General features: G+C 40.0%; 38 protein-coding genes (2 of these 38 cut by a window edge). 18 read left to right on the plus strand and 20 right to left on the minus strand.

What is annotated here, in order from left to right:
* From SOM16_RS15525 to SOM16_RS15565, 9 genes are all read right to left on the minus strand, one after another.
* A protein-coding gene (locus SOM16_RS15525) for a six-hairpin glycosidase (RefSeq protein ID WP_320464912.1) crosses the window boundary here: on the minus strand, positions 1–47 show its 5' portion. It extends 1783 nt beyond the left edge of the window; only the first 47 of its 1830 coding nucleotides appear in the window; the start codon lies at positions 45–47; its stop codon lies beyond the left edge, outside the window.
* Between the two features lie 99 nt (positions 48–146).
* The gene (locus SOM16_RS15530; RefSeq protein WP_320464913.1) at positions 147–1079 is read right to left on the minus strand and encodes a glycoside hydrolase family 43 protein; all 933 of its coding nucleotides are present in this window, start codon (positions 1077–1079) and stop codon (positions 147–149) included.
* 74 nt (positions 1080–1153) lie between these two features.
* Positions 1154–2554: a glycoside hydrolase family 140 protein gene (locus SOM16_RS15535; protein ID WP_320464914.1), complete on the minus strand. Its 1401-nt coding sequence runs from the start codon at positions 2552–2554 to the stop codon at positions 1154–1156.
* Positions 2555–2557: 3 nt separating this feature from the next.
* Positions 2558–5719 (minus strand): DUF6298 domain-containing protein, encoded by a 3162-nt coding sequence (locus tag SOM16_RS15540; RefSeq protein ID WP_320464915.1) that lies wholly within the window; start codon positions 5717–5719, stop codon positions 2558–2560.
* 249 nt (positions 5720–5968) lie between these two features.
* Positions 5969–7600 carry a polysaccharide lyase gene (locus SOM16_RS15545; protein WP_320464916.1) on the minus strand — a complete coding sequence of 544 codons (1632 nt, stop codon included), beginning with the start codon at positions 7598–7600 and terminating at the stop codon, positions 5969–5971.
* 1 nt (position 7601) lies between these two features.
* The gene (locus SOM16_RS15550) at positions 7602–9257 is read right to left on the minus strand and encodes a polysaccharide lyase (RefSeq protein WP_320464917.1); all 1656 of its coding nucleotides are present in this window, start codon (positions 9255–9257) and stop codon (positions 7602–7604) included.
* A 382-nt stretch (positions 9258–9639) separates the two neighbouring features.
* Entirely contained in the window at positions 9640–11652 is a 2013-nt protein-coding gene (locus SOM16_RS15555; protein WP_320464918.1) for a RagB/SusD family nutrient uptake outer membrane protein, read from the minus strand.
* Between the two features lie 41 nt (positions 11653–11693).
* Positions 11694–14891, minus strand: coding sequence for a SusC/RagA family TonB-linked outer membrane protein (locus tag SOM16_RS15560; RefSeq protein WP_320464919.1), 3198 nt, complete (start codon positions 14889–14891; stop codon positions 11694–11696).
* 428 nt (positions 14892–15319) lie between these two features.
* Positions 15320–15988, minus strand: a complete 669-nt coding sequence (locus tag SOM16_RS15565) for a DUF3826 domain-containing protein (protein WP_320464920.1) — start codon at positions 15986–15988, stop codon at positions 15320–15322.
* Between the two features lie 385 nt (positions 15989–16373).
* On the opposite strand from SOM16_RS15565, the gene SOM16_RS15570 reads away from it, so the two are divergent.
* The 13 genes from SOM16_RS15570 to SOM16_RS15630 all read left to right on the plus strand — a co-directional run bounded on the left by SOM16_RS15570 (position 16374) and on the right by SOM16_RS15630 (position 36667).
* Positions 16374–17243 carry an AraC family transcriptional regulator gene (locus tag SOM16_RS15570; RefSeq protein WP_320464921.1) on the plus strand — a complete coding sequence of 290 codons (870 nt, stop codon included), beginning with the start codon at positions 16374–16376 and terminating at the stop codon, positions 17241–17243.
* Between the two features lie 2784 nt (positions 17244–20027).
* Positions 20028–21161 (plus strand): Gfo/Idh/MocA family oxidoreductase, encoded by a 1134-nt coding sequence (locus SOM16_RS15575; RefSeq protein ID WP_320464922.1) that lies wholly within the window; start codon positions 20028–20030, stop codon positions 21159–21161.
* A 252-nt stretch (positions 21162–21413) separates the two neighbouring features.
* On the plus strand, positions 21414–22499 hold the full coding sequence (locus tag SOM16_RS15580; protein WP_320464923.1) for a DUF6588 family protein: 1086 nt from the start codon (positions 21414–21416) through the stop codon (positions 22497–22499).
* A gap of 958 nt (positions 22500–23457) precedes the next feature.
* Positions 23458–24585, plus strand: a complete 1128-nt coding sequence (locus SOM16_RS15585) for an alpha-xenorhabdolysin family binary toxin subunit A (RefSeq protein WP_320464924.1) — start codon at positions 23458–23460, stop codon at positions 24583–24585.
* Between the two features lie 3 nt (positions 24586–24588).
* Entirely contained in the window at positions 24589–27063 is a 2475-nt protein-coding gene (locus tag SOM16_RS15590) for a hypothetical protein (RefSeq protein WP_320464925.1), read from the plus strand.
* A complete protein-coding gene (locus tag SOM16_RS15595; RefSeq protein WP_320464926.1) occupies positions 27047–27754 on the plus strand; it encodes a hypothetical protein in 708 nt (235 codons plus the stop codon). Before SOM16_RS15590 ends, SOM16_RS15595 begins: the two co-directional genes overlap by 17 nt.
* Positions 27755–27770: 16 nt before the next feature.
* On the plus strand, positions 27771–28406 hold the full coding sequence (locus tag SOM16_RS15600) for a hypothetical protein (RefSeq protein WP_320464927.1): 636 nt from the start codon (positions 27771–27773) through the stop codon (positions 28404–28406).
* A gap of 458 nt (positions 28407–28864) precedes the next feature.
* The gene (locus SOM16_RS15605; RefSeq protein ID WP_320464928.1) at positions 28865–29539 is read left to right on the plus strand and encodes a TolC family protein; all 675 of its coding nucleotides are present in this window, start codon (positions 28865–28867) and stop codon (positions 29537–29539) included.
* A 6-nt stretch (positions 29540–29545) separates the two neighbouring features.
* The gene (locus SOM16_RS15610; protein WP_320464929.1) at positions 29546–31699 is read left to right on the plus strand and encodes a lipopolysaccharide biosynthesis protein; all 2154 of its coding nucleotides are present in this window, start codon (positions 29546–29548) and stop codon (positions 31697–31699) included.
* A gap of 11 nt (positions 31700–31710) precedes the next feature.
* Entirely contained in the window at positions 31711–33171 is a 1461-nt protein-coding gene (locus tag SOM16_RS15615) for an O-antigen ligase family protein (protein ID WP_320464930.1), read from the plus strand.
* Positions 33152–34351, plus strand: a complete 1200-nt coding sequence (locus SOM16_RS15620) for a glycosyltransferase (RefSeq protein WP_320464931.1) — start codon at positions 33152–33154, stop codon at positions 34349–34351. The genes SOM16_RS15615 and SOM16_RS15620 overlap by 20 nt, the downstream gene beginning before the upstream one ends.
* Positions 34352–34451: 100 nt before the next feature.
* The gene (locus SOM16_RS15625; protein WP_320464932.1) at positions 34452–35684 is read left to right on the plus strand and encodes a glycosyltransferase; all 1233 of its coding nucleotides are present in this window, start codon (positions 34452–34454) and stop codon (positions 35682–35684) included.
* A 65-nt stretch (positions 35685–35749) separates the two neighbouring features.
* Positions 35750–36667: a glycosyltransferase family 2 protein gene (locus SOM16_RS15630; protein WP_320464933.1), complete on the plus strand. Its 918-nt coding sequence runs from the start codon at positions 35750–35752 to the stop codon at positions 36665–36667.
* A 6-nt stretch (positions 36668–36673) separates the two neighbouring features.
* On the opposite strand, the gene SOM16_RS15635 is transcribed toward SOM16_RS15630, so the two are convergent.
* The gene (locus SOM16_RS15635) at positions 36674–37423 is read right to left on the minus strand and encodes a glycosyltransferase family 2 protein (RefSeq protein WP_320464934.1); all 750 of its coding nucleotides are present in this window, start codon (positions 37421–37423) and stop codon (positions 36674–36676) included.
* A 112-nt stretch (positions 37424–37535) separates the two neighbouring features.
* On the opposite strand from SOM16_RS15635, the gene SOM16_RS15640 reads away from it, so the two are divergent.
* Both SOM16_RS15640 and SOM16_RS15645 read left to right on the plus strand, forming a co-directional pair.
* A complete protein-coding gene (locus SOM16_RS15640; RefSeq protein ID WP_320464935.1) occupies positions 37536–39062 on the plus strand; it encodes a hypothetical protein in 1527 nt (508 codons plus the stop codon).
* A complete protein-coding gene (locus SOM16_RS15645; protein ID WP_320464936.1) occupies positions 39059–39790 on the plus strand; it encodes a glycosyltransferase family 32 protein in 732 nt (243 codons plus the stop codon). Before SOM16_RS15640 ends, SOM16_RS15645 begins: the two co-directional genes overlap by 4 nt.
* Before the next feature lie 841 nt (positions 39791–40631).
* Here SOM16_RS15645 and SOM16_RS15650 read toward each other — a convergent pair.
* From SOM16_RS15650 to SOM16_RS15660, 3 genes are all read right to left on the minus strand, one after another.
* A complete protein-coding gene (locus SOM16_RS15650; RefSeq protein ID WP_320464937.1) occupies positions 40632–40925 on the minus strand; it encodes a hypothetical protein in 294 nt (97 codons plus the stop codon).
* Between the two features lie 74 nt (positions 40926–40999).
* The gene (katE, locus tag SOM16_RS15655; RefSeq protein WP_320464938.1) at positions 41000–43189 is read right to left on the minus strand and encodes a catalase HPII; all 2190 of its coding nucleotides are present in this window, start codon (positions 43187–43189) and stop codon (positions 41000–41002) included.
* 12 nt (positions 43190–43201) lie between these two features.
* Positions 43202–43756 carry a ferritin-like domain-containing protein gene (locus SOM16_RS15660; protein WP_320464939.1) on the minus strand — a complete coding sequence of 185 codons (555 nt, stop codon included), beginning with the start codon at positions 43754–43756 and terminating at the stop codon, positions 43202–43204.
* A 267-nt stretch (positions 43757–44023) separates the two neighbouring features.
* Here SOM16_RS15660 and SOM16_RS15665 point away from each other — a divergent pair, with 267 nt between their 5' ends.
* Together SOM16_RS15665 and SOM16_RS15670 are read left to right on the plus strand one after the other, a co-directional pair.
* Positions 44024–44575 carry an ankyrin repeat domain-containing protein gene (locus tag SOM16_RS15665; protein WP_320464940.1) on the plus strand — a complete coding sequence of 184 codons (552 nt, stop codon included), beginning with the start codon at positions 44024–44026 and terminating at the stop codon, positions 44573–44575.
* Positions 44576–44697: 122 nt separating this feature from the next.
* Complete coding sequence (locus tag SOM16_RS15670; protein WP_320464941.1) at positions 44698–44934, plus strand: hypothetical protein; 237 nt, start codon at positions 44698–44700, stop codon at positions 44932–44934.
* Between the two features lie 12 nt (positions 44935–44946).
* Here the strand turns inward: SOM16_RS15670 and glgX are convergent, their stop codons facing one another.
* The 6 genes from glgX to SOM16_RS15700 all read right to left on the minus strand — a co-directional run bounded on the left by glgX (position 44947) and on the right by SOM16_RS15700 (position 55693).
* A complete protein-coding gene (gene glgX / locus SOM16_RS15675; protein WP_320464942.1) occupies positions 44947–47055 on the minus strand; it encodes a glycogen debranching protein GlgX in 2109 nt (702 codons plus the stop codon).
* 256 nt (positions 47056–47311) lie between these two features.
* Positions 47312–49165, minus strand: a complete 1854-nt coding sequence (locus tag SOM16_RS15680) for an alkaline phosphatase (RefSeq protein ID WP_320464943.1) — start codon at positions 49163–49165, stop codon at positions 47312–47314.
* A complete protein-coding gene (locus SOM16_RS15685; RefSeq protein WP_320464944.1) occupies positions 49159–50679 on the minus strand; it encodes a RagB/SusD family nutrient uptake outer membrane protein in 1521 nt (506 codons plus the stop codon). Before SOM16_RS15685 ends, SOM16_RS15680 begins: the two co-directional genes overlap by 7 nt.
* An 11-nt stretch (positions 50680–50690) precedes the next feature.
* Positions 50691–53924: a TonB-dependent receptor gene (locus tag SOM16_RS15690; RefSeq protein WP_320464945.1), complete on the minus strand. Its 3234-nt coding sequence runs from the start codon at positions 53922–53924 to the stop codon at positions 50691–50693.
* 198 nt (positions 53925–54122) lie between these two features.
* Entirely contained in the window at positions 54123–55067 is a 945-nt protein-coding gene (locus SOM16_RS15695; RefSeq protein WP_320464946.1) for a FecR family protein, read from the minus strand.
* A 68-nt stretch (positions 55068–55135) separates the two neighbouring features.
* Positions 55136–55693, minus strand: coding sequence for an RNA polymerase sigma-70 factor (locus SOM16_RS15700; RefSeq protein WP_320464947.1), 558 nt, complete (start codon positions 55691–55693; stop codon positions 55136–55138).
* A 370-nt stretch (positions 55694–56063) separates the two neighbouring features.
* Between SOM16_RS15700 and SOM16_RS15705 the strand changes: the two genes are divergently transcribed.
* Entirely contained in the window at positions 56064–56648 is a 585-nt protein-coding gene (locus tag SOM16_RS15705; protein ID WP_320464948.1) for a hypothetical protein, read from the plus strand.
* Between the two features lie 258 nt (positions 56649–56906).
* Here the strand turns inward: SOM16_RS15705 and SOM16_RS15710 are convergent, their stop codons facing one another.
* Positions 56907–57671, minus strand: partial view of a RagB/SusD family nutrient uptake outer membrane protein gene (locus SOM16_RS15710; protein ID WP_320464949.1) — the 3' portion only. It continues 669 nt past the right edge of the window; only the last 765 of its 1434 coding nucleotides appear in the window; its start codon lies beyond the right edge, outside the window; it ends in the stop codon at positions 56907–56909.

Consider the following 57671-nt stretch of genomic DNA (forward strand, 5'->3'; position numbering starts at 1 on the left):
GCAAACGCAAATATTAGTGTTAAACAAAGTATTTTAAATATTTTCATATATATTTTACATTTCGTTAGTGCGAGGCACGAAGCAATCTTAAAGCTATGGGTTTATTTATTCCCCATTGGGATTGCTTCATACGAGCAACAAACGACTTATTTATATTTCTTCAACCCCTCAATTACTTTTCGCCTCACTTTAATAATCGTTCCATGTTTATGGCCTTCGGGAATTGAAACCTGAGCAGTTACATCTTTAAAACTTTTAAAATCTGATGTTTTGTAAGCTGAATAAATCTTTTGTCCGTAAGCATCAAAGTAAATCAGCCAATCGTTTTTAACTTTAATTACTGTTGGGCCTTCCGTGAGCTTCGGACTAAAAGTCTCCGAAACATTTTCATAGGGACCTAAGGCATCTTTTGCAAAAGCCACTTTCAAATTTCTATTCGGGCGGGTGTTATCCTTCAAAACCAATACAAAATCTTTTGCTGCCCGTTTCACAATTACGGCATCAATTACACTAAAACCGGGATCTAAAAATAACTTCGGTTCAGAAAATTTGATAAAGTCTTTAGTCGTAATCGCATACATTCTATGGTTATTATCTTCATCTTCTATTCCTTTAGTAAAACGAAATGGAATCGTTGATGCCCAAATAATTACATATTCTTTTTTCTCGCTGTCGTAAAAAATTTCAGGTGCCCAAACATTTACTGTTTTCGGTTCGCTTTCCATTACCGGAAGAAATTTTTGTTCGCTCCAGTTCAATAAATCTTTAGAGCTGGCGTAACCAAAACCTTTATCACCTTTCCAGCTGCAAGTCCAAACCAAATGGAAAGTGCCATCCGGTCCCTGAGCAATCGATGGATCGCGCATGACCTTCTGCGTTCCAATTGCTGGCTTTAAAAACGTCTTTTTAAGATCAGTCCAGTGGTAGGCATCGTAGCTATACAAAAGTCTCAATCCTGCTGTTGCCGGTTCATGGAAAGAAGTGAATATATAAGCATTTTTGGAGCAAGCGCTTAATCCGCAAAAAGCAAATCCAATAATGGCGAGCTGAATTGATGATAGGAACTTTGCTTTAAACATTTCTTTTTTTTTATTAATTTATTCTTTCCAATAGGTTGTTTATTCTTGCTTTGCGGCTATAGTGACTAATCAAACTATTCCTTATCTAACAGCAAGACCCAGTCGTTTCCATATTTTGGTTCTCCCGGCGGATTAAATGCTTTAATTCCTTTGTTTTCAAATGTTCCAATAGGGGTCGTTTTTCCTGTTCGCGGATCGAACCACGATGCCTTCACTTCATCTCCATCTGTTTTTCCCAACTGAACGCTGAAATTACGCCCGGTGTAAGTGTAAAGCATTGCAAACTCTTCCCCTCTTGTGCCAATTACCCGTTCATACTTCTCTCCATTTTTGCCAGCAATCAATGTTTGATCAGGCACGCGGTCGAAATAGGAACAAGACAACATCAAATCTTTAAGGTGCTTCATTTGCGTTGCACCTTCGGCATTGATGGCCGTTGTCCATGGCACTTTCGGGCCATAAGCTGCCCTCTTATCGGTAAGCTTGTACATTTGCATTACCTCGTTATTGCCATAAGTATAACCGAACGCACCTGCAAAAACAGACCAATAGCCATATCTTCTTACATCGGCGGCTGTCCATCGAGGCGCCAGGGTATCGTGCAAACCTTGTGGAATCCCTTCATAAGATGGTTCGCCATCTATTGTTGGCTTGATTGGTTTAAGTTTATAATCCGTTTCTATGTATTTCCAGTTGTCTTCGCCGTAATGCAACTTTTCTTTTGCTGAGGTATCCTGATCATAGCTGCGGTGGCCGGATTGGATCATATCAAAATCGTTCCATTTTTCATTGTGAAACCAGGTAGAGGAACCCGTTCTGCCACGTGGATGGAAGGTAATTAAGTGGTTGGGATCATTAGCGCGTAAAGTCTGACCAATTGCATTCCACACTTCTAAACCATCACTACCTTTAATATCACCACCATTTAACCAAATGATGTTGCTCCGGTTGCGGTATCTTTTAGCCAGAAATTCGGCATAAATTTTCGCCTGTGGCACACTTACTTTTTTCTCTTTCACATTGGTTCCCCAAACCGGAACCAAGGCCATGTATATTCCTTTTTTCTCCGCTAAATCGATGATGTAGTCTACATGATCCCAAAAATCATATGATTTACTGTCTCTAAAATTATTCCCTTCGGTGATGGCAGGCTTTGAAACATCCTTATTGATGATAGACGAATCGCCATAAACATTTACAGAGGGCACCTCATGCAAAACCATCACCTGGATTACATTGAAGCCTTTCTGTTTTCTGTCTTCCAGGTAAGTTTCTGCTTCCTCGCGGTTTAGCTTTCCAAATAGCAACCAGCCTGTGTCTCCTAACCAGAAAAATGGTTCTCCATTTCCCGTCGTTAAATAGCGTCCATTTTCTGAAATGAGTAAACTTTTATCGCCAAAATGTGGCTTTTCTTTACAGCCAAAGGCGAGTAAGCAAGCCACCGAAAGGAAAAATAGTTTAGTTTTAATTGTCATATCTTAAATTTTGTTGATGAGAATTACCTCGTCACCATTTCCAACTTTATCAATTTTTGAGCGGGTATTTCCGTTAATCTTCTCTTGCTTTAACACCTTGCCATCCTTCGGATCTATTACTTTTACGCTGAATTTTCCGCTGAACTTTGTTAAATCGACAGCACTTGCTGCTGAAGATGCGTTGTATAAAACATAAGCTTTACCAGGATTTTCCAAACCGTATTGCTTTTCATTTTTTCCTGCCGGAAGGAAAGTGCTCATGTAAGGGATATCCTTTAGAGCGTCGGGATCTATGTTTTTAACATTAGATAGGGAACCACCTCCCATTAAGATTGCCCATCCGAAACTATCAAAATTGTCTCCTGAATACATCACTGCCTTTTTTGGAAACTTGTTTTTATATTCGGCAACGGCGTGGTAAACTTCCTCAAAAGAAGTTTTCTTTGGTTTAAGCAACCGCGCATGTTGACGAGGGGCCAGGTTTTGTCCACCTTGTGGTGCATAGGCCGTACCATCTGCCTGGTAATGCCAATACCGGATATCAATTACATCCACCACAGCTTCGAGATTAGGATCTGCCAGTATAGCATCCTGAACATCTTTGGTTACACTCAAACCAACCATCGAATGTTTACCTGTTTCTTGTTCCCATTCTTTGATCGTGGTGAGCCAAAATTTCACAAAATGCAACGGACCAGTAAATTCTGCGCCAATTAACTGGATCACACCAGAATTTCCATCAAAATTTTCCAGGCATTTACGGATATATGCCTTATGAATTGCTTTGCGGTTTTCATTGCTGATATCGTAAAACTGTTCTGCCATAAAGATTCTTTTGTCACCGGCATAAGGCACAGGTTCAGGGAACCCCGTATGGTTAATGTTGTTAGCCGTACGCCATGGGAAATCAGCATAATGCGCACCAGCTTCTATAATATTATGTTGAAAATAATTTTCGTGAATGAGCACTAAACCTTTCTGATCGGCGAGATTGGCAAACGCTTTTAGCCTGTCCCAATACCAAAGATTGTATTTGGTAAGGTCATATTTACTTAGGCCATCCCAGGCTTTATCTTGTCCGCTTCTGGCGAACGGCAACTCATAAAATGGCGCCCAAACTTCTCCGTCCATGCGGCGGATCCGTTCGTGGTCATCTCTTCTTCTATCATACCACAAGCCGTAATTATGATCGAGAATCTTTACGGCACCATTTTTCATCGAATCGGTAATGGCATCTAAATCATCCGTTAAACCATTTCCGGCACGTCCGGGTACAAACCTGGTGATGTGGAACTCTGTGTTTTTCAAACCATGCGGCCTTGCACTCCCGTTCCACCATGGCACATCTTGCCGGTTGCCTAAAACGACTTCGGTTCCACGCACCAACCAGCCATTATTGATCGCCATTGCATCGGCCATTGCTGGCTGGGAATTTTTTTCTGATCCAATCTTTTCAATATTTTTCGCCTGACTGCTTTCTAAAGAAATCCGGGTCCGTTCAGGTGCTGCATCAATATAGGCTGATAAAGTTAAGGCCGGTTGAGCAGCAAGTTTAGTTAGTTTTTGAGCCACATCTACAGGCGGACTACTCGAAGCCTCTGTTTCTACCTGGAGGAGGAAAGTGCGCTGATCTATTTCATTACCTACACGATCTTTAAGTTGCGCATAATACAGGCTTCGGGGCTGAATCTGCTCATTAGACATATCCCAATATCCGTTCCCAGAAAATTGTGCCCAGGTTCCAAAGGCCCAGTTTTGTGCAGTTGGTGGCTGATAATTATCTACCCGGGCTGCGCTACATTGCCAGAAAACACTGTTCGCCGCACTCCATCCGGCACCTTGCCCATCCTGACCACGATTAAGATAACTTAAGGCTTGTCCATCAATGTTTACGATATCAAATAACACACCCGATGCCCAGCTATCAATTGTACCACTGAAACTGAAAGGCAGGTAAGACTGGCATTGTACAAATGCATTTGGCCCCGGGGCACAAAAGCCAACAGCGAAATCGTGGTAACCATATTCTGAATATAGCCTCTGGAATAGCGTTTGTTGCCCCATGGTTAAAAAAGTATAGCGACGTTCGCCACCAATTTCTGAGATTGGTGCAAGCGACTTGCAGTCTTCTACGGTAATTTTTTTAGCGCTTTCGAGCACATTCACTGCAGTACCTGCAAAATGCTCAAAGACAACCTGACGAACCCATGCATTTTCTACGTTCTCGAGTGAGATCGCCGTCCAACGGTGATATTCATCTTTAACATTTTCTTTATGATAATCTGATTCGAGTTTTAAGTTTTCTACCCCAGCGTTTGAGATCCGCCCGTTCCATTTGTACTTGGTTACGGTTGCACCTCCAAATTTAGCATCCAAAGCAGTGGTTAAGGGGGCATCCAGGGTAATCGTTGAACCATTTATTGCAGTAATTTTCCGGTCGAAGTGAAGATCTCTTGTACCCGGTTTCCAGCCTAATGCACTTTCGCCGCCACCAAATTCTACAGTTTTAAGGGTTTCTATCCATTCTTTAGTAGACGGACGGTGAATAAACACATTGTCGCCTACTTTAAAGCCTGATACATTTGCCAGGGTAATTTTTTGTGCATTTACCGGAACATAGTTATCGGTGATGGCAACAGGTGCCTCTTCTACTTTATCTTTTTTACCTAAAATTCTGATTACGCCAATCCGGTCTAAACCTTTAGCGAAGATTTTCGTTCCGCGATCGTCCATTCCGCTACCACGAATGACAACACCAGAAGCCGTGATTTTTAATACTCCGCCGACCTCATGAGTACCCTGCGCTAACAATACTGCGCCACGCAATCCATCTTTTCCGATGGGTAATTTGGCTACATAATCGATCGCTGATTGAATGCGTAACGTGGCATCCCCTTCTTTTACAGGAACTACCACCCTTACCACTGCTGATGGAATTGACTTCTCACCGGCCATATAACCTGCATATGAAAAATCCGGAATCCGGTTTCCTTCTGCATCAGGTGTGTAGGCCAGTTTACCATCGTTGCCTTTAAAAATAGGCTTTGGTGGCGCTACAGGTTTTGTTTTTTGTGCAAAAGAGAAACCTGCAAAACAGCATACACAAATCAAGGTTGATAGCAATGTATATGGAAATATTTTAAATATGTGGTTCGCTTTTGACATTAGTTTATAATCGTTTTTCGTTTAGGATCTGAAACCTTGCTCTTTGTTCCTTAATCCTTATTCTTTGTTCCTTAATCCTTGTTCTTTACTCCTTATTCGTTGTTCTTTTCTCCTTAATCCTTATTCTTTGATCCTCAATCCTTGCTCTTTGTTCTTTAATCCTTATTCTTTGCTCCTTATTCCTTGCTCTTTGTTCCTTATTCCTTGCTCTTTGTTCCTTATTCCTTGCTCCTCCATCCCTGCGCGCTGCTACGGCTTTACCTTACGCACATCCACCAAACTATTCAAATAAACTTCAATATTTGAGTAGCCTGATTTAGTAATTTTCATGGCATCAGTTTTATCATTCGGGTTTAATCCGTTTTTAGTTTCATAAGCATCGGGCATACCGTCGTTATCGCTATCAAGATAAGGTTTACCTTTGTATTCCGGGTAACCACCAACTTGTGCGATATCAGAAATAATTCCTTGTTTATAAGAATCTGCTGGCAACCTACGCTTTACATAACTTTGTTTTGCGGGCAATTTTCCATCGGCAATTACTTCAATCTTTCCTGTAGCTACCTGCTTTACCATCCGCGTATCAACTGCATCCCGAACGGGTAAACTTGCGCCAGCATTTGCAAGCACATAATCGTATGCTTCCCTGGTATCGATAATGGAGATTTTGGCCATCGGCAAAGGCTTGGTTGCCCGAATGGAATCCAACAGTTTTTGCATATCGCGTTTGCTTTCTGGCTGAACGCCACCATCCCAATTATTTTTAGTTACCTTTTCGTTTCCTTCTACAATATTTCCGGTTACGTAGGCCTTCCCAAATTCGTTTACAAACCGCTTATCTCTTCCAGATTCTGGTTTCAAAATTCGGTACGCAATAGGTTGACCAACAGGCGTAATGGGTCCTGGCTTATAATAATTATTTACAAAACTATAGAATGAAGCATTATCACCACCATCTGCACTGCGGTTCCACCAGTTGAATACCACGTTGTTGGCGAAACCAAAATCGCCATACATGCCCACTGAAGGATTTCTGGCAATGTTGGAGGCCCAAAGATTTCTCATGAAAGTGGAATTCAGTCCGCCTATGGTGCTTCCGAAAGCATGGTTATAAGTGTCTAAAGCTTCAGAAAAAATCGAATTCTGAATCGTGACATTTACTGTTGGCAATTTCTCTGGCTTTGAACCATCTTTTTTATCGTATACATGGCGATAGATAGACATGTTTTCATCCAGGCCCCAGCTTGCAGAAACGTGATCAATCATGATATTTCCAACCGGGTTACCTCCAATCGCATCATCTCTGCGGGTTACATCAGTAGCGCCACGACGGAAACGCATATAGCGAATGACCACATCATGCGTATTGATCCAAACTGATTCGCCAGCAATACAAACCCCATCTCCTGGCGCACTCTGACCTGCAATAGTAATGTAAGGTGCGCGAATGATCAGCGGTGTTTTTAATTTTATAATCCCGGCAACATTAAAAACAATAATTCGGGCGCCACCCTGCTCGCAGGCTTCACGTAAAGTTCCTTGTCCCGAATCTTCCAGGCTGGTTACCACATAAACCTTCCCCCCGCGACCGCCAAATGAATAGGCACCACCACCTTCCGCACCCGGGAAGGCCACCAATTTCGATTGTGGCAAGTCGCCTGGTTTTGCTGCCCATGGAATATAAGGCTTGCCCTGTTTTGCCTCGGCATCTACAACGGGCTTCACCTTTAAAAACTGCAATTCAGATTTCTCTTCAATACTTTTAAGCAGTGAATCTGCTTTTTTTTCCATGGCCTCCGGAATGACCGGATATTGGGCTGATGCAAAATTTGATACAGCGCTTAAGGCGAGGATGCTAAAAATTGAATTCCAGCTGCGCATTTTAATTCGGTTTTACTGTTGAAACTGGCACTACACTATTTAAATAAACTTCGATATTTGAATATCCGCTTTTCGAAATTTTCGCTGCATCTGAAGCATCTTTAGGATTTAGTCCATTCTTAACTTCGTAAGCATCCGGCATTCCATCATCATCCGAATCTTTGTAGGGCGTACCCTTGTATTCCGGATATCCACCTACCTGACTTACATCAGTGATGATACCTTGTTTATAAGAATCTTTTGGTAAACGGCGGTGTTCGAAATCTTTTTCCGGCAATTTTACGCCTTCGATAAAGTCTATTTTACCAGTTTTCACTTGTTTAATTACACGGGTATCAACAGGATCCCGCTTCGGTAAATTTGCCCCAACGTTGGTTAGCACATATTCTTTTGCTGCTAAAGTAGGAAGAATGGTGATTTTTGGCATTGGAAAAGGTTTCTTCACGCGCATCGCAGCAAAATACGGAGATGCCTGTTCGAAGGTCATCAACTCCCCTTTTTTATTTTCCAGCTGTACACCGCCATCCCAGTTATTTTTAGTTACTTTTTCATTTCCTTCGATGATATTTCCTTCCACATAAGCCCGTCCGAAAACAACATATGGCAATTTACTGCGGCCAGATTCCGGTTTTAAAATTCTATAGCTAATCGGCTCCTTTAAATTCGTTACCGGACCAGGTTTGTAATAGTTATTTACAATATTAAATAAGGCCGTATAATCTCCACCATCCGTTGAACGGTTATTCCAGTTGAAAACTACGTTGTTTGCAAAGTTGAAAATACCATTCCAGCCGATAGATGGATTTCTAGCGCCATTATCTGCCCAAAGATTACGCATAAACGTACAGTTTTCCCCACCTAGTGTACTACCGAATGCATGGTTCCAGGTATCTAATGCTTCAGAGAAAATAGAATTTTGAATGGTGATGTTTACCGTTGCCAGTTTATCTTCGATTTTACCTGTACTATCATTATACATGTGGCGGTACATTGACATGTTTTCATCCAATCCCCAGCTGGCAGAAACGTGATCGATCATGATATTTCCTACCGGATTACCACCAATGGCATCATCACGACGGCCAACGAAAGTTTCCCCTCTTCTGAAACGCATGAAACGAACAATCACATCATGCGTGTTTAACCAAACTGATTCACCAGCTACACAAACGCCATCACCTGGCGCTGTTTGCCCTTCGATGGTAATATAAGGTGCACGAATAATTAAAGGTGTCTTGATTCTGATGATTCCGGAAACATTGAAGACGACAATTCTCGCACCGCCTTGCTCACAAGCCTCCCGAAGCGAACCAGGGCCGCTATCATTCAGATTTTTAACCACAATTACCCTTCCCCCTCTACCGCCGAAACTATAGGCACCACCACCTTCAGCACCTGGAAAAGCCAGCAATTCTGACTGTGGCAAATCTGTAGGACGGGCGGCCCATGGAATATAAGGTTTTCCCTCTTTTTCTTCCTTCAGGATAATGGGCTTGGCTTTTTCCCAGGCAATATCAGACTGACGATAAGCTTCCTTCATCATAGAATCTGATTCCTTTTTTACGTTTTCCGGAATTTTTGGATATTGGGCAAAGGCTGAACCGGCTGAGAGCATTAATGCTGCTGAAAACAGCAGATTTAAAAAGTTCTTTTTCATTTGTGTTTTGCGCGTTGGAGAAAGAAAAGATTGAGGTTGATAAATTCTTCCGGGTTTATTAATTAGTCGAATCTACCGTTTTGGCTCATTTCTTTGATCAATCCTGGTTATAAGTTTTTGGTTAGAAATACATTATTTTTGAGATGCTAATCTAATTTTCAGCTATTGATTATCCAATTTAAAAAGTTGAATAATGCTATTTCCAGGCATTTTAAATAATATTTTATGCCTTCGTAGCTGAGTTACAAGATAGAGATAATATTCATATATAAATGTAACATTCTTGAATAAAAAAAAGAGGATTGCACTCGCTGCGCTCCTCTTCCAAACCAAATATATAAATCGAGATTGCGCTAACTTATCTCAATGCATTAAATCAACTTTATTTTAGCGGGTCGAATGTGCCCATTCCTTTCAAGCTATTCCACCCGGTTGTTTGTTCTAAATATGGCGATGAACTCAAAATATTTTCGTTTAAGCCAAAGAAATAATATTCAGGATACCATTTAAATTTCCAGTCGGCTGGGTTCGTTCTGTCTAAATCATCCTTCTCGGTAATCACAAAAACGTTATCGTACAGATAATCTAAATAAGCGTTATAGTTTGCACTACCATTTGCGGTTGGATAAGTGGCCGGATCACGATCAGCAATTGGTGCATTTCCGGTAGCAGGTTTAATTAACGGATCTGTGGTGCCTACATATTTTGCACCTGCCACAGATTTTACCGTAATAAAATAACCCGTTCTTCTCGTACCATTTAATGGTTTGATGCCTAAGCGAGCAGCTGTTGGTGAATTTTCTTCAAACAACATCCACCGCCTCAAATCAAAAAACCGCTTGCCTTCATAAGCAAATTCGATATTTCTTTCTTTTAAAACCGCAGAAAACAATTGATCTCTGCTGGTTGCTCCTGCCAATCCATAAGCACCATCCAGGTTTTCTACACCTGCCCGTTCTCTGATCGACTTAACCAATTCAAAACCTTCGCCGAGTTTATTTGCACCTATGGCAGATTCAGCAAGATTTAACACCACTTCAGCGAAACGCATTTCCATAAAGTCTGTTCCGCTTTGCTGAAAGTTACCCAGCGAGTTAGAAGCACCCGGATCTGTTGCTTTGCTGATGTACACTGCACTGGCGTTTGCGCCTTTTGTTTCCGTTGTTAAACTTGGAATTGCTTCCGTAGCATTTCTATACCATTTATAAGTCCATTGTTTAAAAGTGGTATTCCCGGCGTAAGGCCATATTGCACCATTGTAAACAAACGTTTTGTAGAAACGGGGATCCCTGTTTTTATAGAATTTCTTTGCATCGTAAGGATAGGTAGTAGATGCACCTGGCATTTTACCATCTCTCATCGGGAAGGCATCTACAATTTGTTTTGTTGGAGAAAGAGATCCGGCTCCGTTAAGGTCTTTCGATCTTGCAGCCTGCTCCCATCCATTATTTTTAGTTGTATTTCCACCAATGGCCAGGTTATTAAAACCATATACAATTACCGCTTCCGGATTGTTTACCTCAGAGAACCACATGTTGCCCCAAGCTACGCCATTTGCAGTACCGCCCGTTTTAAATAAACCACCTCCGTTTGCTTCTAATAAAGTTTTAGCGGCTAAATTGGCCTGATAGGCAGCTTCCCAACGGGTAATATCATCAGTACGGTTAAACAACGGACTCGCCCAGGTTAACAATACTCTACCCTTCATTGCTGCACACGCACCACTGGTAATCCGTCCCCAATCAGAATTGCCCCATTTACCTGGTAACAACGACTGCGCCATATCTAAATCTGCAATAATTTGTTTAATACATTCAGAACTGGAGCTTCTTGGAATTTGCAAAGAGGTTCCATCTTCGGAGATGGGATCTTGTGGCGTTAATGCCAGCGGCACACCACCATATAAACGTACCAAATCAAAATACTGCCATGCTCTCCAAAAGTACATCTGCCCTTTTAAGCGCTTTCTAACATCTTCCGGCAGGCCATATTTATCAATTTCAGTAATGAAAATATTAATCTGTTTTAAACGTGTATAGGGATTATTTACCACACTTGTGGTCAGTCTAGCGCCAAAATAACTCAAGGCATGGGTATTGGTATAACTAATGGTTGCCCAGATTTTATTAAAATCTGTTTCGCCGGCAAACTCGTCTGTTGTTCTTGCAAACGTATCGTTATTCGTAGCTAAATTCCAGGATAGCGACTGTGCATTGTTAGCTGGCAAAAACAAACCGTAAACGTAATCTACGTAACCCTGGGCCAAGGCTGCATCTTTAAAAACTTCTTCATTATATCCAGCCAGATCTCTCTTTTCTTCAAGAAAAGAATCTTTACAACCAGAGGCAAGTACAACCACAATTGCGATTAAACTTAATATCTTATTTCTTTTCATCTCTATTATTAGATTATTGAATTACCATTTTTTTTATCCGGTTATAACGTAAGGTTAAGGCCGAAAGAAAGTGTTCTTAAATTTGGATAAGCATCCCATGCACCATCAGGACCTTTATAAGTATATGGGTTATAAAGGTTAACCGGATTTAAGGCGGAAACGAATACCCTTGCATTGTTAATTTTCAATTTTTCTACAATTGTTCTTGGTACGGTGTAGTTTACATTGAAACTTGGTATGCGAATTCTGAAAGCATTTACCTTATAAAAATTAGAAGTAGGTGTTAAGCTGATATCTGCAAAATTCGGATTCGGCATGGTTCCATTCGGATTAATTACCGGATCATAAATATTTCCCCAGATGTTGGGTAAGCTGGTAAAGTTCCTGGCGATAGAAACGTTCAAAGCTTTTCGCTCATCTATTTCTGCCCATCCACCAAATGAACCTGCAATTACTGCATCTACACTGAAACCTTTATAACCTGCTTTCAAGGTAATTCCGAATCCATAGTGATTGGTTGCCTTTCTGGCCAACTGAACCTGGTCATTCTCATCAATAATACCATCTGGTGCACCAAATGTTCCGTCAGACTGCAACTGGCCTCTCACATCTCTGTAATAAAGCGTTCCAGGTCTTAACTGCGCTACTGGTGTACCGAATACCTGCGTAATTTTATATTGATTAATATAGTTAGTAACCTCATCCTGCGTTTTGAACATTCCAAGATAATCATATCCCCATTTACCGTTATCTGATGATGCGTTTGGCTTAGCCAACCATGGTTTTAAGTTGTCGTTTGCATTAAAATTGCTCACTTTCACTTTATCATCACTCCAGCCAAAACGGGCACTTACGCCATAATTAAATTCAGAGCCAATTTTATCATCCCATGAAATACCAAGCTCGTAACCAAAGAAATCTGCTGATCCGAAATTAACCGAAGCTACTGTACCACCGATAGTTACCGGAAGACTCGCAGTTGGTTCGATCAAAATGTTTCTGGCCATATTATAATAACCCTCAACATTTACGCTTAAGCGATTTTTAAGGAACTTTGCGTCAATACCAACGTTATTTTTGTATTCCGTACTCCAGGTTGCATCTCTGTTAGGTGCTGCTTCCATCTTGAAACCAGTTGTAGAACCTGTATTGCCACCAAATACGGCACCTTTTCCATCCTGGAAGGTATAGCGCTGACGCCATAACCAGGGTTTGGTTTGATCATTACCCAAAACACCAAAGGCATATCTCAATTTCAGGTAATTAATTGCAGGCACTTTGAAAAAGCTTTCTTCTGAAAGCACCCACCCTACAGACCCTGAATAGAATTTACCCCAGTAATTTTCAGGTGCAAATTTCGTGGATGCATCAGTTCTGAATAAAAACTCTGCCAGGTATTTGTTGGCGTAAGCATAGTTTGCCCTACCGACATAAGATAATGTTCCGGCTTCGTTCGCTGTTGTTGAGCCATCAATTGCACCCGTTGCAGAGTTGAACTGGCCATTAGTTGCGGCTATCGGACCCGCTTTAAAAACCACTTGCTGACTGTTTTCTGATTCAGATTTTTCTACCGTAAACAAACCACTTACTGAGTGCTTGCCAAATTCCCTTGCATAGTTTAATACAAAGTTTGTTTGTTCACTTTTTTGATTGGTATTGGAATAATATAAACGATCTCCGTTAGTTACCCTTAACGGACTCAAAACCGTAGCGCCTTCGTAAATATGTTTATTCTCGCCTAATCTGTTAAATTCATAAAGCGTATAAAAAGTACCAATCTGGTCGCCCACGGAGTTACCGGTATTTCTGGCGTAAGCCATTCTTGCTTTTAATCCTTTTACAAATGGCAACTCATATTCTGCATAACCGTTTATGGTGAACAGATTTGATTTTGTTGTCGCCAAGTTATTTAAGCGATTTATTTCCTCGAAATGATACCTGGATAAATCATTGGTTGTTCCGGGTAACTTAACCGGTAAACCATTAATATAATCTGGCACATACCTTGGCGCAAGCAAAAGATTTTTGTAATCATCTTCCGTTCCCTCGCCCGCTACCTTATTAAAGGTTTTTACCAGATCTCCGTTATTGCCAGAAACCTGAAGACCAACTTTAAAATTGGTAGTTACCGTAACATCGGTACCGGCCCTGAAATTCCATCTATCGTAATTTAATGTTGCTAAGTTTCCGGTTTGTTTATTATAGGATGCATTGGCGAAATATGTTGCACGATCTGCACCACCACTAATACTTAAAGTATGGCGCACATCATATGCCGACTTCCAGGCTTCTTCCAGCCGATCATAATCGATCCCTTTGAAATGCTCCAATTCATCTGGTGTGAAAAAGTTATCCACTCCCGGCTGTCTGTTTCCGCCATTCGGACCATTCATAATGTTCATGTATTGTCCAAATTCATAAGCACTCATCATTTTTGTACGATAAGCCTCATCATTTACCGCATAAGATCCGCTATAGCTTATTCTTGGTTTACCAGTTTTACCGCGTTTAGTGGTGACCAAAACTACTCCATTGCCACCGCGTGTACCATAAATAGCTGCCGAAGCATCTTTCAGGAACGACATGCTTTCAATCTCCGACGCATCGAGGTTTCCAAAATTGGTCGCATCTGGCTTACCCTGTCCATCAATCTGGATTACCCCATCTATTACGTACAACGGATCAGTGCTACCACCATCTTTAGAGAAAATATTATTGGGATTTCTGATGGTAATTTTAGCTGGAACACCCGGACGGGCGATACCGCCACTCACACCAACACCAAGCAAACGACCGCTTAATGCAGCAGCAACGTTTGTACCTGGCAAATCTTCAATTTCTGAAGCTTTAATATCCACAACTGCTCCGGTTAAAGAAGTTCTTTTCTGGGTTCCGTAACCTACCACCACTACATCTTCCAGGTTTTTATTATCTGATGTTAACCTCACATTTACAGCCGTTTGTGTACCTACCGTAATTTGTTGCCTGGCGTAGCCGATGTAAGAAAACACCAAGACATCAGTATTGCTTTTTACCTGGATGGTGTAAATACCATCGGCATTGGTGCTTACATTACTGGGCATACCTTTAATGCTCACATTTACTCCCGGAATTCCCTGCCCATCTGACTGATCGACAACCTTCCCGGTCACCTTTCTTTCCTGAGCAAACAGAATTGTACTTGCTACGATCATCAGTAGTAAGGACAAAGAAATTTTGCGTAAAAATTTTAAGTTCATTTTTATATTTTGGTTAGTTGGTTATTCAATATTAGTCAGCTTGGCTAAACTCACAATTCAGAACTGGTTTATTTCTGTCGGTAAATTAATGGCTACTCAGTATGAAATTGCTTTTTAATTTCTTAGAAAAAATGATGTTTATATATCCGATCAATAAATCTTTATATAACATGGGATCAATGGCTCATCTTAATTCTTTGCTTACATTTTTTCTGGTTAGAAACTTAATTTTAAAAAGCAGTCTCAAGCTACAAATTCAATCAGGCGATCACGTACATAATCAAACCTTTAAAATATCAGCATAAAGAAAACTATTGTTTTAAAACTAAGATCCAAGGTAAGAATAAAATTCATATATAAATGTAACATTCTTAAATAAAAAAGTGTAAAAAAATTGGGAGATGATTTTTCACCTCCCAAACGAATGTTTAATTCGCCTCTGCCTTAGCTTTACGCCTTTTCTCCCACTCAATACCTTCCTTTTTTAAATCATAGCCGGCAGCAGAGAGGTAATTATTAATTCTACCTTTATACTTCCCAAACCAGGCATGCTTTTTATCTGAAGATTCTGCATCTATGGCATGTTCCCTCGCCTCTGTTAACCAAGCCAGGATTTGTTTTTTCTGATCTTCTGTTAAGGTTAAAATTTCTTCCTGATAAGCTTTATAGGTAATTGGCAATACATTATAAGTCATACCGTTTTTTACTAAATCTATCTGCTCATTAGTCAGTTGAGCTGAAAGCCTGGCTATATATTTTTTATGAAGCTTACTTAACGCAGTTTCGGCATTGCGGTTTTCTTTTGCTAAAGCCGAGTCGCGCTCCACTTTATTTTCTTTTTGCACTTCTTTTATCTGTTTCACTTTCAAATCTCTCGCCGAATGGATGTTGTTCAGATCACTATATTGATTTTTGATGATATCCCTAACCTTATCAGATTTCCGCTGATCAGCAATACCTAAACCAACTACTATTTTGTCTGCTCTTTCAGTAATTGTTTTTTCATACTTTAATTTCTCTTCGGCAGTTATTTGCTGGGCAAAAGTTGCAGTTACAGTGGTAAGGGTAAGCAACAATGTTAAGATTGATAATTTCATATTTGGTTAAATAATTTATTAAAAGTAAGCTATATAAAGTAATCGTCAGTGTCAGATCAAATCAATCAAATTAGATTTCAAATTTAGAAATCTGACTTCTAAGACAGACAATTTACTCGACTAATTTTTCAGAAAAAACAGGATTTATTTTTGCACTCATAATTTATTAATGAACAAATAATTTATATAAAAATAATTTGTAAGTTTTATATTTGGTTAATCTCCCGAGGGGCTTATACAAAACTGAACAATCAAAAATACTATTTTATGATGCTTTTTATCCAATTATTGTAGGATATTGGCATAACAATTTAATTTAACACCTATTATTTACAAGATTTACATACGATAGGTGAAATAATGCTAACCAAATTTCTATTCCGATATGAAACCACATTTTCATAAAGTTCCGATAACCCTGCAAAGTTCATTTAGCATCAGGCATGATGTCAAACCAGATTTTGGCAACATCTGGCATTATCATCCCGAACTGGAATTGCATTATGTAATTAAGGGAAATGGTGTACGTTTTATTGGTGATAACATCAGTAATTTCGAACCCGATGAAATGGTACTTTTAGGCGAAAACCTGCCTCATACCTGGCGATGCAAAGATGAATATTTTCAAAATAATCCAGAGCTGAATACCGAAGCGATGGTGATGCATTTTTTACCCGACTGCCTGGGTAAACATTTAATGAATTTACCCGAAGCCTACCTCCTTCCGAAGTTATTGGAGAAGGCCAAAGTCGGAATGAAAATTCATGGGAAAGCAAAGGAAAAACTCGTATTATTAATGCGTGCTGCCATAGATGCCACGAACCTGGACCGCATTATCATCCTGCTCTCCATCTTAAAAACACTGGCAGAAACTGATGAGTACCAAACGATAGTGACCAGTAAGAACACCTTTTATCAATCTAATGAATCGGAAACACTTCGAATTAATAAGATCTGTAATTATACTTTAAGTAATTATAAAAATGATATTACCCTGGATGAGGTGGCCTCCTTAAGTAACCTGAGCGTCACCTCATTTTGCCGGTATTTTAAGTTGATGACGAAAAAAACATTTTATGATTTCCTGATTGAAATCAGGGTAAGTCATGCGTGTCGGTTTCTGATTGAGAACAAACTCCCCACAGAAGTAATATGCTTTGATTGTGGCTTTAACAACGTTTCTAATTTTTACCGGCACTTTAAAAAGGTTACCGGCATGACACCGCTTGATTATAAGCGGAAGTATTTAAGCTAGACACAAAACACTTATTTTACAGAGATTTATAATACATACACGGCAATGAGGTTGCCATGGCTAATGAAGAATTGGTTGTGCAATGACGGCCGCTTTTGTCTGGTGTATTAGTGTAGCGTATTAATTCCCTTCCCTGAACGTCCTTGCGAGAACATTCCCCGATCCTTCATCGGTAATGTTCGTGGGCAATCTCCTATTTGATACAGGATTAGCAACAAGGAGGTTGCCACAGCCAATGAAGAATTGAGTGTGCAGTGACGACCGCTTTTGTATGGAGTGTTAATATAGCCTATTAATTTCCTCTCTGAACGTCCTTGCGAGAACATTCTCCGATCCTTTATTAGTGATGTTCGTGGTGTGATCTACTGTTTTGCTATAGCATAAGCAGCAATGAGGTTGCCACGAAACGGAGAAAAACCGTTTCTCGCAATGACGGCCGTTTTTGTATGGCGCGCTAACATAGCGTATTAATGTAGCGTTTTAGTATAGCGTATTAATCTCCTCCATGAATTGTCCTTGCGAGAACATTCTCCGATCCTTCATCGGTAATGTTTATGGCAATCTCCTGTTTGATAAGGCATTGTCAGCAATGAGGTTGCCACAGCCAATGAAGAATTGGCTTCGCAATTACGGCCGTTTTTGTATGGCGTGTTAATATAACGTATTAGTGTAGCGTATTAATTTTCTCCCTGAACGTCCTTGCGAGAGCATTCTCCGATCCTTCATCGGTAATGTTCGTGGCAATCTCCTCCTTGCTGCACCATCGGCCATAAGGAGGTTGCCACAGCCTATGAAGGATTGGCTTCGCAATTATGTCCGTTTTTGTATGGCGTGTTAATATAGCGTATTAGTGTAGCGTATTAATTTCCTCCCTCAACGTCCTTGCGAGAACATTCTCCGATCCTTCATCGGTAATGTTCGTGGCAATCTGCTATTTGCTATAGCATTAGCAGCAATGAGATTGCCACAGCCAATGAAAAATTGGCTTCGCAATGACGGCAGTTTTTGTATGGCATGTTTGTATAGCTTGTTAATATAGCGTGTTAGTATAGCGTATTAATTTCCTCTATGAACGTCCTTGCGAGAACATTCTCCGATCCTTCATCGGTAATGTTCGTGGCAATCTGCTCCTTGCTAAACCATAAGCCGCCATGAGTTTGCCACAGCCAATGAAAAATTGGCTTCGCAATGACAGCCGTTTTTGTATGGCGTGTTACTATGGCGCATTAGTATAGCGTATTAATTTCCTCCCTGAACATCCTTGCGAGAACATTCTCCGATCCTTCATCGGTAATGTTCGTGGCAATCTGCTCCTTGCTACACCATCGGCCATAAGGAGGTTGCCACAGCCAATAAAGAATTGGCTTCGCATTGACGACCGTTTTTGTATGGCGTGTTAATATAGTGTATTAGTGTAGCGTATTAATTTCCTCTCTCAACTTCCTTGCGAGAACATTCTCCGATCCTTCATCTGTAATGTTCGTGGCAATCTCCTATTTGCTACACCATCAGCCGCAAGGAGGTTGCCACAGGCAATGAAAAATTGGCTTCGCAATGACGGCAGTTTTTGTATGGCGTGTTAACATAGCGTATTAGTGTAGCGTTTTAGTATAGCGTATTAATCTCCTCCATGAATTGTCCTTGCGAGAACATTCTCCTATCCTTTATTGGTAATGCTGGTGGTGTGATCTACTGTTTACTACAACATAAGCAGCAATGAGGTTGCCACGAAACGGAGAAAAACCGTTTCTCGCAATGACGGCCGTTTTTGTATGGCGTGTTAGTGTAGCTGTTAATATAGCGTGTTAGTATAGCGTATTAATTTCCTCCATGAACGTCTTTGCGCGAACATTCTCCGATCCTTCATCGGTAATGTTCGTGGTAATCTCCTATTTGCTACACCATCAGCCGCAAGGAGGTTGCCACAGCCAATGAAGAATTGGCTTCGCAGTGACGACCGTTTTTGTATGGACTGTTAATATAGCGTATTAGTGTAGCGTATTAATTTCCTCTATGAAAGTCCTTGCGAGAACATTTTTCAATCCTTCAGTTGTGATGTTCGTGGCAATCTCCTATTTGATACAGCACTAGCAACAATTAGGTTGCCAAAGCCAATGAAGAACAAGCTTTTGCAATGACGGCCGTTTTTGTATGGCGTGTTAGTGTAGCTTGTTAATATAGCGTGTTAGTATAGCGTATTAATTTCCTCTATGAACGTCCTTGCGAGAACATTCTCCCATCCTTCATCGGTATTGTTCGTGGCAATCTCCTGTTTGATATAGCATTAGCCACAATGAGGTTGCCACAGCCAACGAAGGATTGGCTTCGCAATGACGGACGTTTTTGTATGGTGTGTTAATATAACGTGTTAGTGTAGCGTATCAATTTCCTCTATGAACGTCCTTGCGAGAACATTCTCCGATCCTTCATCGGTAATGTTCGTGGCAATCTCCTGTTTGCTACACCATCAGCCGCAATGAGGTTGCCACAGCCAATGAAGAATTGCCTTCGCAATTAAGGCCGTTTTTGTATGGCGTGTTAATATAGTGTATTAGTATGACGTATTAATTTCCTCCATGATCGTACTTGCGAGAACATGCTTCGATCTCTACAAAGCAGCGCCCTCCATTTTTTTGCTTGGTTAAACACTGCCATGCCTATAATGATACTGATTAAAAACCCCTAACTTGTTGCCATAATGCTTTTACGCGAAAACCATCCCGCTATAGGGCTGTTATATTCCTGACGAAAAATAAAAATAACCAACACCATACCTTAATAAACATGAAAAAATATAAAGTAGGAATTATAGGCTACGGAGGATTTGGAAAATTCCTGCATCATTGGTTTGCACAATTGGAGCATGTAGATGTGGCTGCTGTTTCTGATTCCGGTAATCATTTCAAGGGTGATGAGCACTGTAAATCCTATCGGGACTGGAAAGAACTACTTAAAAATCCGGAAATAGAAATCGTATGTATTGTTACGCCTCCAGGCCTACATGCCGACATGGCATGCGCGGCAATGAAAGCGGGCAAGCATGTATTGCTTGAAAAACCAGTATCAATTACCGAAGAAAGTGCCCAACAAATTTTAGATGTGCAACAGGAAACAGGTATGATTATCACTGTTGATCACATGATTCGCTATAATCCCATCATTCAGAATTTAATGGAATTAGGCAATAGTGGCGCATTGGGAAAGCTCAGACATGCTGTAGTGAATAATTATGCTCAGGATGCTTCCTTGCCCCCAAATCATTGGTTCTGGGATGAGGAAATGTCTGGAGGTATTTTTATAGAACACGGCGTCCATTTTTTTGATATTGTTAATGCCCTGGGCAAACAGCAATACAGCGAGGTATATGGCTGTTCCCACCATCGGAATGAGTCTCAACGCGACCGGGTGGCGGCCATGGTTTTATATGATGAAGGTTTAATTGCCAGTTATTACCATGCGTTTTCAGGTCCGGGTTTGTTTGAGCAAACCACAATAAATTTAGCTTATGATTTGGGCAGAGTCATAATCGAAGGTTGGATGCCAATGAAGGGAACGATAAAGGCACTGGTAAATCAGCAAACCAAAGCGCAGTTAAACAGCATTCCAGGCTGGGAAGTTATTAATACGGAAAAACTCAATGATTCTAACGATGTCTCCCGTCCGGAAGGCTGGGGAGATGCTGATTCCTCAAATGTAGATGACACGGTAATATATTGCGGAGGGATTGGCTATCAGGCTGATGAATTAGTTTCTGGCAGTTTTGAAATTCATCAAACCAAAGGTGAGGTATACGGTAAATGCGTGCAATCAATACTATCTGACATGATTAAAAAAATAGAAAACAGAGACCATGAATTACAGATAACTATCGAAGATGCAATGAAAGCATTAAAGATTGCAATCCTGGCTTCAAAATAGGTTACAAGGATTTAAATTTAAGTTATGAAGACAATATGATCCAACTTATTTATCTAAAAATAGGTTGGATCTATATTAAAAATACGCTTTTATTACCAATAAACGTCCCTTATAAAATCATTATACCCACTATGTAATAACAGTCTAAAAATTTATACTTGCCAGTTAGTGAAGTTTATCTATCTATAATTTATAAAGGAAACATCAAACTTTTTTAACTTATTAGAGTTTGAGTTTTAATATTTATAGCACATGCCGCCCCTTAAATTCAAGATAACTGTTATCACCATTTTTTCTTTTCTGCTTCTGCAAGCATCACAAATTGTACATGCACAATTAAATTTTGAAAATCTAATCAAGTCTGGCCCGGCTGATGCAGAGAAACTGGTAGAAGCATATGCTAACCCGCTTCTTTATGGGTTTGGCTTAGGTATGAATAGTGGGTGGACCAATACCGCTCAGGCACTGAAACCATTTCATTTTGATATTCGGATTATTGGTACAGGATCAGTGGTACCTACCTCGAAACAAACTTTCAATGTATCAGGCATAGGTCTTTCTCCTGACCTTCGCCCTTCAGATCCTTCCCTGGTATTATCTCCTACCTTTACCGGAGATACCCAGAAAAATGGCCCCTGGATGGATCTTTTCGATGCAAATAACAATAAACTCATCAGTTTTGAATTGCCAAGTGCGGTGATAAAAAGAGTAGTACCAACACCTCAGCTTCAGCTTAATATGGGGCTATTTGCCAATACAGAAGTAATGGTTAGGGCAGCACCGAAGATTAGGCTTGGAGAATATTTTGGCTCGGTATCTTTGTTGGGTTTCGGCATCAAACATAACCTTGCCCGAGACTTTTTCCCTATGGATAGAGAAAAAATACCTTTTGATTTTTCTGTACTCGCAGGATTTAACACGGCAAAATACAGCAGAAATTTAAAGCTACTTCCGTTAGATGGGATGATCCCTGAAAACGAAAATCAGGTAGCAGATTTTACTACACAAGAGATTTATGCTAAATTTGATAATTACCTCATCCAGGCTACATTATCTAAAGAGCTTTCTTTCTTTACGCCATTTGTTTCAATTGGATATAGCATTTCCAAAGCACAACTGGGCCTAAAAGGCAATTACCCAATTGCAAATAGTATAAGAGATGATAAAATTGCCTATATCACCTATTCAAATCCTTTTGCACTGGAGCGCACATATTTAAAAACATTTCGTGGAGATGTTGGCTTTCAAGTAAAACTTCCTGTGCTTAGAATTTATGGTTCTTATGGTTTTTCTGGCGGTTATGGCATGTTTAGTGGCGGAATTGGAATAGGCTTTTAATTGGTATTTCTCAACTGCTTTTTAATGATAGCTAGTTAATTTTTGAACAGGTAAATCCAGTATTTCGCAACCCTATTGCCGAGTATTGAAGGTAGCCTTACTTTTGCCTACTAGCAAAAGGAGGCAACACCAAAATGATTAAAATACTTTGTTCAATATTTTTGCGCCTATCATTTTATACCAGACCAACTTCATTTCCTACCTAATCTTAATGATCATCAACACCCCACCCATCAATTAGTATGAAAGTTTAGTCTTAAACGGAAAAACGGACCAGCTACCAACTGAATTTGATTAATAACATGCCCTGGCAGAATGCCAATTGAATACTTATAGGAACTGCCTAGTTTCACGAATTAAGATCAACCTGGGAAGTTTTGGTGGCCTTTGTGAGGGAAATACTTCGAAAGCTTTATAATACTTTGCATGAAAATCTGCGCAATTCTTCAGCGCGCAAATCACCTACTTCTGTAAGATATCAAATGTTCACCAGCAAAATTAATAGAACATAAAAATATAATTTGCATTATTTATAATACAAAATAATAACTTTAATTGCGTAACCATCCAGTATTAATTCAAGAAAAACTAAAACTACCTTTCTTACGATCAAGATCAGAGTAGATTCAATTTTCTCAATAATCTGAAACCAAGTACACAGATAAAATCTGGATACTGAGCGCATTTAACATCGATAGACCAACATTTAGATAATTTCCAGCAGATACAAGTTTTAAAAAAGGTAATTATACTCAATTTAAATTCAGGTAATTCTACGTGTACGCAGACACTGCAAAGTACTTAGGTTTGTAATGGATTTAGGAACAGACACTCATTCTAACTTCGTATTACAGCTAGATAAGTTTATTTTTTAAACAGACAAAAACACAAGTTCAGCACTACATCATTATTTAACTATATATACTCACCCCCTTCTTATTAATTAAAAAAAATTATCATGTCAGATCAACCAAAAACAATGAGCATTGGCCCGGGCGCTATTGCAACACCATCGCAACCAGGCGGACCAGCTTTCGCATTATCAACAGCCGAATGGTACGCGATCCAATCGTATGTAATTAATGCGCAGAGCAAAGAAATTATGCCCCATACCGAGGCTGATTTCAAAAATTATCTTGGAGATGGAGCTCCTGCGAATCTCGCACCCTTCCAACCACTTATTACTGCATACAAAGATATTTTCGATCACGTTACCGTTTGGAATGATGAAACTTTTCCTGAGAGTGTTTCGTTGGCTTCAGACGTTGTTGCCTACGCAAAACAGGCACCAGTATACTATAATCCAATTCTACCGCTTGCTCAGAAACTCACTAAGAATCCAGATGATCAGGAAGCCAAGGATAAGTTAAAAGCTATTTTAGGCGTGTTGGATAAAAGTGCCAAAGATTACCAGGATAAAGCAGAAAAAGTAGCGGCGAAAATAAAAACTTTTTCAGATCAAACCACAGCTGATAAAACGGTATTGGTTGGGCCTGATGGTAAAAGCGGCTTGTACAAAAAATATAACGATGAATATGGCTCTACAAGTGCAGAGGTAGTGGCATTGAATAAAGATATTGCGGCTCAACAAACTATTCTCGATGCTGCAAATGCAGAATATGAGCACGATGTAATTGTTGCGGCAACTTCTCCAACCTATGCATGGGTATTTCCATTTGGTACCATTGCCGCAGCTGTTGTAGCTGGAGTTTATGGCAAAAAAGCTGTCGACGCCTTAGACAGAGCACATGCAGCTACTAAAAAGATTAAAGAATTAGATGCAAAAAGGCAAGCCGATGCCAATTTGATGATGTCTCTCCATACCTCTCAGCTTGGATTATCCGGAAATATTGCTGCAATTAGTGCTGCACTACCGGTAATTCAAAAAATACAAGGCGTTTGGGCAGCTATTTCAGATGATCTGGCCAGCATTAGTAGCCTGATTGAAACAAATATTGCCGAAGCGTTACCAATCATCATGGATTTAGGTGTTGAAGCAGCCCTTAATGCCTGGGTTGCCGTAGGTGAAGAGGCTCAGGCTTACAGAATTAATGCTTACGTTACTGTTTCTGCAATTGCAGCCTAAACAATGAATACCGATACTCTAACACTAGACCATTCTATGCAGGGCATAGAATGGTCTGCATTTTATGCAGAAATCGAAAAAAAGGGAAATGTGCCTAATGCATCGTATGCAATAATAGATGCTAACAAAGCAGTGTTTCGTGGAATGTATTTTAATCTCGCTGACATTAAAGCGTCTATTTCAGACGCTAAAGTCTCCCCGGCGCTTGTAACCATTTATGCAGATGTTTTATTTATTCCTGCCAATATTATATGGGTCTTAAATACGCAGGGGCTAATCATTTACGCACGCAGAATAGAGGTAGAAGATGCCGCTTCCATTACGTTGGATTACCAGAAAAATACAAACTCAAAACTGATTCTGTTTGGCAGTGAAATGTCTGGAATTCTAATTGCCAAGGCGGTTTTTACAGCAACCAGTCAGCCGCAGTTGTTCGAAATTACTCAAAACAACATTGCTCCTGGTTTAGCCATTACGGCTACCGATAAAATAGCAAGTATTGTCCAAATAAGTTTGAAAAATGGCTTCGCAATGGAAGTGCTGCCTGAAATGGAATTGTACCTTAACAACGCCTTCATTTTTGGTTCACTACTATATGATCAGGAACCGCATCTTGCTGTTTCGATTTTTCTTTGGGTAAAAGGCTGGTCAGCTCAAAATAATGACTTGCAGGAACTGTTTTATAGAAGTTCAAATTTAGCAACCTTGCTTAATTCAGAATTAAATGCCAAAGTTAACGGGGCCAGCTTCGTACCCTATTTAACTTCGACTATTTACACTAAGCTTTCAGGCGAATTTGCTAAAGGCGCAGCAAAATATGAAAGTGATTATAAAACACTAAGTGTTCAGCAAGTGCTTACCGAAGAAAATATTAACATGGCTAAAACCATGGTAATTAATACCCAAAGTGAGATAAGCTATATCAGTGCGCTCTTAGCACAGGCAAATGAAAATTATAATAATGCCGAAACAGCTGCAAAAAATGCTTTAAAGAACTTTAACAACCAACAGCTTGCTGTGCAAATGGTGGCTATTGATTTTGAAGAAATTGGAATACCTGAATATCAAAGAAAAGTGATCTTAGATGGCATTTTTGATTTGGTAACCTCAATAGTAACTTTTGGTGGTGCCATTGCTTTAATGGCTGTTGGAGATGAAGCTGCTGCTCCTGCTGCTGCAAAGGGGGCGGTTAACGCAGTTGAGGCGGTTGCGGATGCGGCCTCCTCTACGGCTAAAGTGGTGAAATTGGCTGATGAGTTGGCTAAAACCATGGAGAATTTAAAAAAGCTCGTAGAGGTATTGCAAAAAGTTTACGAATTAGCGATGGCTATTAAAGCCGTTGCAGACAACATCTCGAGTGCGCAAAGCAAAACAGATATTATTCAGCAAATGCAGGATACCACTGATGGCGCAGATTTAAGTGCTGCAGATGGCTGGACTATTTTCCAGATTAAGGCAGATAATGCCATGCAAGATCCTATAGATTTAGGCATTCAATATGCACAGGATTACAAGGAAGCAATGAACATCCTGGTGGTTTACGGGCAATCGCTCTCTGCGGCACAACTGGCAGTAATTAAAGCTAGTCAAGATGCTGCCGCACTATCGTTTCAGTTGCAATACGCAAAACAGAAAGAAGCTAATTTGCAAAAACTTGTTGATCAGTTAAAAGTGGGCGAAAAAACAACTTTAGATTTAATGCAACAACTCTATCTGAAGTATTTAAACAGCAAAAGTGCTTTGTTTTCTGCCTTAAAATCATATCAGGATTCCTTTTTTTACTGGGCGCTGGCAGAATCAACAATTCAGCCTAAAATTATAGATCCGGTTGATGATCTGAATTCAGGTATACAGGATATTATAAGAATTGCCATGGACGAGGCATCTGCTTTGGAGCGGTTTAATCCACCACCTCAAAAAATGACAAACATGACCTTTGCCATTACTGACCAATCGACCCTTAAAAACCTGCAGGATAATTACGAGACGCAATGGCTTCTTAAAATAAACAACGAAGAATTTGGAGGATTAGACCGGGTACGGCTCGATAATATTCGGGTTTGGCTGGAGGGAGTGGCATTTACTGGTGGCAGTCAAACCGTTATGATGACCATTACGAACACCGGAAACTACCTGGACAGGTATAACGACTTAAATTATCAGTTTAACAGCAAGGGCCTTACACGTACTTTCAAATATAAAGTATCAAGCGATAGCAGAAAAGCAGACTGGTCTTTTGAAAATGGCACCTATGGGCTTGTGCAAATAGACGGCTCTGTAGATCATGAAGTTGCATATGCTTACTTTCGTCCTACGCCATTTAGTGAGTGGAAAATTTCTTTAAAATCTGATAATAACGGTGCAGATTTCTCAGCCGTGACCAAGATAACCATGTATTTTGAAGGTTCTGCTATTGGAAGCACCGAACATGCTCAGCTTATGCTTACTAAAAAACTAGAAGATGTCAGTATTAGCTAGTACCAGTGTTGCAAGCCTGTTTACCATTTCAACAGATCAATGGACGGCTATTAATAAACGGATCGGATCGGTATTGGCGATAGAAGGCATTACCTTAATCATCTCGCAGGATTTACCTGGTTATCCAGATCTACTGCTCAGCAGCAAGCAATGGGTAGCCAGTACTTTTAACGGGCTTATTTTAAACTCCGGGGCTATTGCCGGCTATGCCAATAGTGCCATAACAAATTTCACTAACTTAAATAATGAAGTTAAAAAAATTGTAGGCAACACGGTTCCGGTAGCTGTTCAGGAACAGACTCGCGCTGTTCTTGATCAACTTCTTGCGGATACATCTTCCATTGTTGGAAATGCTGACCAATTGGCTAAAGAACTCAGAATTTTTTTAACGGCTAATAAGGTCGTGGATGCAGAAATTGCATTAAATAAAAAAATACTGGATAGTTTCTGGGCGCCTTTAGGAATTATAATTACCAATGTGGAGGCGGCGGCCGGAGCTGTAACCGGAACCTGGTTAGCGATTTTGGATGATTTAAAAAACACGGTAGCGAGAGATTTAAACGTTACCCTCCCCTTTATCGAATCATTAGATATAGATGCTGCGCTGATCGCCTGGCAAGGTATTAAATCTGAAGCAGCAGCATTTCCGGCAAATATGAGCAACCAGGAAAATTATTGGAAAAGCATTTAACCATATTCCTTAACTTATGAAGGTAATTAGTAATGGCAGTTTACATGAACTGCTGCAGGCCGCTGAAAATGGGCCTTTTATGACCGCAGAAATATATTCGCTCACCGCCCTTGGCAATGTACGGGTATCCTGCAACTGGCTCTATTCATCGTTAAATATTGAACAAGGAAATGGTGCTGAATTTTTATGGCAATTTAATAAAATTGATGATGGCCATGTTGCCTTATCTCCGGCATCAAGTTGCATCAGTCAAACGATATTTGCCAGCGTGCGCGATGATATTGGTTATTATTTGCAGGTACAGGCACCTTATTCTGCCGATTGGATTAAGGCAGTTGGCCGCGATGAAACAATAGGTCTGAAAATGCACGATTTTACTATTGCAGAACTGACTGGTTTTAATGGCAGCCTTTTTACTTTAGACAGCGCAATTTCTTCCCATCAAAATCACAGTGGATACCGCATCAGAAGCATTGGCACAACTTTTAGTAAAGAGTCGCAATGGTATCTAAAAATTAAAGAAACGCTACAAGCTGATATCGCTTTCAGCGGCAGTGACCATTCTTTACAGGGCATTAAAAATCAGCTAAGTAATGCATCGATTAACCTAAGCGACGAAGCATTGGCAACATTAGTTAAACAGCTAAATTAAAAATAGAAAGGTTAGGAAGCATGGATTAAAGCTGTGCCTTCCTACCCTATTATTTGTAAACCGTAAATAATATCCCGGATAACGGTTTGCCTTCAAATTAGGCGTAAAATATCAATCTTAATTGCTCGCATCATTGATATTCTAATCCCTGACGCACAATTTCCATACCTTCGTCTGCCTAGCTCTTGTTACTTAAACCCAGATATTTGCAAAGCGTTTTTGCCAGCTATCTGCTACTTTATCACCCTCAAAATCAATTAATATTTCTGGATAAAGAACTATTAAAGTCTATCGTTTTAAACAGTCTTTCACTCACCACGCTCCGGGTACTTAAAATCATACAACTAAAAGGAATAAGTACATTTTGTTTAAAAAAAGAATATTCTAATTTATTAGATTTGAAGTTCTATTCTAACAAAATTTTTACGTCCCCAAACAACTAGGTAGAATACCAACAAATGATCAGAATTTCTCTATTCTTTATTATTCTATTATTTTCCTTTAATACCTATGCCCAGGAAAGTTTTATCGGAAATATTAACTATATGCTTTTAGAAAAGTATGTTGATTTAGCCAAGCAAAATTATCCAAAAAGAAAAATGTATAAAGCTAGTGAACTGAGTGCTAAAGCTAAAATTGCAGTAGCAAGAGCTACTTATTTAGATGCATTTACCGCTTCGTACAACTATAGCCCAACCAATGCTTCTAAAATTAATACCACCAATAATTACACGTTAAATGGCTTGCAACTTGGTATTTTCTTCAATATGGGCATTTTATTCAGAACCCCGGCATTTGTTAGGCAAGCCAAGGAGGAACATAACGAAAAATTTTATCAGGCCCAGGAGTATGATATCCTATTAACCTCAGAAGTAAAAAAAAACTATTATGAATATTTGCGTGAGGCCGCAGATCTAAAAGTTAAGGCACAAACCTATACCGATAATAAAGTGGCCAGTGATGGACTCAGGTATAAATTCGAAAAAGGTGAAACTAGCCTGGATGATTATACCAAAGCGAAGACCATAACATCATATGCCAATTCTGAGCGGTTATTGGCAGAGCTTAATTTACTTAAAGCTAAAGAATCTCTCGAAGCTTTAATTGGTGAGACATTAGAAAACGTAAAATAAGCAAGTATGAACATTCGAGAATTTTTAAAACTCATGCGAAAATACAGGTGGCTGATCATTTCAGTCCCTACACTAACGCTATTTATCACGTTTTTTTTCATTAAAAATCTCCCGAAAGAATATAGATCTGAAGCAAAGATTTCTACCGGTTTACTAGATCCATCCCGGCAGGTGGCATCCGAGTTGCAAGGGTATTCTGGTCCTGATATCATTATTAAACTGAACCAACAGTTTACCACCATTATCGATGTGATGAGAATGCCGAAGAACATGAGTCTGCTTTCTTACAGGTTAATCTTACACGATCTAAAAAATCCGCAAGCACCTTTCAAACCATTAAGTATTGATCTTAAAAATTTAAGTGTGGCACAAAAGCAAGAGGCCATTAATTTGTTCGAAAGCCGGTTAATTAAAAGAGAGGCATTAACACCCCTGGATAATAATGGTAGGTTAATGCTTTATAATCTTGTTAAATCTATGGGCTATGATGAGGAAAGTCTGAACAAAAAGCTGACTATTAATCATGAGCAAAACAGCGATTTTATCTCAGTAGATTTTTTATCCCAGAACACCTTACTTTCTGTTTTTGTGGTGAATACCCTATCCAACGATTTTATCAACAACTACAGTTTAGATCAGATCAGTAATAAAAATACATCCATCCTGGTACTCGATTCGCTCCTGCAGAAAAAAGAGGCGGTAATGAACGATCGGATAAGGAAGCTAAAAGATTACAAAATCAAAAACGGTGTCTTAAATCTCGATAAACAATCTCAAATTATCTATCAGCAAATTACGGATAATGAAAATAAAAAAAGCCAGGCTTTAATTGATAGGCAGGCCGCAGTGGCTGCTTTAAAAAGTGTAAACGATAAGTTAGATACCCGTTTCAGTGATAAATACCTTGGTGCCGAGGTTATTGCCGATAATCAGGATATCATCAATTTAAAAAACAAGATCGAGGTTGCTGAAAATATTTACCTGGATGGAGGCTATAAAGCTACTGATAAAAGAAAAGTAGATTCCCTGCAGCTTTTGCTGAGCACAAAATTACTAAAATCAAACGACCGCTATGTAAGCGACCCGCTTGTAGCCAAACAAACACTGGTGCAACGAAGAATATCTTTAGGGATAGACTTAGAAAAAACAACGGCAGGCATAAAAGACATCGACCGCGAATTAGATAAATTAAATGCAAAGTTTACCGGAATGGTTCCCTTTGATGCAGGGGTGCAAGACTACGAACGTAACGCCGATGTAGCTACCAAAGAATATCTGGAGATATTAAGCCGCTACAACCAAACCAGCCTGGATAAAAATATTGGTTTGCGCTTACAATTGGTTCAGGAAGGCGTTCCTACTATCCCGGAATCGTCTAAAAAACCGTTGTATTTGGCGCTAAGCGTAGTTGCCAGCTGCGCTATTTGTTTCTTCCTCTTATTGATTATCTACTTCTTAGATCATTCTATTAATAATGCGAAAGAACTAAAGGCGGCTACAAATGGTAAAGTGATAGGTGAATTAAATTTCATTAAACCAAAAAACAGGGCTATTGCTAAAATCTGGCAAGAAGAACATCCAAACCAGGAAATTTCCTTGTTTAAGGATCAGATGCGAGCGCTGCGCTTTGAAATTGATCATTTGCTCGGCACAGATCATCAGAAAATTTTAGGGATTACCAGTTTGAAGTCTTCCAGATCTCCAATTTTTACACTAATAAGCCTAACCTATTCATTTGCTTCATTGGGCAAAAAGATTTTACTGATTGGCAATGCTGAAATAGCCCTGGAGCTGGAAAAGTTGAATATTTCAACTAATCAGTCTATTGGAAATGTTTTAGCGGGATCACCAATTGCCGCAGCTCAATCCATTACTTTTTTAAGCAACAATTTGGGTGGCAAATCGCTACTGGAAAAGGGAAATCAGGAAGGTATTGATCAAATATTTAATGAGTTTAGTACACAGTTTGATTTAATTATCGTGCATTTAGATCCTGTTAACAGTATATCTGCCATTAAAGAATGGATCTATTTTACAGATCGATACATGGCTTTGTTTATGGCAGGTGATTCAATAGACGAACAGGAACAGGAAAAACTTGTTCAACTGAATGAAGATAAAAAGTTTGCAGGATGGGTCATTAGTGGCGTTAAAGCTTAATAAGCAGGTAAATGCTTAACAAATTAAACACCTATATCGCCGACAATAAAAAAAAGATCATCTTTTTTATTGTCTCTATGTGCCTTTCCATTGTTGTTGCAGGCTCTATCAGCAAATTTGGGTATCTCGGACCTTTGTGCGCCGTAGCCATAGCGGTGATGGGTACCTTTTTAGTGGCAGCTTTCAAAGATCCCCGCCGTGCCTTCTGGGCCTACTTTGCCTATTGCTTCTTGTTAGGATTTTTAGTTAAATCCTTCCTGCAGGTTCCGGTGGGCCTTGCTTTGGAAGCAATCCTGCTGCTCACCTGGTGTAGCATCCTGATTAATATGGACAAATTTAACTGGCAAAACTTAAAAAATGACCATGTTTTATTATCAGTTGTATGGTTTGTCATCAGCTTCCTGCAAATATTAAATCCCAATAGCGGAAGCCTGGTTGCCTGGTTTAATGAATTAAGGTTTGTTGCTTTAAGCTGGCTACTCATCGCACCATTGGTATTTTTAATATTTAATACGCGGGCAGACTTAAACCGGTTTATCACCTTTATTTTCTTTTTTTCGTCCCTGGCCTGCTTATATGGTGTAAAACAACTTTATCTTGGGCTTACCAGTGGCGAACAGCAATGGATGGTAATGGGCAACGAGATGACGCATATTATAAAAGGTAAACTCCGGGTATTTTCTATTTATTCTGATGCGGGCCAATTCGGTGCCTCACAGGCCATTATGGCTGTAATTTCATTAACCCTACTTACAGGCCCATTCAGCTTTGGCAAAAAAATAATCTTCGCTTTAGCCACCCTCGTATTTATTTATGGAATGGCCATTTCCGGAACCCGGGGCGCATTATTTGCATTAGCAGCCGGCGTGGCAACCGCCTTGTTTTTAAGTAAAAATTTTAAGGTACTATTTGTAGGCATTTTATTTAGTGTAAGTGGCTTTGTCGTATTAAAGTATACCACCATTGGCGAAAATATATTTCAGATCAGCCGTTTACGCAGCGCATTAAATCCGGAAGATGCTTCTTTCAAAGTGCGGCTGGATAATCAGGTAAAATTAAAATCCATATTAAAAGACTTGCCTTTTGGCGCCGGATTAGGGATGAGTGGAATGAATGGAACAACCTATAATGCCGATAAAGTGATAGCCAACATACAACCAGATAGCTATTGGGTAAAAGTCTGGGTCATGTATGGAGTCGTTGGTCTCCTCATCTGGTTTGCTTTTACTTCCTACATTATTGGTACATGCAGCGGTATCGTCTGGAAAATCCAGAATCCAAAGTTAAGGGCAAAGATGATTGCCCTCACTGCCGGAACAGTTGCCTGTTTTATTTGTAGTTATGGTAATGAGGTGATGAATGGAATGCCATCATCCGTAATTATGTTTATGTCATGGTCCTTTGTCTATATTGCACCATGGCTAGATAAGGAGCTACAACAAACTGAACCCGATGGAACCAATCACAATTAATATGCTAAACCTATTCTTTTGGATTTTAGGCATTTACCTGCTTATTAACTGTTTATACCTGGCTTTTTTCGCCATTGCTGGCTTGTTTGCTCTACCGAAATCGCAAAAAAATGCCATTGAGTATAAAAAAATCGCCTTATTGTTTCCCACCTATCGGGAAAACAGTGTCATTCTACAAAGCGTAAAATCTGCATTACAGCACCAATACAATGGAGTGTTTGAGGTTGTTGTAATCTCAGATGGCTTACTGCCGCAAACCAATGCCGTTTTGAAAGAAATGGGTGCAACAGTTATAGAAGTTTTTTTCGAGAAAAGTACCAAGGGGAAAGCCCTTCGCTTTGCTATGGAAAAACTTAAAGACAATGGTTTCGATATTGCAATGGTATTAGATGTTGATAATTTATTAGGGGCCGACTGTTTACATTACATCAACAACTCCTTTCAACAAGGAAACCAGGTTATCCAGGTACACCGTACCGCTAAAGATGTAGATACCAGTTTTGCTTTTTTAGATGCTTGTAATGAAGAAGTGAATAACCAGATTTATCGCAAAGGCCATGCGGTAATGGGTTTATCTGCAACACTTATTGGATCTGGAATGGCTTTCGATTTTCCATACTTTCATAAAATATTAGGTGCTGTTGGAGAAACTGTGGGTGAGGATAAAAAAATAGATTTCATCCTCGCTAATGATAAGATCAAAGTGGCTTATTTAAACGATGTATTTATTTATGATGAAAAGGTTGAGAATGCCCAGGTGTTTACCAACCAGCGGACGAGGTGGATTGCATCACAAATAGAATTCCTGAAAGAATATGCTTTAGAAGGCTTATTGAAGCTATTTAAGGGAAACATAGAATTTTTTAATAAAACATTTCAAACTTTTTTGGTACCGAGAATATTGCTTCTGGCATTCCTATTTCTCATGGCAATTCAGTCTTTTTTTAACCCGTTCGGCCCCGGCAAAGAATTCTGGATAACATTATTTTTAAGTCTTTGCTTCACCTTGCTCATCGCCGTACCTAGAAAATTTTACACCGATAAACGGCTTTATTTAGCTATATTACAAATACCAAGGGCAATGATTGGAATGGTGATCGCCCTATTTAGCATTGGTAAAGCCAAAAAATCTTTCATGGCCACGCCACATCATAATAAACCAATAAAAGATAATAATTAACCATGCCAATAGAATTGCTCGCCATCATAGGCATCCTGTTTGGAATCCTGGGTTTCATCAGGGGAATCAACACCTCTAAACAAACCATAAAAAAATAGAAATGTCGATTTTAAAGAACAGAGACATTATTATAGTTGGGCAACAACCCTGGGATACCGCTATTGGCAGTAACTGTAAAGATCTGGCGCTGGAGTTTAGCAAAAACAATAGGGTATTGTACATTAACGCACCTTTAGACAGAAGGACAAGTCTGCAACAAAGAAATGCGGAAACGGTTAAAAAACGATTGCGGGTTATTGCTGGTAAGGAAGAAGGTCTGGAGCAGGTATCACCGAATCTCTGGGTTTATTACCCTAAAATCATAGTTGAATCCATTAACTGGATTAAAATTATGCCCATATTTCGCTGGTTAAATAAACTAAACAACCAGAAATTTGCCAAAGATATTAATGTTGCTTCAAAAACATTGAACTTCGAAAATTTTATCTTATTCAACGATAATGATATCTTCAGAAGTTTCCATTTAAAAGAACTGCTAAAACCAGCTATAAGTGTTTATTATTCCAGAGACTACATCATTGCTACCCCTTATTGGCAGTATCATGGAAAATACCTGGAGCCACAATTGATCGAAAAAAGTGATCTCTGCGTAGCAAATTCTGTTTTCCTGGCTAATTATTGCAGAAAATATAATCCAAATTCATTTTACGTTGGGCAGGGTTGTGATTTTAAACTATTCAAAAATGATCATCACATTCCTATACCGGATGATCTTTCTGCAATAAAAGGTCCGATATTAGGATATGTAGGTGCCATCTTATCAATTAGACTTGATGAAGAAATTCTTTTACATATTGCAAAAGAACGGCCACACTGGAGTATCGTATTGGTTGGGCCAGAAGATGATGATTTTAAAAGAAGTGAACTCCATACATTAAGCAACGTACACTTTTTAGGGAGCAAAGGCACTGAAATGTTGGCTGCATACATCAATGGGTTTGATGTATGTTTAAATCCGCAGGCTATAAATCCGCTAACCATTGGCAACTATCCTCGAAAAATAGATGAGTACCTGGCGATGGGAAAACCTACTATAGCTACGAAAACGGAAGCCATGAGCATTTTTGAGCAACAGGTATACCTGGCAGAAACCAAAGAAGACTATGTGGTATTAGCAGAAAAAGCATTAATTGAACATAGTGCGGCGCGGGCGCTTGAGCGAATTAATTTTGCACATACCCATACCTGGGAGAAAAATGCAGCAGACATTTACCAGGCTATAAATAAGGTGGAAAATACTGTTGGCAAAGAAAATTTTAGTCTTGAATCCTAAAAATTACCTTCGCAACATTTAGACTACTTTTGCCAATCAGCATCACCTAAATATTTATAAAACGCATGTCAACCACCTCCATTATAACTGTCAATTTTCACCAGGAAGCCGTAACAATCGCGCTACTCGAATCAATTGGTAAATATTATAATGGAACAGACGTTGAAGTCATCATTGTAGATAACGGGGCTGAACAAAATCAGGAACATATTTTCCTACCTCACTTTGAAAACATTAAATATATCCAATCCAGAGAAAATCTGGGGTTTGCCGGAGGCAATAATTTAGGCATTAAACAAGCTGGCGGCGATTATATCTTTTTATTAAACAACGACACCGAACTGCCTGCTGGCTGTATCGAAACCCTACACGCTGAATTTGAACAGCACAAAAGTATCGGGCTTTTGTCGCCATTACTTTTGTATTATGACCGAAAGGATGTAATTCAGTATGCAGGTTTTACACCTGTAAATCACCTCACTGGCAGAAATGCTACAATTGGGGAACTCGAAAGAAATGAAGGGCAATATGCCAATAAAAGTTATCAAACGGGGTATTGCCACGGTGCTGCAATGATGTGCCGTAAAGAAGACCTGCTCCAAGTTGGATTAATGGATGAAAGCTATTTTCTCTATTACGAAGAATTGGATTGGTGCGAAAAATTTAGAAGTGTAGGTAAGCAAGTTTGGTTTACGGGTAAAACCCATGTTTACCACAAAGAATCAATAAGTGTGGGTATAGACAGCCCCCTGAAAATCTATTTCCATACCCGGAACAGAATGCTCTTCATCCGGAAGAATACCGGGTTAATCAACACCATTCTCTTCTCCATCTATTATACGCTCATTGCCTGCCCGAAGGCTGTACTTAAATACATTTTTAATCAACAATCACATTTGTCAAAGTGGGTAGTAAAAGGCCTGTTATGGAATTATACCAATCGTAAAGACAGCAAGACTTTAGGATTTAAATTACAACGGTAGAGAAAACTACCTTAACCTTTTCAAAACAGTTAAAACAGCATACCTGCTGAAATAATACATAGACTTCACCAGGTTTAGTTTTTCGCTTTCTCTCAATATTTTCCAGGTTTTAACAACAGCTTTCATTTTATTGGATGACAACGAATCCTTTCTGATTCTATACAAAGCCAAGGGCTCATTAATTCCATATCCCAGCGTACATCTCTTAAATAACTGGAGAAAAAAAATCCAGTCTTCATGGCCTGCAGGCGAAAATTGAAGATCACCAATAGCACTTTTCAATACCATTGAGGTAGAAAATATGATTAAATTATGTGATAATAATTGATGGTAGCTATAACTGAAAGGAGCTGGAGTTACTCCTGAAATGACGGTTCCCTCCTCGTTAATTCTGTTATAGGCGCAAAAAGTCATGCTGAGCTTTTTTTCTTCCATATAGGCTACCTGGCGGCTCAGCTTGTTTTCCAGCCAAATATCATCACTATCCAGAAACGCGATATACTTACCTTTCGCATGTGTCATCCCCAGGTTCCTGGCATTCGAAACTCCTTTGTTTTGAGGCAAAGAAATAAGTTTGACGTTGCTGTACTTACTGGCAAACGCTGCTATAATTGCAGGCGTATCATCTATTGATTGATCATCGATGATAATTAATTCCCATGACTGATAATCCTGGGCACCTACTGAATTTAAAGTCGCCGTAATAAACTTAGCAGAATTATGGCAGGGTATAATAATCGATACGAGTGGTTCCAAGGTAATTTATTTTAATAATCTTTTGCTTAGCGACTAAAATATAAAATTATTACAAACCTTTTTAGTGCTTATATAAATTAAATAAAAACCTTACTTTCGTCATGCAGCTTATATGGATAGAAGACGTTTTGTAATTAACCTGGTTTCCAATCTTTTTAGTGCCCTGTCTGGCATAGGAATCTCCTTCTTTTTAACACCCTACATTGTTGCGCATTTGGGTAAAGAGGCTTACGGCTTTTTTCCGCTAACCAATAACTTCATTATGTACGCAGGCATTATCACCACTGCGTTAAACTCCATGTCTAGTAGGTACATTACCATTAGCTTAGAAAAAAAAGAAATTAAAGAAGTAAACACCTATTTTAATTCGATACTCTTTGGAAACCTGCTCATTTCTTTCTTTTTTATCCTGGTAAGTGCATTATTCTGTTATTTCATTAGTAATATTCTTGATATCCCCAGCTCGCTTTTTGCAGATGTAAGGTTACTTTTCATCTTCATGTTTATCAGCCTGATCATCAACGTCTCGTCAGCAGTTTTTTCGGTAACGGCATTTGCCCTGAACAGGTTTGATAAGTTAGCTTACATTAATATTGCTTCTAACGTAATCAAGCTGGGTACTATAATCCTGCTATTTTATTTCTTTACCCCTAAAATTTACTTCCTGGGTTTAGTTACAGCCATTTTATCGCTTTATACGCTTATTGCAAACTACAGGCTTACCAAAAAACTTTTACCAGAAATTGCTATCGACTGGGCTTTCTTTTCTAAAAGCACACTTTCTGTAGTAGTTGGTGCCGGAATCTGGAATTCTATCATGGCCCTGTCGAATGTAATTAACACCCAATTGGATTTACTGATCGCCAATCATTTCTTTGGTGCCTCCGGCATGGGTTTTTTATCGCTTACCAAATTCATCCCTAACGCAATCTATATCCTTCTGGGGATCATTGTACCTATATTTTTACCAGAAATGTTTAAGGCTTATGCCCGAAACGATATGGAAAAACTTAAGCACACTTTAGACCAATCGTTTAAAGCCATATTTCTCGTGGTTTTAGTACCCTTAGCGGTCTTCTTTGTTTATGGTGAAGATTTTTTCCATTTGTGGCTGCCCACTCAAGATGCCAAAGGCCTGCACATTCTTTCTATTATTACGTTGGTACCCTTTATTGTTCATGGAACGGTTGAAACCGTCTATCACGTTTTTGTAATCACCAATAAATTAAAAATGGCATCCGTATGGGGAATCTTCATCTCTATATTGAATTACGTTCTCGTAATTATACTTTGCTTGTATAGTAACCTGGGCGTTTACGCCATACCAGTGGCAGCCTTAATTAGTGGTGTATTTAGCCACCTTACCTTTACACCTTTATATGCAGCGTATTGCCTGGAAGAAAAAAGATGGTATTTTTTCCTCAAAATGATTAAAGGCCTTGCCGGATTTATGTTACTCTTATTAGTTGCCTATTGCTGGAAAAAACTAAATCTATTTACAATTGATTCTTGGATTACCTTTTTAACCAATAGTTTTATAATCGGTTTAATACTTTTAATCATTTCCTTATTTATGAAGTTTAAACGCAACGAGTTATATGAAGGTTATAAACGGATAAAAAGTAAAGCAACGCGATGATACCAAAAATTATACACTACTGCTGGTTTGGAAAAGGAGAAATGCCAGACCTGGTATTAAAATGCCTGGCCTCCTGGAAACATTATTTGCCGGAATACGAAATTATGGTTTGGAATGAAGAAAACTTTGATGTTAACCTTTATCAATATTCAAGGGAGGCATACCATGAAGGTAAGTTTGCATTCGTTTCTGATGTCTGCCGATTGCATGCCCTTAAAACGATAGGTGGTATTTACCTGGATACAGACGTTGAGTTTCTTAAACCTTTAGATGATGCACTGCTTGCCGATGTTGCTTTTGCAGGATTTGAAGATAATTTCTTGCTGTCTTCGGCTATTTTGGGGAGTATCAGAGAGAGTCAATGGATTAATGAATTAATAACTTATTACCAAAACAAAAGTTTTTACCTGGCAAATGGAAGTTTAGATCTCAATCCAAATACGGAAAGCATTACTGCATTCATGAAAGCAAAGAAATCTCTTAAAACGGATAATACCTTACAGGTTTTACCAAACTATTGTACCATTTATCCAAGTGATTTTTTCAGCCCGAAAAGTTGGAAAACGCTAAAAATAAACTTCACTGAAAATACATATAGTATCCATCATTTTGCAGCTTCATGGCTACAGCATTCAACTTATAGTCCGCTCGGAAAACTAGCAAATTTGATATTAGGAAAAAGAGTGTCTGATTTTCTATCTAAGCACTACCGGAATCTTAAGAGCTAAGCACCTCTAAAAGAATATCTTTTGGACACATCTTCCAGGCGTAGTTTTCTATGCATTTTGCTAACCAACTTTAATAAAAAATTAGGCCTTACCGAGGAGCGCCGTCAATCGCAAGCGCCAGAGAAATCAAAAAAACAGTTGTACAATAGTATAACATAACATTGCATTAAAAAACCTCAAACGCAGTGTCGCTGTTTTTTTGATGTGTGTAGCGTCGTGTAAAAGGCCCTAGCTCGATTGACGAAGAGATTTATCTAGTACCTGGCCGGACAGGCCTTTTTTCTTTTGACAGCAAAAGAAACAAAACTGCCGGCTCGCAATTTTTTTATCCAAGTCAGTAGCTGGGCTAGGTCAGTGCCATCCCAAAAAATTGACCATGCCGGTCTAAGAGCAGAACGAAGAAACGGTGGTTTGGCCTTGCTGGGTAGTGACAGCGACCGCAATTCTTGTTCTAAATCTAAGTCCGCATCCTATTTTTCTCATCGTGCTATGGCCACCTCGCTATCCGGCCTAGGAGATGATGGAAGGAGAAGCCGTTGAAATTTTTGCACCCGCACTCAAATACTTCAAACCAAGGTAGCGCGAACGGCTCCTCAAAATAAATCTTTTTTACAAAGCAAATCGAGCCCTTGTGCTACCGCTCATCAAAATTTCGACGCGCTAATCCAACATCAGATCCAAGCCTTGAGTTTTGCTTCTTTTTGTCAAGCAAAAAAGTAAGAGCCCTTCGGCGGCCAGCCGAGGCAAGCCTGCGCAGTGGGAAAACAGCCAGTTTAAAACCACCCCGCCCTGCGGGCACCCCTCCAATGGAGGGGAATTGCAAACGCCATCAAATTCACCTTCAGAGACTTGGCGGTACTTCGCCCAGCCCATCTAAAAACCATCCAGATTTATACTCAAATGCCACCTCTTCATCACCAGCTTCATTAATTACTTTAGTTGTAAAATCATGTGCAATGGCCTTTTCATCTTCCAGAATTAACTTAGCTAAGGCCGCAAATTCTGAAAGATCATGACCATCTCTAATGACGTAGTAAGGTTCTCCGGCTTCTGTCCAGCGGGTTTCTAAAAGACCTTGTTCAAATTTTTCATGGTCTGCCTGACTTGCTACAGGCGCTTTATCTTGATTATTCATATTGAATTTGAATTTGAAAACAAAAAGACCGGGCTTGTGCCCGGTCTCAAAATTATAATGATATTAAAGCGAGATTATGCCGGAATTTTTCTTGGCACTTCACGCTCCCAGAATCTGTGCATAGCAATCATCTGGGTGAATAAATCTGCTAATGAGTCCACATCATCAGAAACAATTACACCTTCGCGCAATACCGTTTCTTTCGAGTATTCTGCCGGAAGTTTCTTAAAAAAGTATCCAGCTTCCAATACCTGAATCGCACCAGCATCTGCTGCAATGGCTTTGCAATGTTTAAAAGCTTCATTTAAGAAGTGAACAGCATTAGCTTCGGCTTCTAAACTTGCGGCACTATTGGTTCCGCCCGGTACATAAACTGCATCGTAAAGAACGGAAGCGGCAGTTAAGAAGCTTTCATCAACCTGAATTTTCTGGTCTTCGGCAGAGGTAATTTCGCCCAACTTAGGCGCAATAATATGCACTACTGCTCCCTGAGCAACTAAGGTATCTTTAACTTTACTTAATGATTTTCCATCTACACCATCGGCCGCCAGAATGGCTATCTTTCTGGTTTCAATAGAATCTTTAATGGTATTCGCCATGCTTAACGCTTCAGATTTCGCTAAAACACCTTCTTTTTGTTCAGGTGTGTAATCTTCCGGATCAGCATCTGCAGGAACACTTCCATTTAGTTCATTAAGCGGAATCTCTGGCACATGTAAACCCAAGTTATAGGCAACCGCAGCCGCTAAACCTTTTTCTATATGTGCCAAAACGCCAAGCATCCGTTCACGAATGTCAACCATTTTCACCTTACCCAATTCAAAGCTCAGGGCATCAATAATGTGGTTTTTTTCAGGATCAGACTGACTGTTGAAGAATAACCTGGCTTGAGAGAAATGATCTAAAAAGCTTTTGCTTCTCGCCCTGATTTTTCTGGCATCAATGCGTTCATTGTAGCTGGTAAATCCACCATCTGCAGTTGTTGTTTGCTTTGGATCGTTTGCAGCAATTGCATTCGGACCATAGCTGGTTTTGCCCCGGTTAATGGTTTGACGCATGTGACCATCACGCTGATTATTATGAACTGGAATTACTGGTCGGTTAATCGGAATTTCGTGGAAATTTGGTCCGCCTAATCTGATTAACTGCGTATCTGTGTAAGAGAAAAGTCTTCCCTGCAATAAAGGATCGTTAGTAAAATCAATCCCCGGCACTACGTGTCCAATATGGTAAGCCACTTGTTCTGTTTCTGCAAAGAAATTATCCGGATTCCGGTTTAATGTCATTTTACCAATGCGCTGAACAGGCACCAATTCTTCGGGAATGATCTTGGTAGAATCCAATAGATCGAAATCAAATTTAAACTCATCTTCTTCGGATACGATCTGAACGCCTAATTCCCATTCCGGGAAAGCACCAGCTTCAATAGCATCCCAAAGGTCTCTTCTATGAAAATCAGGGTCTTTACCTGATATATTTTGCGCTTCATCCCAGGCAACAGCATGTACGCCAAGCAACGGTTTCCAATGGAATTTTACAAAATTTGATACGCCGGCTGCATTTACAAATCTAAAGGTATGCACACCAAAACCTTCCATCATGCGGTAACTTCTTGGCAAAGCCCTATCGCTCATGGCCCACATAATCATGTGTGCAGATTCTGGAAGCAATGAAATAAAATCCCAGAAGGTATCATGTGCAGAAGCAGCCTGAGGAATTTCATTATCCGGTTCAGGTTTTACTGCGTGAATCAAATCTGGAAACTTAATCGCATCCTGAATAAAAAACACAGGCATGTTATTTCCAACCAGGTCAAAATTACCTTCCTGGGTATAAAATTTAACGGCGAATCCCCTTACATCTCTCGCTAAATCTGTAGACCCTCTTGAACCGGCTACGGTAGAGAAACGCACAAAAACAGGGGTTTCTGCACCTGGATCACAAAGAAATGCCGCCCGGGTAAGGTCTGACATATCTTCGTAAACTTTAAAAATACCATGGGCGCCAGATCCTCTCGCATGCACTACACGCTCAGGGATTCGCTCATGATCAAAATGCGTGATTTTTTCCCGCAGGATAAAATCTTCCAGTAAAGTTGCGCCACGATCGCCCGCCTTAAGCGAATTTTGATCGTCACTGATTTTCACACCGTGGTTTGTTGTTAGCCTTTGTCCGGTACTATCGGCTACAAATTCTTCCAACTTGGTGGTTTTATTATTTTCAACCTGTTCTGGTTTACTTGTATCTGCTGATTTCTTAGCCATTATATCTTCCCTCTATGCCTCCTCGGCTGCTTTATAATTAATTTCTTTTTCGGCAACATCAGATAGTTTTACATCTGCACTTTTCTCTTCAGCAAGTGTTTGCTTTAAAATTTCAGCTACGTCTGATAAACCCAGAGTGGTAGCCAGTTGTGCTAAACCGCCATATGAGGCAATTTCATAATGTTCTACTTTTTGCGAAGCTAAAATAATCCCTACATCTCTGGTTGCAGTACACGGTTCGGTTTCTTCTACAATGCCCTCCCCTTCCTTGGTAATTCCTTCCATGGCATCGCATTTTTTGGCTATTGCCTTTTCGCCAAGTAATTCAAAAATCTGTTCCAATCTCGAAACATGAGTTTTAGTTTCTTCCAAATGTGCTTCGATAGCAGATACTAATGCGGGCGAAGTTGCAGCAGAGATCATTTTTGGTAAATTTTTAACCAGATGATTTTCGGCCCAGTAAAGGTCGCGGATACCATCAGTAAAAAGTTCTTGAAGCGCTGGAGATGAATCTTTTGTTGGTTTAGTACTTAATTTTGGTTCAGTACCGCTTTCCTGTTTTTTCATATTAATGTGATGTTTATGTTGATCGGTGCCTGGTTTTGGTTCGTTTTGTAACGCTGAAATGAAACTAAATTTTCAATTTCCAAACGCAAGCCGAGCCATTTCAGACTTATGTTTTGCCTGTAACAGGCATATTTACAACCTCCCCCGCATCCAAATGGTTTTAAGAGTTTTCAAAGTATTAGTACGCGAATTAATCCTTATCGATTTTACAGGATAGCCTGATAAGTTGATTAGTTCTATCTGGAGGGCACTTCAACAGCTTTTTGAATGATTTGTTCCTTATTTATTGATTTCAAAAGCCAAACTTTAGCGCAAGTTTATGGTTTTGTTTGCATGGAAAATATCGACCAACTGATAATCCCTGCCGCCAGAAAAGGCGAAATGGAGGTTTTGCAAGAACTTGTTCGCAGAGGTGCGGACGTAAACACCCGCGATGAAAAAGGATATACGCCATTAATTATCGCATGTTATAATAACCAATTGGAAGCAGCCCGTTTACTTTTAACTGCGGGTGCCGACATTAACGCCGCTGATTATGGAGGCAATACGGCATTGATGGGGGTAAGTTTTAAAGGCTACATTGAAATTGCCAAAATTTTGCTCGAAGCTGGTGCACAACTCGATCTCCAACACGGAAATGGTGGTACAGCGCTGATGTTCGCCAGTATGTTTGGCAGAAATGATGTGCTTCAATTATTGCTGGAAAAGGGCGCAAATACTGAAGTTAAGGATGCCCGCGGACAAACAGCTGCAGATCTTGCTGTGATGCAAGGCAATGAGGCTGGCCTGGAATTATTAAACGCTGCGCTATCCAAATAATAAGTACCATAAAGTAATGTAAGTTATACGTTAAGAACGCGGAGAAATACGCATTCCTGTAATTAACTAAACCAATACTTACTACTACATGTTGTACAAAGAAAAAGGATCAAATGGAAAAGATGGAAAGATTAGCAGCAAAGGATTACCAATCCATAGGCTATTTAAGTGTGGCACAACCTGAACTAAAAGTTCACAGTGAGCGTAAAACAGGTTTAGAATCTAAAAGCAGAACAGCTGCAAAGATTTTAAACCTTAATGCCGGACCATCTGCTGGTGAGGCGTTGCAAAACCCAAAAGGTGAAATCAGAATGCTCACCGTACCTGCACCACGTAAAGGAATAAGTGGCCTCCTTTAATATTTAGAGCAGTTAGACTGCTCTAAATATTATTATACTTTTTGCTTCGACTACCATTTCCTTTAGCACTTCAAATTTTTCGAATTGATCACGGTTAGTTCCGGTATTGATTATTAATTTCCAATTCCCTGTGTTTTTTTGTTCCGGAAACTTAATAACCTGATCTTGATTGCCATGATTAAAGAGCAGCAAAAAATCGTCTGTAGAAATTTCACCTTTTTCGTTGTTTTGAGCCTTAACCACCTTTCCATTTAAAAACAATGAAAAGCAGGTAGCAGTCTTCCAGTCTTCTTCTTTCATTAGTAAGCCTGTTTTTGAAAACCAGAAAATATCATCACTTTTATTTCTTCCGGAAGATGTAAGGTTTGTCCAATCCTTTCGGTTAAAGACTAAATTTTCGCGTTTGAGTTGGAGCAATGACTTTGTGAAAGCAAGAAAATCGTGATCCACATTTCCCCAGTCTAACCAGCCTAATTCATTATCCTGACAATAAACATTATTATTTCCAGCCTGGGTTTTCCCAATTTCATCTCCAGAGGTAAGCATAGGCACACCTTGCGCCAGAATAAGCGTGGTGAATAAGTTTTTACGCTGTTTGGTTCGGAGCAGATTAATATTTTTATCGTCAGTTTCGCCTTCTACTCCGCAATTCCAGGAATGATTTTCTGATTCTCCATCTTCGCCATTCTCTCCATTCGCATCGTTGTGCTTTTGGTTGTAACTCACTAAATCCCTCAAGGTAAAACCATCATGTGCCGTAATGAAATTAATGCTTGCCGAAGGTTGCCTGTCGTTTTTATGGTAAAGATCCGGACTGCCTAAAAACCTATGACTAAAATCGCGGAGGCTCCTTTTTTCCCCTTTCCAGAATTTTCGCATGGTATCTCTAAACTGATCATTCCACTCCGACCAGCCGGACGGGAATTTGCTAACCTGGTAACCACCTTCGCCAACATCCCAGGGTTCTGCAATCAATTTAACCTGAGAAATTACCGGATCCTGCTGAATAATTCCCATAAAGGCGCCGCTCATATCCACCTTTTGTGTGCCCCTCACCAGTGTTGAAGTAAGATCAAAACGAAATCCATCTACATGCATTTCGGTAATCCAGTAGCGTAAACTATCCATTATTAAACGTAACGCAGCTGGTGAAGTTGTATCTATAGTATTGCCTGTTCCGGTATAATCGGTGTAATAACGGGCATCGTTTTTTTCCAGGCGATAATAGGACAGGTTATCTATTCCCTTGAAACAGAGTGTCGGTCCTTTTTCATTTCCTTCAGCCGTGTGGTTATAAACAACATCTAAAATTACCTCGATTCCTGCCCGATGCATGGCTTTAACCAAATCTTTGAATTCCGTCACCTGACTGCCGGCATCACCGGAACTCGAGTAACCAGAATGCGGCGCAAAAAAACCGATGGTATTATAACCCCAGTAATTCTGCAACCCTTTATCAATTAAATGACCATCAGATATAAACTGATGTACAGGCATTAGCTCAATGGCATTAATTCCCAATTCCTGGAGGTACCTGATGCTTTCTGGATGGGCTAAGCCAGCATAAGTTCCCCTTAAATTGTCTGGAATTTTTGTATTCAGCTGGCTAAATCCTTTAACATGTAACTCATAAATTATCAATTGATGCTTTGGAATTTCCAAACGCAGGTCACCTTCCCAGTCATAAGCCTGGTCTATCAACATTGCTTTCGGCACAAAAGGGCCGCTATCGTTGGTTGAAGGTGTCAGATCAGCATTTTTACTGTTTGTGTCGTAGCCAAACACGGCTTCGTTCCATTGAACAGATCCGCTAATGGCTTTCGCATAAGGATCTAAAAGTAGTTTTTGGCCGTTAAACCGATAACCTTCTATCGGGCGATAGGGTCCATAAACCCGGTACCCATACAGTTGGCCCGGCCCAATCCCTTCGAGGTAAATATGAAAAACATCATGTGATCTGTCTTCCACGGCTATTCTTTGCAGCTCCTGGTTTCCCTCATTATAAAGACACAGCTCCACCCTTTCTGCATGTTTAGCAAAAAGAGCAAAATTGGTTCCTGTTCCGTCACAAGTGGCCCCCAATGGGAAAGAGCGACCTGGCAATAACTTCCATCTCGGCATATCTAATTGTAAATAGTATTGTATTGCGGGAACAGTCTCATTTTAAGATCAGTTTTGTATTGGGGGTGCCGAACTGAGTAATGGGATAACTTCCCGTATTTCTCCCGCTGAAGTTTGTTTAAATACAGCACTGCAGCTTAACAATTCTGGATAGCGCCGGGATGAAACGGTGAAGCTATCTTTTCTTAAAACGCGAAAATGCCCCCTGGCTGTTACGCTTCGGGGGCAGTTTAGATACGTTTAAAATTTAATAGGTTTACTTTACTCCATAAAGGGCCATTATCTTTTTAAAAATATCTGTATTGGGGTAAACACCCATGAAATTTTGTGATCCCGGCCCATACGTAAAAACGGGCACCATGATGTTGGTATGGTCATCTGTGCTGAAATTTCCACGAACAGTCCCTTTTTTATAAGAAGCATCGAGTAAGGAAAGTCCGCCAGTTTCATGATCTGCAGTTACAATCACCAGCGTTTCACCATCCTGATCGGCAAAACGTATGGCTTCACCAACCAATCGGTCAAAGTCATGCAGTTCGGCAATGGTATAAGGCAAATCGTTTGCATGGCCACCGTAATCAATCTGTGCACCCTCCGCCATAATAAAAAAGCCTTTTTTATTTTTTCCCAGCATTTCAATGCTTTTCAAAAATGATCTTTTGAGCATTTCGCCCCTGCCTTTTAACATGCTTCTGGTGGCTGAATCTTCCAGCAATACCAATTGCTTTCCTGAGGTAGCAGATTCAAAGGCTTTCAAATCATTCTGAAGCTGATAGCCTTTAGTTGTTAGCTGAGGCATCAGGTTAGCATTTTTATTTTCGGTGAAACTTTTTCGTTTTGAACCAACCAATACCTCAATCGGGCTATTTTGAAAATCAGCTGCAATTTCCTGCGACATGGTTCTTTCAATCTGGTGGGCATAAAATGCTGCTGGTGTAGCATCGGTAATATCCCCGCTGGTAATAATGCCACTTTTAATACCAAGCGGCGCTAAAATTTCAGGAATGGCAGGTAGAGGTTTGCCATCAACACCTACGCTAATGTATCGGTTATTGGTTTTCTGCCCGGTGGCCATCGCGGTGGCCCCGGCGGCAGAATCTGTAAAATCAGAATTTGAAGCTTCAGTTCTGGAGAACCCAATATGTTTGAGGTTTACCATATTCAGCTGCCCAAAATTAGCACTTAAACCAGCCTGAATTTGAGCTAAGCCCATTCCATCTCCAATTAGCAAGATTACGTTTTTTACCTTTTTTGGTGAGCCATCACTTTTATAGGTTGGCTGGTAAGGTTGATAGCTGTTTGGATTTACATACTCCAGTTTTTCACGGTTTTTATAGAACTCACTTAAGGCTTTCGGCCGATCGGTCCCAATCCAGTCTACGCCCATTTGCTCCAGTTCTTTCCAGCTGTTCGGGCTATCTTTAGTTCCCCAGAACCGAAAGGGTTTGCCCATCTGGTGCGCCGCAGCAATTACTGCTTTCATTTTTTCAAGGTCGGGCGGAGTTGGTGTGCCCTTCCCGTTCCAAACCGAATAATTCGCAAGATCATCGCTAATCATGCCAATGTGTGTCAATTGTTCTGCTGTATAATTTCTTCCGGGGCGGCCATCAAAGGAAATCATGGGAGGATAGTTTTTAAACTCATCTGCCGGAGGCACATCACCACTCACCACTATTTTAATGGCAGCTGGGTTTTTCAACTGGTCGAAAATAAATTCTGAACCCTTAATCGCTTTCAATAACGTAGCGAGAACATTTCTGTAATCTTCCTTAATATCAATAACCAGTTGGAGCTTCTGCGTGGTATTGGCATAAGGCTTATTTCCGTTTTCTTTAAAAAAAGCCACAAGCGGATTGATGTAAATCTTATTTAATGTTCTACCTGGTTTGATTTCAGTACTATCATGCGCTACAAAAAGTTCGCCGTTGCGGTAAAAAACATCTGCCTCAATAGCACCCAAACCTGAATAATAAGCCTCTAATAATGGGATTTGCTGTTTGTAATCGTTATGACTGTGTCCGTTAGAAGCATTCAGTTTCTGCTGCGCAGAAACTGAATGAATGCCCAGACTGATTAATAGTATCCAGAAAAATTTAGATCCCTTTACCATCCTGCATTTTGTTTAATTATACCAGAACTATTATCTATTTCGCGTTGTGGCACTGCCCAAACATCATGAACCTGAGGATTAAAAGTTCTTGCAGGCCAGATCACCGATCCATCAAAATCATGCAGTGGTTGAGCATAAGTTGCCTGCGCATCTCCCCACCTTACCAAATCGCGGTGACGGTCTGCAAACTCTCCGGCTAATTCATTGCGGCGCTCGCGCTTCAGATCGGTAAGTGTCATTCCTTTCTTGGCAGTCAAACCTGCTCTCACCCGGATTCTGTTCAACTCCGTATCTCCGGCACCTGCGCCACTCACATTTATTGCCGCTTCCGCCTTAATTAAAAGCACTTCTGCGAATCGCATTAGTGGTACATTTAAATCTGTTGTACCGTTATCGCCATTTGGATTAACATGCGTTGGAATAGGATTAGCATAAGTAAACGGTTCCATATATTTTTTAAACTGATAGTTTGAAGTAGCACCTGCATCTTTAGTAAAAGTACGTTCGGTACCGAAAAAGGTAAATTTATCGCCAGGTTTTAAAATGGTTACCTCACGGCGCTGATCGCCTGCTTCGAAAGAATCATAAAGTTCTCTTGTTGGCAAATAATAACCCCAACCGTTATAAATGCCCCAGGCTTTATTGGTTAACATTACGCCCGGCAACTTGCTGCCCCAGCCGGTTCCGCCACCGTTAGGCGTACACACCACCGACCAGATATACTCTTTAGACCAATTGTTAGCAGCCTTAAATACATCTGCAAAGCTGGCCAACAAATCATGCTGACCAGAAGCAATCACCAGATCTGCATATTTAGCAGCGTTAACATAGTCCTTTTTAAACAGGTAAACTTTAGATAGATAGGCCCATGCCGCAGTTTTGTGTGCTTTACCAAAATCAGCAGCTTTCATTGCAGAAAAGTTAGGCAAATTATCTGCAGCTTTCAAAAACAGGGAAATAATGTAGTCGTAATTCTCATTTACATTATTAGCCCTTGGGATGGCAACAGCAGCATCAGCATCCGGCGTTACAATCGGTACACCTGCTTTATCGTTTCCATAGTTTGCAGCCAGTTGGAAATAAACCAGTCCGGCATTAAAATAGGCATCACCAATAATCTGTTTTTTCAAATTATCATCCATCGAAATGGCCGGCACATTGGCAATAATATCGTTAGCTCTTTTAATAATGGCATAACGCAGGCTCCATTGCGATTCTGTATAACCACCGCCAATATAACTGCGGTTAAAGTTTTTGATGTTATCGCCTTCCGGTTTGTTTCTTCCGGTTACCATATCATCGCTGGCATTAATGAACCAGAACATACCTCGTCCGTAAAAATCTTCTGAGTTGTAGTTTTCATACATTCCGGCTTCGGCCTTAATGGCATCTTCTTTTGTTTTCCAGAAATTTTGTGCCGATGGCGAACCTTCAGGAGTAATATCAAGTTGTTTAGTGCAGGATGCAAAAGCAGTAATTGCAATCAGCGCCAGGTATTTTATATTCGTTTTCATGTTTTTAGAAATTATAGGTTAACGCTTAAACCGAAGATGAAACTTCTTGCCTGCGGGTAACGGCCAACGTCAAGGCCATTGTTGTCCATCCCGATTTCCGGGTCAAAACCAGAATAATTGGTAATCGTAAATAAGTTATTCGCGGTAGCATAAACCCTTACCGCACCTGTTTTGAGTTTGCTGGTGAGCGATTTTGGTAAACTGTAGCCCAACGTTACGTTCCTGATGCGCAGGTAAGAACCGTCTTCGATGTAGAAATCAGAAGCGTTGAAGTTTCCATTATTATCGCTGGTAGAGATAATGGGTACTTTACCACCTGGATTTTCTGGCGACCATGCATCCAGAATGCCAACCAATTTGTTGTACGATGGTCCGCTGGCACTATATGTAGTTCTTTTTACCGCATTAAAAAGTTTGTTTCCCTGAACGCCCTGTGCAAAAATGTTGATGTCGAAATTTTTATAGTTTGCGTTAAAGCTTAAACCGTAAGAGAAATCCGGATAGGCGCTCCCTGCAAAATAGCGGTCTTTTCCATCAATTGCCCCATCTCCGTTAAGATCTGCAAATTTGAAATCTCCGGCTTTTGCATTAGGTTGAATTTTCTTTCCTGCTGCGTTTTTATAATTATCAGCTTCTGCCTGACTCTGGAAAATACCATCTGTTTTTAAAACGAAGTAACTGTATAACGGCTGCCCTACTGTGATTGCCAATGGGGCTAATTCATTTCTGAAATTTGTGCCAACGGCAATGGTATTTAAGCCCGGAGCCAATTCTTCTACTTTATTGTTAAGTTTGGTAAGCGTTGCATTCACCGAATAAGTAAAGGCGGTATTTTTTGCGCTATTGTAAGTTAAGCCCAGCTCAATTCCTTTATCTTTTACCAAACCCGCATTAATGGTTTGAGAACTTAATCCCGCCGTACCCGGAAGTGACCTGGTGAGGATCATTTTATCGGTTTCCTTAATAAAATAATCAGCCACTAAACTCAAGCGATCAAGCACGGTAACGTCTAAACCAATATTGGTTTGTTTACTTTCTGCCCAGGTTAAATTTCTATTGGCTAAAATGGTTTGAATATAGCCATTTTGCAAGGTTGGCGTTTGCCCGAAGTAACTCTGCGTAGCGGCGAGTAATGGATTTACAGCAGAAGCGGATAAACTGCCAAGGTTACCCAAAACCCCATAACTTCCTCTTAACTTCAGTTCATTTAACCAGGTGGCAGATTTTAAAAATTCTTCTTTGTTAACTGCCCAGCCCGCAGAAACAGAACCATAGTTTCTAAACCTGTTTTCTTTAGCAAGCATAGATGATCCATCACGCCTGCCGATAAAAGACAACAGGTATTTTTCTTTGTAATTATAATTTGCCCTCAAGAAAACCGAAGAAATTGATCTTGCATTAAAATAACTGGTAGAGGGTTGAATAATAGTTGCATTAGTTAGATAGCGATATTGATCAGACTCATCATCAAAACCTGCGCCAGACGTATATAAACCATTATTTTTTGTTTTTTGAAAAGTATAGCCTCCCGTAAAATCAAGCTGATGAACGCCAATAGTTGTTTTGTATGTTAATACCTGCTCTGCCAGTAGATCTGTAGAAGCATCTGACCTTTCTACCAAACTATTGCTTAAAACTGGTTTACCAACTTCGGGTCTTTTTGGAATAAAGTTTTTAAATTGAGAATCTGATTTCGTAATACTCAAGTTAGAACGGAAATTCAATCCCTTTGCCAGCTGCAAGTTTGCATAAGGATTTACCACCAAAACATTTACCGGGTTATTGATATCAATCCGCTTCAATTCAGCAACAGGATTCACAATATCACCGTAATCACCTGCATATTGCCCGCCTGGCAAACCAGCAAAGCTGCCATCCGCATTATAGGGTGTACCATTCCTCGGGTAATAAACGGCAGATAATAGCGCACCTGTATAATCATTACTGGTATTTGCGCCGTTTCCATTGGTACTGCTGTAAGATAAATTTTCACCAACCTTTAACCAGGGCGTAAGTTCGTGTTCAGAATTAATCCGGAAATTATACCGTTTGCTTTTGGTGTTCAAAACGATTCCTTCCGCATCGCGGTAGTTGAAGCTAAGATAAAAATTAGATTTCTCTCCACCACCATTAACTGCTGTACTATAATCCTGAAGCAATGCATCTCTGAATACTTCATCCATCCAATTCGTTCTGGTAGTTTGTCCATCCGGATATTTCGTAAGATCAAACGCTGGCAAAATGGTTGTCCCACCGTTTCTGGCAGCAGTTGCAGCCACTTGTGCGCGTTGCGCAGCATTTAGTGTTTCTAATTTTTTCCAGGCACTTTGTTGCCCAACCTTGGCATCAAAGCTAATCTGCATTTTGCCTTTTTTACCTTTTTTAGTCGTGATTAAAACCACACCGCCAGATGCACGTGCACCATAAATAGCAGCTGATGCATCTTTTAGCACCGAAATGGATTCAATATCATTCGGGTTAAGTTGTGGTGTACCCAGGAAAATGGAACCATCAATTACATAAAGTACGCTCTCGCCATTAATCCCACCTGCGCCCCTGATATTAATCCGTGGTGTCGACGTTGGATCGCCACCTTCGTTGGTTACAATCACGCCAGGAGATTTCCCTGCCAACACTTCGCCAACACTATTTACAGATCTGGAAGAAAGCTTATCAAGTGAAACCAGGCTCACCGCACCCGTTAAGGTTTCCTTTTTTTGCGTACCATAACCTACCACCACTACATCGGCCAACATGGAGTTTTCCTCGCTTAGGGTTACATTAATAGATGGATTGTCGCCAACTGTTATTTCTTTGGTTCGGTAACCAATCATAGAAAAGGAAAGAACCGTTTGTGCGCCTACTTCTATCCGGTAAGCACCATTGGCATCGGTTGTGGTTCCGCTTTGCGTACCCAATACCTTTACCGATACACCTGGCAAAGCCAAACCCGTAGAATCTTTTACTACACCCGTTACAATCCGGTCGGGCTTATTAAAAGTGGCATTGTTTAAAATAACATAGTTTCCTTTTTCTTCTACCCGAAGGCCCAATTTATCTAACAGGGAACGTACAGGTTCCATTTGGAAATTGCCGCTTAACTGCGTATTGGTACTTTGCAAAAGATCTGGATTGTACACAAAACTTAAACCAGAGATACTTTCAATTTCACGAACAATTTCGCTGAGTTTACGGCCTTTGCTTATTTTAATGTTAACCTTACTTTGTTCTAACCGCTGGGCCATGCCTGACGATGCCAAAAGTGAACTGCAAAAAATGCATAGGATTGAAAATGTTAAACATGAATATTTCATGATCTGATAAAGAGATAAAGTCCTCTTGGGTGAGGTTGTTTTCATTGTTTGATTGTTTGGATAAATTAAAAATTATTGCACCTGTTCTGTTAGCTCAATGCGGACAGGATGGAATGATCTGCTTATTCATTATTTGTAAATTTTAAATGTTTGGTGGTTTTGATCTGAATCAAACTTCAGGTGATGAAGACTGCAAATCAGATCAAGAATCTCCTCTGGCCGCTGTTCGCTGCTAAAGGTTGCCGTTGTTTTCAAGTCTGCCGATGACTTATCGCTCAGCAATATTTTAATATTATAGGTGTATTCCATCCGTTGGATAACCTGTTGTAAGGTTGCTCCGGCGAAATCAATTTTTACAGGGCGTGTATGCTGTATCACTTTCAGGATAGATTTTCCCGTTACTTTATTAAACTGGAATTTTTGATTCTTAACCAGTGTGCCCAATAAGGTAGCTTGTTTTTGAATGGCCACCTTACCTGTAGAAACGGCAACTTCTACATGGGCATTGGCTCGATAAGCACGGATTAGAAATGACGTTCCTAAAACGGTTACCTTTAAATGAGCTGGCAACTTTACCTGGAAAGTTCTATTTTCTTCGTGGGCAATGGCGAAAAAAGCTTCGCCTTCAATCATCGAAATTTCACGAGTACGGGAATTGAACTTTGCCGGATAAATTACCTTAGCTGAAGGCGCTAAGGTAATCTCAGAACCATCGCTTAATATGATTTTCTTCCGCTCCCCAACACGGGTTGATGCGGTAATAAGTTCGACTGTGTTTTTGGAGTGGTCACTTAATTTCCAAATGGAAAAAGCAACAGATGCCACCAAGACAAGAGCCGCAGCCATTCTGACCCATTTGGAACTCAAGTTTATTTTCTTTGAAGCTTGACTGGCAACCGCATTTTTAATGTTGTTTAACATCGCTTCGCGGATTAATCCTTTTTGTACCGCCCCGATTGGTTTTTTGGCAGCATCCAGATTTGCATACCAGTTTTCTACAACATCCCTTTCTTCAGGGCTTGCCTGCCCGTTCGCATATTTTTCCAGTAGCTGCTTTGCTTTTTCTTCGCTCATTTGTAAACACGTCGTTTCAAAAAAGAAAGGGTACTAACGAAAGGTGTTACCAGTAAGTTAAGTTTAGGTTAACCACACAAAAAGGCGATAATAAGGATATAGGATAGGTTTTCGCGAAGTATTTTCATCGCTGCTGTAATCTGATTTTTTACGGTTTGGACCGACACATTCAACTCACCTGCAATTTCTTTCACTGTTTTATCTTCCTGTCTGCTCATTGAAATTACGAGGCGCATCCGTTCGGGCAAACATTGCATGGCGGCCTCCACCTCCCGCGCAGTATCCAGAAAAATTAAGTTTTCATCTGGGGCATTTACCTTTTTCTGGTTCATCAAAAAGGCAAATTCGTTGCGGTGAACATCTTTTATAGCATTTGAACGATAATAATCTACGATCCGGTGTTTCACTGCGCCGTATAAATACCCGGAAAGATCACCAGTCAATTCTAGTTTATTCCTTTTTTCCCATAGGGAGATAAAAATTTCCTGCGTAATATCCTGGGCGAGTGCCGCATCACCAAGTTTTTTGAAGGCAGCATCGAACACGTTTTCCCAATGCGCATGGAAAATTTGCTCCATGGCGAAGGGATCATTGTTTTTTAAGGAAGCCATTAAAATGTTACTCAATGCCGTTCGTTTGCTGCGGCAAAGCTAGCGCCCCAATATTCCCTCAATATTAACAAATCTTAAAATCTGATACTGCAGCGAAAGCCCCAAATGCAATGCGGTTACCCTTGCTATTTTGATTAAGAATTTTTCAATCTATAAATGCTGCTGAGTTTGAATAAGAATGAAACATTGAAAACCTGATTTAAATTAGCTCGCCGCAAATTATAGCCTAAGGGAATAAATACTATTTTTTGAAAAAAAATTGAAATATAAATCACTGATAATCAATCAAAATTAAAACAGTCTAAAACATTATTTAGATCTAAATGTTGGCTTTAAAATCGATAAGTATCTCGGTTATTATACTTTACAATTTAAATCATTTATCATGAAAAAAATTTTTATCTCAAGCTTATTTTCGGTAGCATTATTTATGGGTGTTGCGAAAGCCCAAATTCAAAAAGGCAATGTATTAGTGGGTGGAAACTTAACTAACATCAATCTTGGATTAGACGATCCAAAAATCTTCAGTGTAGACATTACACCTAAAGCTGCCTGGTTTATTCAAGACAACATCGCGTTGGGTGGTTATGTGAACTTTGGTTTACAAACTACTAAAAATGCGCCAACTACAACTAGTTATGGTGTAGGTGCATTAGGTCGTTACTATACTGGTAAGGATGTTGAAGTGTTAAACCACGGACGTTTCTTTGCAGAGGCAACAGTTGGTGTTGGTGGTGTTAACGTAAGTAGAGGTGGTGGTAATACCAATGGTCTTAACTTAAGTGTTGGTCCTGGTTTTGCCTACTTCATTACACCAAACATTGGTTTAGAAACCTTATTAAAATATAACGGTTTAGTAGGATTCGGTTCTGCTACTACGCAAAACAATTTAAACCTTTCTTTCGGTTTCCAGATCTATCTTCCAGGTCAAAGAACAGCTAACAAAGTAAAAAGCGATATCCGTAACTAATAAGAATTAAATTTAAAAAAAGCCAGTATCAATGCATGATACTGGCTTTTTTGTTTTGGAGAATTTTTTCGTTGATCGTTGGCCGTCTTTCGTTGGTAGTAAAATCTTAGGTTATCTACAGGACTTTACTTTCCGCATTTCGTCCTTCCTATTATCTATTTCCCATTTCCAACTTTAAACTTTTTATCATTTTTCGTTGAGGCTTTAGACTGATGACTCCAGACTTATGACTTACGACTTACGACTCCAAACTCCCTTCTAATACCCCGGATTTTGCGTCAACCTCGGGTTCAGCTGGATTTCCCTTGTTGGAATCGGGTACAGTGCCAAATTAGGCGTTACATTTCCGATCAATCCGTTTGCGGGAACGAAATTAGTTTTGTGTGCCTGCATCACCTGCACAAAGTTCCCCCATCTAATCAGGTCAAACCATCTTTCGCCTTCAAAGCAAAGTTCAATGCGTCTTTCATGACGAATGGTTGTTCTGGCATCAGCCTGAGATAAACCAGATTTTGCATCAAGGTTGGAACGGGTTCTGATTAAATTCAATTGAGTTAATGCCTGATCAGTTTTACCATTTTCATTTAAAGCTTCAGCATATAACAATACGATATCAGCATAACGAAGTACCGGCCAATCGTTATCCCCCTCGCTATTGGCGGCCACGCTTTGATAAATAAACTTTTTGGCATAATAGTAAACCAGCGTACCAGAACGATAAACGCCAATAGCAGTATTTAAACGATTATCTCCAGCTTCAAAAGAACCAAAAAGATCGGGCGTACCGCTATTATTACTATTTCCGGTTACCGCTGTAATGGTGGTGCCAGAAGGTTGTGGAACAAAACTCCGGGCAAAGGTATTTCCCTCTCCAAAACCACCACCTAAATATTGAACCGAGAAAATAATATCCCGGTTATTATCCTTGCCCAGGCCGAAAACCTGATCATATGGTAATAAAGTACCAGCCGTGGCCGATACCGTTGCCAGGATACTTTCTGCCTGCTGAAATTTATTCTGGAA

The organism is Pedobacter sp. CFBP9032 (assembly GCF_034045265.1).
Classification (GTDB): Bacteria; Bacteroidota; Bacteroidia; order Sphingobacteriales; family Sphingobacteriaceae; genus Pedobacter.

Bases quoted from the DNA above. Each gene is read 5' to 3' on its own strand.
- SOM16_RS15530 (WP_320464913.1), bottom strand. From the start codon at position 1,079: ATGTTTAAAGCAAAGTTCCTATCATCAATTCAGCTCGCCATTATTGGA.
- SOM16_RS15535 (WP_320464914.1), bottom strand. From the start codon at position 2,554: ATGACAATTAAAACTAAACTATTTTTCCTTTCGGTGGCTTGCTTACTC.
- SOM16_RS15540 (WP_320464915.1), bottom strand. From the start codon at position 5,719: ATGTCAAAAGCGAACCACATATTTAAAATATTTCCATATACATTGCTA.
- SOM16_RS15545 (WP_320464916.1), bottom strand. From the start codon at position 7,600: ATGCGCAGCTGGAATTCAATTTTTAGCATCCTCGCCTTAAGCGCTGTA.
- SOM16_RS15550 (WP_320464917.1), bottom strand. From the start codon at position 9,257: ATGAAAAAGAACTTTTTAAATCTGCTGTTTTCAGCAGCATTAATGCTC.
- SOM16_RS15555 (WP_320464918.1), bottom strand. From the start codon at position 11,652: ATGAAAAGAAATAAGATATTAAGTTTAATCGCAATTGTGGTTGTACTT.
- SOM16_RS15560 (WP_320464919.1), bottom strand. From the start codon at position 14,891: ATGAACTTAAAATTTTTACGCAAAATTTCTTTGTCCTTACTACTGATG.
- SOM16_RS15565 (WP_320464920.1), bottom strand. From the start codon at position 15,988: ATGAAATTATCAATCTTAACATTGTTGCTTACCCTTACCACTGTAACT.
- SOM16_RS15570 (WP_320464921.1), top strand. From the start codon at position 16,374: ATGAAACCACATTTTCATAAAGTTCCGATAACCCTGCAAAGTTCATTT.
- SOM16_RS15575 (WP_320464922.1), top strand. From the start codon at position 20,028: ATGAAAAAATATAAAGTAGGAATTATAGGCTACGGAGGATTTGGAAAA.
- SOM16_RS15580 (WP_320464923.1), top strand. From the start codon at position 21,414: ATGCCGCCCCTTAAATTCAAGATAACTGTTATCACCATTTTTTCTTTT.
- SOM16_RS15585 (WP_320464924.1), top strand. From the start codon at position 23,458: ATGTCAGATCAACCAAAAACAATGAGCATTGGCCCGGGCGCTATTGCA.
- SOM16_RS15590 (WP_320464925.1), top strand. From the start codon at position 24,589: ATGAATACCGATACTCTAACACTAGACCATTCTATGCAGGGCATAGAA.
- SOM16_RS15595 (WP_320464926.1), top strand. From the start codon at position 27,047: ATGTCAGTATTAGCTAGTACCAGTGTTGCAAGCCTGTTTACCATTTCA.
- SOM16_RS15600 (WP_320464927.1), top strand. From the start codon at position 27,771: ATGAAGGTAATTAGTAATGGCAGTTTACATGAACTGCTGCAGGCCGCT.
- SOM16_RS15605 (WP_320464928.1), top strand. From the start codon at position 28,865: ATGATCAGAATTTCTCTATTCTTTATTATTCTATTATTTTCCTTTAAT.
- SOM16_RS15610 (WP_320464929.1), top strand. From the start codon at position 29,546: ATGAACATTCGAGAATTTTTAAAACTCATGCGAAAATACAGGTGGCTG.
- SOM16_RS15615 (WP_320464930.1), top strand. From the start codon at position 31,711: ATGCTTAACAAATTAAACACCTATATCGCCGACAATAAAAAAAAGATC.
- SOM16_RS15620 (WP_320464931.1), top strand. From the start codon at position 33,152: ATGGAACCAATCACAATTAATATGCTAAACCTATTCTTTTGGATTTTA.
- SOM16_RS15625 (WP_320464932.1), top strand. From the start codon at position 34,452: ATGTCGATTTTAAAGAACAGAGACATTATTATAGTTGGGCAACAACCC.
- SOM16_RS15630 (WP_320464933.1), top strand. From the start codon at position 35,750: ATGTCAACCACCTCCATTATAACTGTCAATTTTCACCAGGAAGCCGTA.
- SOM16_RS15640 (WP_320464935.1), top strand. From the start codon at position 37,536: ATGGATAGAAGACGTTTTGTAATTAACCTGGTTTCCAATCTTTTTAGT.
- SOM16_RS15645 (WP_320464936.1), top strand. From the start codon at position 39,059: ATGATACCAAAAATTATACACTACTGCTGGTTTGGAAAAGGAGAAATG.
- SOM16_RS15650 (WP_320464937.1), bottom strand. From the start codon at position 40,925: ATGAATAATCAAGATAAAGCGCCTGTAGCAAGTCAGGCAGACCATGAA.
- katE (WP_320464938.1), bottom strand. From the start codon at position 43,189: ATGGCTAAGAAATCAGCAGATACAAGTAAACCAGAACAGGTTGAAAAT.
- SOM16_RS15660 (WP_320464939.1), bottom strand. From the start codon at position 43,756: ATGAAAAAACAGGAAAGCGGTACTGAACCAAAATTAAGTACTAAACCA.
- SOM16_RS15665 (WP_320464940.1), top strand. From the start codon at position 44,024: ATGATTTGTTCCTTATTTATTGATTTCAAAAGCCAAACTTTAGCGCAA.
- SOM16_RS15670 (WP_320464941.1), top strand. From the start codon at position 44,698: ATGGAAAGATTAGCAGCAAAGGATTACCAATCCATAGGCTATTTAAGT.
- glgX (WP_320464942.1), bottom strand. From the start codon at position 47,055: ATGCCGAGATGGAAGTTATTGCCAGGTCGCTCTTTCCCATTGGGGGCC.
- SOM16_RS15680 (WP_320464943.1), bottom strand. From the start codon at position 49,165: ATGGTAAAGGGATCTAAATTTTTCTGGATACTATTAATCAGTCTGGGC.
- SOM16_RS15685 (WP_320464944.1), bottom strand. From the start codon at position 50,679: ATGAAAACGAATATAAAATACCTGGCGCTGATTGCAATTACTGCTTTT.
- SOM16_RS15690 (WP_320464945.1), bottom strand. From the start codon at position 53,924: ATGGCCCAGCGGTTAGAACAAAGTAAGGTTAACATTAAAATAAGCAAA.
- SOM16_RS15695 (WP_320464946.1), bottom strand. From the start codon at position 55,067: ATGAGCGAAGAAAAAGCAAAGCAGCTACTGGAAAAATATGCGAACGGG.
- SOM16_RS15705 (WP_320464948.1), top strand. From the start codon at position 56,064: ATGAAAAAAATTTTTATCTCAAGCTTATTTTCGGTAGCATTATTTATG.